The organism is Pseudoflavonifractor sp. An176, assembly GCF_002160435.1.
Classification (GTDB): Bacteria; Bacillota; Clostridia; order Oscillospirales; family Oscillospiraceae; genus Enterenecus; species Enterenecus faecium.
On sequence record NZ_NFKO01000010.1, the window covers coordinates 1 to 57,149 of the forward strand.

At 60.7% G+C, this 57,149-nt stretch carries 53 protein-coding genes, 3 tRNA genes and 1 riboswitch; of the genes, 23 read left to right on the forward strand and 33 right to left on the reverse strand.

Features of this window, described 5'->3' with window-relative positions; genetic code table 11:
- Positions 1–632: 632 nt before the first annotated feature.
- From groL to B5F12_RS06390, 4 genes are all read right to left on the reverse strand, one after another.
- Positions 633–2,258, reverse strand: coding sequence for a chaperonin GroEL (groL, locus tag B5F12_RS06375; RefSeq protein ID WP_087232013.1), 1,626 nt, complete (start codon positions 2,256–2,258; stop codon positions 633–635).
- Positions 2,259–2,497: 239 nt separating this feature from the next.
- On the reverse strand, positions 2,498–2,785 hold the full coding sequence (locus tag B5F12_RS06380; protein ID WP_087232017.1) for a co-chaperone GroES: 288 nt from the start codon (positions 2,783–2,785) through the stop codon (positions 2,498–2,500).
- Between the two features lie 184 nt (positions 2,786–2,969).
- A complete protein-coding gene (locus tag B5F12_RS06385; protein ID WP_087232019.1) occupies positions 2,970–3,893 on the reverse strand; it encodes a diacylglycerol kinase family protein in 924 nt (307 codons plus the stop codon).
- A 15-nt stretch (positions 3,894–3,908) separates the two neighbouring features.
- The gene (locus tag B5F12_RS06390; protein ID WP_087232022.1) at positions 3,909–5,033 is read right to left on the reverse strand and encodes a class I SAM-dependent RNA methyltransferase; all 1,125 of its coding nucleotides are present in this window, start codon (positions 5,031–5,033) and stop codon (positions 3,909–3,911) included.
- Positions 5,034–5,214: 181 nt separating this feature from the next.
- Between B5F12_RS06390 and B5F12_RS06395 the strand changes: the two genes are divergently transcribed.
- The 8 genes from B5F12_RS06395 to B5F12_RS06430 all read left to right on the forward strand — a co-directional run bounded on the left by B5F12_RS06395 (position 5,215) and on the right by B5F12_RS06430 (position 11,132).
- Positions 5,215–5,646, forward strand: coding sequence for an NfeD family protein (locus B5F12_RS06395; protein WP_087232025.1), 432 nt, complete (start codon positions 5,215–5,217; stop codon positions 5,644–5,646).
- A gap of 12 nt (positions 5,647–5,658) precedes the next feature.
- Entirely contained in the window at positions 5,659–6,645 is a 987-nt protein-coding gene (locus B5F12_RS06400; RefSeq protein ID WP_087232028.1) for an SPFH domain-containing protein, read from the forward strand.
- Positions 6,646–7,021: 376 nt separating this feature from the next.
- Positions 7,022–7,945, forward strand: coding sequence for a hypothetical protein (locus tag B5F12_RS06405; protein WP_087232031.1), 924 nt, complete (start codon positions 7,022–7,024; stop codon positions 7,943–7,945).
- Positions 7,942–8,592, forward strand: a complete 651-nt coding sequence (locus B5F12_RS06410) for a hypothetical protein (RefSeq protein WP_087232035.1) — start codon at positions 7,942–7,944, stop codon at positions 8,590–8,592. Before B5F12_RS06405 ends, B5F12_RS06410 begins: the two co-directional genes overlap by 4 nt.
- A gap of 11 nt (positions 8,593–8,603) precedes the next feature.
- Positions 8,604–9,008, forward strand: a complete 405-nt coding sequence (locus B5F12_RS06415; RefSeq protein ID WP_087232038.1) for a hypothetical protein — start codon at positions 8,604–8,606, stop codon at positions 9,006–9,008.
- A gap of 11 nt (positions 9,009–9,019) precedes the next feature.
- The gene (locus B5F12_RS06420) at positions 9,020–9,541 is read left to right on the forward strand and encodes a hypothetical protein (protein WP_087232041.1); all 522 of its coding nucleotides are present in this window, start codon (positions 9,020–9,022) and stop codon (positions 9,539–9,541) included.
- Positions 9,542–9,560: 19 nt separating this feature from the next.
- A complete protein-coding gene (locus B5F12_RS06425; protein WP_087232044.1) occupies positions 9,561–10,493 on the forward strand; it encodes a hypothetical protein in 933 nt (310 codons plus the stop codon).
- A 21-nt stretch (positions 10,494–10,514) separates the two neighbouring features.
- A complete protein-coding gene (locus B5F12_RS06430) occupies positions 10,515–11,132 on the forward strand; it encodes a hypothetical protein (protein WP_087232047.1) in 618 nt (205 codons plus the stop codon).
- Positions 11,133–11,283: 151 nt separating this feature from the next.
- On the opposite strand, the gene B5F12_RS06435 is transcribed toward B5F12_RS06430, so the two are convergent.
- From B5F12_RS06435 to B5F12_RS06495, 13 genes are all read right to left on the reverse strand, one after another.
- Positions 11,284–12,297 carry a M15 family metallopeptidase gene (locus B5F12_RS06435; RefSeq protein ID WP_087232050.1) on the reverse strand — a complete coding sequence of 338 codons (1,014 nt, stop codon included), beginning with the start codon at positions 12,295–12,297 and terminating at the stop codon, positions 11,284–11,286.
- 112 nt (positions 12,298–12,409) lie between these two features.
- Positions 12,410–13,147 (reverse strand): tRNA pseudouridine(38-40) synthase TruA, encoded by a 738-nt coding sequence (truA, locus tag B5F12_RS06440; RefSeq protein WP_087232053.1) that lies wholly within the window; start codon positions 13,145–13,147, stop codon positions 12,410–12,412.
- Between the two features lie 3 nt (positions 13,148–13,150).
- Positions 13,151–14,911, reverse strand: coding sequence for a threonine--tRNA ligase (gene thrS / locus B5F12_RS06445; protein WP_087232056.1), 1,761 nt, complete (start codon positions 14,909–14,911; stop codon positions 13,151–13,153).
- A 1,322-nt stretch (positions 14,912–16,233) separates the two neighbouring features.
- Positions 16,234–17,010 (reverse strand): TatD family hydrolase, encoded by a 777-nt coding sequence (locus tag B5F12_RS06450; protein WP_087232059.1) that lies wholly within the window; start codon positions 17,008–17,010, stop codon positions 16,234–16,236.
- 14 nt (positions 17,011–17,024) lie between these two features.
- Positions 17,025–19,004 (reverse strand): methionine--tRNA ligase, encoded by a 1,980-nt coding sequence (gene metG, locus B5F12_RS06455; protein ID WP_087232062.1) that lies wholly within the window; start codon positions 19,002–19,004, stop codon positions 17,025–17,027.
- Positions 18,997–20,043, reverse strand: a complete 1,047-nt coding sequence (locus B5F12_RS06460; RefSeq protein WP_087232065.1) for a hypothetical protein — start codon at positions 20,041–20,043, stop codon at positions 18,997–18,999. Before B5F12_RS06460 ends, metG begins: the two co-directional genes overlap by 8 nt.
- Before the next feature lie 18 nt (positions 20,044–20,061).
- On the reverse strand, positions 20,062–20,745 hold the full coding sequence (lepB, locus tag B5F12_RS06465) for a signal peptidase I (RefSeq protein WP_087232068.1): 684 nt from the start codon (positions 20,743–20,745) through the stop codon (positions 20,062–20,064).
- Positions 20,738–22,615: an ATP-dependent zinc metalloprotease FtsH gene (ftsH, locus tag B5F12_RS06470; RefSeq protein ID WP_242954910.1), complete on the reverse strand. Its 1,878-nt coding sequence runs from the start codon at positions 22,613–22,615 to the stop codon at positions 20,738–20,740. The genes lepB and ftsH overlap by 8 nt, the downstream gene beginning before the upstream one ends.
- A gap of 34 nt (positions 22,616–22,649) precedes the next feature.
- Complete coding sequence (gene hpt, locus B5F12_RS06475; protein ID WP_087232071.1) at positions 22,650–23,192, reverse strand: hypoxanthine phosphoribosyltransferase; 543 nt, start codon at positions 23,190–23,192, stop codon at positions 22,650–22,652.
- The gene (gene tilS / locus B5F12_RS06480) at positions 23,185–24,498 is read right to left on the reverse strand and encodes a tRNA lysidine(34) synthetase TilS (RefSeq protein ID WP_087232074.1); all 1,314 of its coding nucleotides are present in this window, start codon (positions 24,496–24,498) and stop codon (positions 23,185–23,187) included. Before tilS ends, hpt begins: the two co-directional genes overlap by 8 nt.
- On the reverse strand, positions 24,498–25,862 hold the full coding sequence (gene dnaB / locus B5F12_RS06485) for a replicative DNA helicase (RefSeq protein WP_087232077.1): 1,365 nt from the start codon (positions 25,860–25,862) through the stop codon (positions 24,498–24,500). The genes tilS and dnaB overlap by 1 nt, the downstream gene beginning before the upstream one ends.
- A gap of 30 nt (positions 25,863–25,892) precedes the next feature.
- Complete coding sequence (gene rplI, locus B5F12_RS06490) at positions 25,893–26,342, reverse strand: 50S ribosomal protein L9 (RefSeq protein WP_087232080.1); 450 nt, start codon at positions 26,340–26,342, stop codon at positions 25,893–25,895.
- A 208-nt stretch (positions 26,343–26,550) separates the two neighbouring features.
- Entirely contained in the window at positions 26,551–28,572 is a 2,022-nt protein-coding gene (locus B5F12_RS06495) for a DHH family phosphoesterase (RefSeq protein WP_087232083.1), read from the reverse strand.
- Positions 28,573–28,923: 351 nt separating this feature from the next.
- Between B5F12_RS06495 and B5F12_RS06500 the strand changes: the two genes are divergently transcribed.
- Complete coding sequence (locus B5F12_RS06500; RefSeq protein WP_087232086.1) at positions 28,924–29,991, forward strand: branched-chain amino acid aminotransferase; 1,068 nt, start codon at positions 28,924–28,926, stop codon at positions 29,989–29,991.
- A 716-nt stretch (positions 29,992–30,707) separates the two neighbouring features.
- On the opposite strand, the gene B5F12_RS06505 is transcribed toward B5F12_RS06500, so the two are convergent.
- The 7 genes from B5F12_RS06505 to B5F12_RS06535 all read right to left on the reverse strand — a co-directional run bounded on the left by B5F12_RS06505 (position 30,708) and on the right by B5F12_RS06535 (position 37,550).
- Positions 30,708–32,309, reverse strand: coding sequence for a CTP synthase (locus tag B5F12_RS06505; RefSeq protein ID WP_087232166.1), 1,602 nt, complete (start codon positions 32,307–32,309; stop codon positions 30,708–30,710).
- 181 nt (positions 32,310–32,490) lie between these two features.
- On the reverse strand, positions 32,491–33,237 hold the full coding sequence (locus B5F12_RS06510) for an ABC transporter ATP-binding protein (RefSeq protein WP_343286313.1): 747 nt from the start codon (positions 33,235–33,237) through the stop codon (positions 32,491–32,493).
- On the reverse strand, positions 33,234–34,262 hold the full coding sequence (locus B5F12_RS06515; RefSeq protein ID WP_087369414.1) for an ABC transporter substrate-binding protein: 1,029 nt from the start codon (positions 34,260–34,262) through the stop codon (positions 33,234–33,236). The genes B5F12_RS06510 and B5F12_RS06515 overlap by 4 nt, the downstream gene beginning before the upstream one ends.
- Complete coding sequence (locus B5F12_RS06520; protein ID WP_087232095.1) at positions 34,262–35,050, reverse strand: ABC transporter permease; 789 nt, start codon at positions 35,048–35,050, stop codon at positions 34,262–34,264. Before B5F12_RS06520 ends, B5F12_RS06515 begins: the two co-directional genes overlap by 1 nt.
- The gene (locus B5F12_RS06525) at positions 35,016–35,318 is read right to left on the reverse strand and encodes a thiamine-binding protein (RefSeq protein ID WP_087232098.1); all 303 of its coding nucleotides are present in this window, start codon (positions 35,316–35,318) and stop codon (positions 35,016–35,018) included. Before B5F12_RS06525 ends, B5F12_RS06520 begins: the two co-directional genes overlap by 35 nt.
- A 51-nt stretch (positions 35,319–35,369) precedes the next feature.
- A riboswitch (TPP riboswitch) is annotated at positions 35,370–35,476 on the reverse strand.
- 26 nt (positions 35,477–35,502) lie between these two features.
- Positions 35,503–36,849, reverse strand: a complete 1,347-nt coding sequence (locus B5F12_RS06530) for a GHKL domain-containing protein (protein ID WP_087232100.1) — start codon at positions 36,847–36,849, stop codon at positions 35,503–35,505.
- Between the two features lie 2 nt (positions 36,850–36,851).
- Positions 36,852–37,550, reverse strand: a complete 699-nt coding sequence (locus B5F12_RS06535; RefSeq protein ID WP_087232105.1) for a LytTR family DNA-binding domain-containing protein — start codon at positions 37,548–37,550, stop codon at positions 36,852–36,854.
- A gap of 191 nt (positions 37,551–37,741) precedes the next feature.
- Here B5F12_RS06535 and B5F12_RS06540 point away from each other — a divergent pair, with 191 nt between their 5' ends.
- From B5F12_RS06540 to B5F12_RS06555, 4 genes are read left to right on the forward strand one after another with little or no spacing between them, the layout of a single operon-like run.
- A complete protein-coding gene (locus B5F12_RS06540) occupies positions 37,742–38,575 on the forward strand; it encodes a hypothetical protein (protein ID WP_087232108.1) in 834 nt (277 codons plus the stop codon).
- Positions 38,572–39,375: a hypothetical protein gene (locus tag B5F12_RS06545; RefSeq protein WP_143482343.1), complete on the forward strand. Its 804-nt coding sequence runs from the start codon at positions 38,572–38,574 to the stop codon at positions 39,373–39,375. The genes B5F12_RS06540 and B5F12_RS06545 overlap by 4 nt, the downstream gene beginning before the upstream one ends.
- Positions 39,376–39,380: 5 nt before the next feature.
- Positions 39,381–40,016: an ATP-binding cassette domain-containing protein gene (locus tag B5F12_RS06550; RefSeq protein ID WP_087232114.1), complete on the forward strand. Its 636-nt coding sequence runs from the start codon at positions 39,381–39,383 to the stop codon at positions 40,014–40,016.
- Complete coding sequence (locus B5F12_RS06555; RefSeq protein ID WP_087232117.1) at positions 40,013–40,705, forward strand: hypothetical protein; 693 nt, start codon at positions 40,013–40,015, stop codon at positions 40,703–40,705. Before B5F12_RS06550 ends, B5F12_RS06555 begins: the two co-directional genes overlap by 4 nt.
- A gap of 120 nt (positions 40,706–40,825) precedes the next feature.
- Here the strand turns inward: B5F12_RS06555 and B5F12_RS06560 are convergent, their stop codons facing one another.
- The gene (locus B5F12_RS06560) at positions 40,826–41,212 is read right to left on the reverse strand and encodes a four helix bundle protein (protein WP_242954911.1); all 387 of its coding nucleotides are present in this window, start codon (positions 41,210–41,212) and stop codon (positions 40,826–40,828) included.
- Between the two features lie 130 nt (positions 41,213–41,342).
- Positions 41,343–41,429, reverse strand: a tRNA-Leu gene (locus B5F12_RS06565).
- 170 nt (positions 41,430–41,599) lie between these two features.
- On the opposite strand from B5F12_RS06565, the gene B5F12_RS06570 reads away from it, so the two are divergent.
- The 5 genes from B5F12_RS06570 to B5F12_RS06590 all read left to right on the forward strand — a co-directional run bounded on the left by B5F12_RS06570 (position 41,600) and on the right by B5F12_RS06590 (position 44,219).
- Positions 41,600–42,544 carry an SH3 domain-containing protein gene (locus tag B5F12_RS06570; RefSeq protein ID WP_158096767.1) on the forward strand — a complete coding sequence of 315 codons (945 nt, stop codon included), beginning with the start codon at positions 41,600–41,602 and terminating at the stop codon, positions 42,542–42,544.
- Between the two features lie 61 nt (positions 42,545–42,605).
- A complete protein-coding gene (locus tag B5F12_RS06575; RefSeq protein ID WP_158096768.1) occupies positions 42,606–43,178 on the forward strand; it encodes an STAS domain-containing protein in 573 nt (190 codons plus the stop codon).
- Between the two features lie 105 nt (positions 43,179–43,283).
- Entirely contained in the window at positions 43,284–43,907 is a 624-nt protein-coding gene (locus B5F12_RS06580; RefSeq protein WP_087232126.1) for a hypothetical protein, read from the forward strand.
- A gap of 132 nt (positions 43,908–44,039) precedes the next feature.
- A tRNA-Thr gene (locus B5F12_RS06585) sits at positions 44,040–44,115 on the forward strand.
- Between the two features lie 19 nt (positions 44,116–44,134).
- Positions 44,135–44,219 (forward strand) — tRNA-Tyr (locus tag B5F12_RS06590).
- 488 nt (positions 44,220–44,707) lie between these two features.
- Here B5F12_RS06590 and B5F12_RS06595 read toward each other — a convergent pair.
- The 3 genes from B5F12_RS06595 to B5F12_RS06605 form a co-directional block, all read right to left on the reverse strand.
- A complete protein-coding gene (locus B5F12_RS06595) occupies positions 44,708–45,502 on the reverse strand; it encodes an ABC transporter ATP-binding protein (RefSeq protein ID WP_087232129.1) in 795 nt (264 codons plus the stop codon).
- Positions 45,495–46,448: an ABC transporter permease gene (locus B5F12_RS06600; RefSeq protein ID WP_087232132.1), complete on the reverse strand. Its 954-nt coding sequence runs from the start codon at positions 46,446–46,448 to the stop codon at positions 45,495–45,497. Before B5F12_RS06600 ends, B5F12_RS06595 begins: the two co-directional genes overlap by 8 nt.
- Before the next feature lie 70 nt (positions 46,449–46,518).
- On the reverse strand, positions 46,519–47,511 hold the full coding sequence (locus B5F12_RS06605; protein ID WP_087232135.1) for an ABC transporter substrate-binding protein: 993 nt from the start codon (positions 47,509–47,511) through the stop codon (positions 46,519–46,521).
- Between the two features lie 477 nt (positions 47,512–47,988).
- Here B5F12_RS06605 and B5F12_RS06610 point away from each other — a divergent pair, with 477 nt between their 5' ends.
- The 3 genes from B5F12_RS06610 to B5F12_RS06620 are packed head-to-tail and all read left to right on the forward strand — an operon-like array spanning position 47,989 to position 49,746.
- A complete protein-coding gene (locus B5F12_RS06610) occupies positions 47,989–48,651 on the forward strand; it encodes a thymidylate kinase (protein ID WP_087232138.1) in 663 nt (220 codons plus the stop codon).
- Positions 48,652–48,664: 13 nt separating this feature from the next.
- Positions 48,665–49,222 (forward strand): DJ-1 family glyoxalase III, encoded by a 558-nt coding sequence (locus tag B5F12_RS06615; RefSeq protein WP_087232141.1) that lies wholly within the window; start codon positions 48,665–48,667, stop codon positions 49,220–49,222.
- Positions 49,219–49,746 carry a 5-formyltetrahydrofolate cyclo-ligase gene (locus B5F12_RS06620; protein WP_087232144.1) on the forward strand — a complete coding sequence of 176 codons (528 nt, stop codon included), beginning with the start codon at positions 49,219–49,221 and terminating at the stop codon, positions 49,744–49,746. The genes B5F12_RS06615 and B5F12_RS06620 overlap by 4 nt, the downstream gene beginning before the upstream one ends.
- 55 nt (positions 49,747–49,801) lie before the next feature.
- Here the strand turns inward: B5F12_RS06620 and B5F12_RS12010 are convergent, their stop codons facing one another.
- On the reverse strand, positions 49,802–49,969 hold the full coding sequence (locus B5F12_RS12010; RefSeq protein WP_164488793.1) for a hypothetical protein: 168 nt from the start codon (positions 49,967–49,969) through the stop codon (positions 49,802–49,804).
- Between the two features lie 190 nt (positions 49,970–50,159).
- Between B5F12_RS12010 and mltG the strand changes: the two genes are divergently transcribed.
- Together mltG and B5F12_RS06630 are read left to right on the forward strand one after the other, a co-directional pair.
- Positions 50,160–51,275: an endolytic transglycosylase MltG gene (gene mltG / locus B5F12_RS06625; RefSeq protein ID WP_087232147.1), complete on the forward strand. Its 1,116-nt coding sequence runs from the start codon at positions 50,160–50,162 to the stop codon at positions 51,273–51,275.
- On the forward strand, positions 51,272–52,483 hold the full coding sequence (locus B5F12_RS06630) for a U32 family peptidase (protein WP_087232150.1): 1,212 nt from the start codon (positions 51,272–51,274) through the stop codon (positions 52,481–52,483). Before mltG ends, B5F12_RS06630 begins: the two co-directional genes overlap by 4 nt.
- Positions 52,484–52,760: 277 nt before the next feature.
- On the opposite strand, the gene B5F12_RS06635 is transcribed toward B5F12_RS06630, so the two are convergent.
- From B5F12_RS06635 to B5F12_RS06645, 3 genes are read right to left on the reverse strand one after another with little or no spacing between them, the layout of a single operon-like run.
- A complete protein-coding gene (locus B5F12_RS06635) occupies positions 52,761–54,182 on the reverse strand; it encodes a 6-phospho-beta-glucosidase (RefSeq protein WP_087232153.1) in 1,422 nt (473 codons plus the stop codon).
- 13 nt (positions 54,183–54,195) lie between these two features.
- Positions 54,196–56,079 (reverse strand): beta-glucoside-specific PTS transporter subunit IIABC, encoded by a 1,884-nt coding sequence (locus tag B5F12_RS06640; RefSeq protein WP_087232156.1) that lies wholly within the window; start codon positions 56,077–56,079, stop codon positions 54,196–54,198.
- 35 nt (positions 56,080–56,114) lie between these two features.
- Positions 56,115–56,972, reverse strand: a complete 858-nt coding sequence (locus B5F12_RS06645) for a PRD domain-containing protein (protein WP_087232159.1) — start codon at positions 56,970–56,972, stop codon at positions 56,115–56,117.
- Positions 56,973–57,149: the final 177 nt, after the last annotated feature.

The following is a 57,149-nucleotide window of genomic DNA, read 5'->3' on the forward strand; positions in this document are numbered from 1 at the left end:
GCCTGGTGGGGACGCTCCCCGCTGGGGGTTCCTTTCTGCTGCCAGAAAGGAACCAAAGACCACCAAAGGCGGGGCCTTCCCCCGCCTTGTGGAATCCACCCCGCGGTACTGGGTGGAGGGTGCGTCCTCCTCTGTTCGGCCCTGGACTGGTTCATGTCACATAGATGGCTTTCCGTTCTATGGTTTCCACCTACTCCTCTGCTTGTGCTTCCTTCTACCGCCAGGGCCTTATCCTGGTGTGCCGCTGTTCCCAGCGGTCGGTGGCCTGGCTTCCGGCGGCGGGAACGCCGCTTCTCCAAGGTAGGCCCGGATATGGAAACCACCCAGCCATAGGGCCAGCCGCCCAGGGTGGCCTGGTGTGGTGGCAGTAGCAGGAGCCACAGCAAGGGTGACGGGCCGAATCCAGTCTTGACGCAGGCCCAGCCTCGTACCCCAGGGAGGTCCTTAGGGGGGAACGCCCTAAGCGATTCTTTCCCCGATTTCTCATCGGGGAGAAATCGGGCCCAGCGGAGCGTCCCCGGCGGGGGCGCTGGTCTGCGCCTGAGAAATCAGAGAACAGCATACCCACAGGGCATGCAAAAAGGCCGGTGTCCGAAGACACCGGCCTTTTGAAACCTTATTGGGGCTATTTCTTAGTACATGCCGCCCATGTCGGGAGCGGGAGCAGCGGGAGCGGGAGGCTCGGGCTTGTCGGCCACCAGGGCCTCGGTGGTCAGCAGGGTGGCGGACACAGAGGCGGCGTTCTCCAGAGCGGAACGGGTCACCTTGGTGGGGTCCACGATACCGTTGGCGATCATGTCGCAGTACTCCTCCTTGTAGGCGTCGAAGCCGTAGCCCACCTGGCCAGCGGTCTTCACCTTCTCCAGCACCACGGAGCCGTCGATGCCAGCGTTGGTGGCAATCTGCTTCATGGGCTCAGCCAGAGCCTTGGCAATGATCTTCACGCCAGTCTTCTCGTCACCCTCCACGGTGTCCAGCAGGGCCTCCACGGCGCCGATGGCGTTGACGTAGGCAGTGCCGCCGCCAGCCACAATGCCTTCCTCCACGGCGGCACGGGTGGCGTTGAGGGCGTCCTCAATGCGCAGCTTCTTCTCCTTCATCTCGGTCTCGGTGGCAGCACCCACGCGGATGATGGCCACGCCGCCAGCCAGCTTGGCCAGACGCTCCTGGAGCTTCTCCTTGTCGTACTCGGAGGTGGTGTTCTCGATCATGTGACGAATCTGAGACACACGGGCGGCGATGTTCTCGGTGGCGCCAGCGCCGTCCACGATGATGGTGTTCTCCTTGGAGACCTTCACCTGACGGGCAGTGCCCAGCATGGTCAGGTTGGCTTCCTTCAGGTCCATGCCCATGTCGGTGGACACCACAGTGCCGCCGGTGAGGATGGCGATATCCTCCAGCATCTCCTTGCGGCGATCGCCGAAGCCGGGGGCCTTGATGCAGCAGACATTCAGGGTGCCGCGCAGCTTGTTGACCAGCAGGGTGGACAGGGCGTCGCCCTCCACGTCCTCAGCGATGATCAGCAGCTTCTTGCCGCTCTGCACCACCTGCTCCAGCAGGGGCAGCAGCTCCTGGATGGAGGAGATCTTCTTATCGGTGATGAGGATATAGGGGTCGTCCAGAACGGCCTCCATCTTCTCGGTGTCGGTGACCATGTAGGGGGTGATGTAGCCACGATCCAGCTGCATGCCCTCCACAACCTCAGAGTAGGTCTCGGCGGTCTTGGACTCCTCCACGGTGATGACGCCGTCGTGGGAGACCTTCTCCATGGCCTCGGCAATCAGAGCGCCGATGGTGTCGTCGCCGGAAGAGATGGCGCCAACACGGGCGATGTCAGAGGTGCCGGAGACGGGCTTGGAATTCTTCTTGATCTCCTCGATGGCTGCGGTGGTGGCCTTGGCAATGCCCTTCTTCATGACCATGGGGTTGGCACCGGCGGCCAGGTTCTTCAGGCCCTCACGGATGATGGCCTGAGCCAGCAGGGTGGCGGTGGTGGTACCGTCGCCGGCCACGTCGTTGGTCTTGGTGGAAACTTCCTTGACGATCTGAGCGCCCATGTTCTCAAAGGGGTCGTCCAGCTCGATCTCCTTGGCAATGCTCACACCGTCGTTGGTGATGAGGGGAGTGCCAAACTTCTTATCCAGCACCACGTTGCGGCCCTTGGGACCCATGGTGATCTTCACGGTGTCAGCCAGCTGGTTGACGCCACGCTCCAGAGCGTGACGGGCTTCCTCGCCGTAGCAAATAATCTTAGCCATAATTCAATTACCTCCGTAAGAAAAACTCAATTAGTCCTCGACAATGGCCAGAATGTCATTCTGACGAACAATATTGTACTCCTCGCCGTCCGCCCCGCAAAACCAGTTTTGCGGGGTACCCCGTTGGGGTGATTTCATATGCGGTTGTCGGAAGTCAATTCCGCCAACCTGCGCCGCATAAGCGGCGTCCCGCCTCTCGGCGGGTCCCTCAAAGTGGACGGCTGAAAATACCTTCGCTTTTAGTCCTCGACAATGGCCAGAATGTCATTCTGACGAACAATGTTATACTCCTCGCCGTCCACTTTGACTTCGGTGCCGGAGTACTTGCTGGTGAGCACCTTGTCGCCCACCTTCACGGTCATGACGACCTCCTTGCCGTCCACCACGCCGCCGGGACCAACGGCCACAACTTCGGCCATCTCGGGCTTCTCCTTGGCGCTGGCGGTGAGAATGATGCCGCCCTTGGTGGTTTCCTGGGCCTCCATGGCCTTCAAGATCACGCGATCTGCCAGAGGTTTCAGAGTCATAATTGGTTCCTCCTTATATCAATCCAATGGTTTACGGTTTCATAGGTTAGCACTCATTTTATCCGAGTGCTAACTCTAGATAAGATAATAACCGTTTCACTCCAAAAAATCAACCCCTATTTTTGAGAAATAGAGGTTGAGTGAAAAAAATTCATCTTTTGTTCACAAGGCGACAGGGAGAGTGCTAATTCGCCTCTTCCATCCGGGGCTGATAACTGAGGCCCTGGGGGTAGAAGAAATTCACCTTCTTGTCGGATAGGCGGATGTGGTAGCGCTGCTCTCGCAGCACCTCTCCGTCTACCACCGCCACCAGGGGCTGGGGTGCAGTGATGGTGAACTCGGTGCCCTCCACCGCCGTGATCAAATCCGGGTGCTGACGATAGCGGCCCTTGGCGTACTCTCCCACCAGGCGGAAGAAGGTCCGGCGGCTGACCTTGGGCACCACCAGCATTTCCAGCTTGCCGTCGTCGGGGAGGTTGTCCCCCACGGGCATAAAGCCGCCGCCGTAATAGCGGCCATTGCACACGCATACAATGGCAGTCTGACCCTGGTAGGCGTACTCTCCCGCCTCCACCTGGGTCTGGCGGCTGATACCTTTAAATAAGACATTGGCCACCAGCGAGAGGATGTAGGCCCCGATGCCCCGCACCAGGGGCAGACGGCGGTACTTGTGCACGTCGGCGGCAATGCGGGCATCCACTCCCGCACAGAAGATATCCACCCCCAGCTTTCCATTGCACTCCATCAGGTCTATGGCCACCTGAGGGCCTCGGCTGAGCTCCTCCAGCTGGGCAAACTTCTCCTTGTTCTCCGGTCCGAAGATTTTCAAAAAGTCATTGCCGGTGCCCAGGGGCACGTTGGTCACCGCCACATGGTCAAAGCCCGCTGCCCCGTTGATGACCTCATTTAAGGTGCCGTCCCCACCGCAGGCGTAGATGCGCAGGGGCTCTCCCCGCTGGGCGGCGGCTCGGGCGATCTCACAGGCCTCCTCCTGGCGCTGGGTGTGCACCACTTCACAGTCCAGGTCCAGCTCTTGAATCTGGTCCAGTAACTCATTTTCGTTCCCCGCTTTTCCGGCTGCGGGGTTGACGATAAATAAATGTTTCATTCCATTCTCTCTCCATCACTTCACGCCGTACTGGAACAGGTCGCACTTGAGCATGCCGTTGTACAGCTTCCGCTTCTTGTCCGCCTTTTTCCCGTAGGTGCGCTCAAACTCGGTGTGAGAGGACAGAATGGACACCTGCCAGCCGTCGGGGAACTTGTCCATGGCCCGGCCAAAGGCCCGATACAGCTCCTCGGCCTCCCGCTTCTCCATCAGCCGCTCGCCGTAGGGGGGATTGGTGACCACTCGTCCCCGCAGGCCGCCCCAGTGGAACCGGGTGGCGTCCGCCACTTCAAAGGACACCACGTCGTCCACCTCGGCCAGCTGGGCGTTGTGCCGGGCCAACTCCACCGCCTTAGGGTCGATGTCGCCGCCCCAGATCTCATAGTTCCCATCGAACTCTCCGTCCATGGCCTCGTCGGCGGCATCCAGCCACAGCCCGGAGGGCAGCTGGGTCCACTTCTGGGAGGAGAAGGAGCGGCCCAGGCCAGGGGCCCGGTTCTTGGCGATGAGGGCGGCCTCAATGGCGATGGTACCAGAGCCGCAGAAGGGGTCGCAGAAGGGGTCCTTTCCCTTATAGCGGGACAGGGCCACCATGGCCGCCGCCAAAGTCTCCTTCAAGGGGGCGGCCACGCCCTGGGCCCGATAGCCCCGCTTGTACAGGCCCTCGCCGGAGGTGTCCAACATCAGGGAAGCCTGGTCCTTAAAGATGGCAAACTGGACCTGGTACAGCACCCCCGTCTCCGGCAGGGTCTCCAGCCCGTACACCTTGCCCAGCCGCTTGGCAATGGCCTTTTTCACCATGGCCTGGCAGGTGGGCACGGCGTGGAGGGCGGAGTTGATGGCGTAGCCCTTCACCGGGAACTTGCCCTCCCGGGGGATGAACTCCTCCCAGGGCAGAGCGTAGGTACCCTCAAAGAGGGCCTCAAAGTTGGGGGCCATAAACTCCCCCAGGAGAATGAGCACTCTCGCTCCCGTGCGCAGGTTCAGATTCAGCCGGGGAATGTCCTTCTTGGTGCCGGTGCACAGCACCCGGCCGTTTTCCGCCCGCACGTCGGAAAGGCCCAGCTTCTTCACCTCATAGCTCACCAGGCTCTCCACCCCCAGCAGGGTGGGAATGACAAATTGCAGTTTCCCGTCCATATTCCATCCTCTCCGGGGGTCTCCCCTGTCGTCTTCAAATGGTCATAATCTTTTTTATTATACCCAATTTGACACCCCATGACAAGGATAATAATTTTTCGATATTTTCTCTAATGGTTACAAATTGTAGTGGTATCGCTGGGGTAGCTATGCTATACTACCCCCAAAGGAGGTGACCAGTATGGACACTGTTTATCAAATTGTCTGGCTGGCGCTGCTGATTATCTTCGCGGTCGCCGAAGCCGCCACCGTAGGCCTGACTTCCGTGTGGTTTGCCATCGGTTCTCTGGGTGCGCTGGTGTGTGCCCTGGCCGGAGGCAACATCTGGCTGCAACTGGGTATTTTCATTGTGCTCTCCCTGGTGTGCCTGGTGGCCCTGCGCCCCCTGGCAAAAAAATATCTGAACACCCGGGTGGAGCCCACCAACGCTGACCGGGTCATTGGGCAAGAGGCCCGGGTCACCCAGGACATTGACAACATCCAGGGCACCGGCGCCGTCACCATCGGCGGTGTCACCTGGACCGCTCGCAGTGAGCACGACACCCCCATCCCCGCCGGGGCCATGGTACGGGTGCTGCGCATAGAAGGTGTCAAAGTTATCGTAGAAGAGTAAGGAGGAAGTAATATGGATTTGATCTCTCTCATCATCCCGGTGGCCGTGATCATCATCATTCTGCTGATCATTGCCGCCAACGTCAAGGTAGTACCCCAGTCCAAGGCCATGGTTGTGGAGCGTTTGGGCGCGTTCCGTGCCGTGTGGAGCGTGGGTCTCCACTTCAAGATTCCCTTTATTGAGCGCGTGGCCAAAATGGTCTCCCTGAAAGAGCAGGTTGTGGACTTCGCCCCCCAGCCCGTCATCACCAAGGACAACGTCACCATGCAGATCGACACCGTCCTGTATTTCCAGATCACCGACCCCAAGCTGTATACCTACGGCGTGGAGCAGCCCCTGAGCGCCATTGAGAACCTCACTGCCACCACCCTGCGTAACATCATTGGCGACCTGGAGCTGGACCAGTCCCTCACCAGCCGTGACCACATCAATACCCAGATGCGCTCCATTCTGGACGAGGCCACCGACCCCTGGGGCATCAAGGTCAACCGTGTGGAGCTGAAGAACATCATGCCTCCCCGGGACATTCAGGAGTCCATGGAGAAGCAGATGCGTGCCGAGCGCGAGCGCCGGGAAGCCATCCTCCAGGCCGAGGGCCAGAAGCAATCTCAGATTCTGGTGGCTGAGGGCGAGAAGCAGTCCGCCATTCTCCGGGCTGACGCCGCCAAGCAGGCCAAGATCATGCAGGCCGAGGCCGAAAAGACCGCCCGCATCCTGGCCGCCGAGGCGGAAAGCGAGGCCATTCTGAAGGTGCAGCAGGCCACCGCCGACGCTTTGAAGCTGTTGAACGAGGCCGCTCCCAACTCCGAAGTGCTCCAGCTCAAGGCTCTGGAGGCCTTCCAGAAGGCCGCCGACGGCCGTGCCACCAAGATCATCATTCCCAGCGAAATTCAGGGACTGGCTGGCCTGTGTGCCTCTGCCAAGACAGTGTTTGACTCTGTCACTCCCAATCCCGCTGCCCCGGCTCCCACCCAGAAGGCTCCTACCCCCAAGCCCTGAGGAAGGCCAGGACTTCCCCATAAGACAACACCCACAGCAAACGCTCCTGGAATCCCAGCGATTCCAGGAGCGTTTATCGTGTCGAACCAGTTCGACACGATTCTCAAAAATGCCAGCATTTTTTCGAAGAGTTGCAGCCCGCTGCATGCATAATCGGGTCAAAGGACGACCCGATTCCACACTGGCGGGCTGAGAAGTGTTTTTTCCGATGCGCATGTCCCCGGAAAAAACGGATTTTGATTGATTTTCCCGCCCTCGGGCGGGAAAACTCTGCCGAGGGCTTTTTGTCGCTGCAATTTGTCGTTATCCATTTTATTTTGACGTTATCGTCACAAAATCCCATTTTCAATACATGTATAAAGGAAGGTGACCCGGAATGTTGTATGACGTTGTCCCCATTCAGACCCGTTATCGAGGCATTGGGCGGTGTCTGGACGGTGCCGATTTTTACCCCAACGAGTCCAAGAAAGAGTTTTCCCAGCTGCTGGACCAGTACGCGCAATCCCTGGACCAGTGGCAGAATCCCCCTTCCCAACAGGGGCTGGCTAAAATGATGGAGCTTTGCTCCCTGCTGCGGCAATTCCATTTCCCCTGTGAGGTGATCGTGTACGACTCCACCCCCTTGGAGCGGGCTTACGGCTATGGGCTGGAGTTTCTGGGGGTGGACGTGGCCCACAATCTGGAGGAGTCTCTGCTGTATGGCGAAGTGCCCAACGAAGCGGAGGAGTTTCTCAATGAACACGGCCTGTGCCCCCGCACCGAGGATGTAGCGCAGATTCTCCCGCTGCTGGACTGCGGCGATGACGATAAGAACTGGGCCCCCTGCTATGTGTACGCCGTCTCCATCCACAGAAACACCGGCCCCCGGGATATTCCTGATATCTACCGGAAGCCCCTACAAAAGGAGATCATGCACCTGCATTTTGACAGCGTGTACCGGGACCTGTCCATGGTGTCCTATGAGTTCTCCTTTGACCACCTGTCCCACGACTTTCCCAAGGTCAACAGCCTGACCATGTACGCGTTCCTCATGTACGTCATCTCCCAGGAGGAGAGCCCGGACAAACACCTGACCATCTGCAACTACCTGACCTTCATGGAGCCCACGATCCTGGGGGCGGACGCCCTCATCCACTGGCACCTCACCCGTGCGCTGGAACTTGACCCGGGAAACCGGGAGGTACTGCGTTGGATTCTCTCGGTCTATGACGGAAACCCGGACTGCCCCTTCTCCCAGGCGCAGCTGGAGGAATACCGCCGGACCCTTAAAGGCACACAAACAGGAGGAGATAATCTATGAACGTACGCCTACATGGAATTCTCCCCGAAGGACTGGGGATGCACTTTATGCACCATGGAAACCGGATGGATTTGTCCCCGGACACCCCGGTGGAGGTGGACGTGGCGGAGGGTGAGACCCTCACCCTGGTCCAAGACCCGCCCTTAACCAGCAAATGGAAGGTCTTGGCCGCCCTGGGCATTGTGATCACCGCACCATTACAGGTTGCCCTGCATTTCGGCGACACCAAATGGGATGACGTGATGCCCTACCGCCTGGGGGCTGTGCTCCGTCCCACCAAAGACGGTTCTTGCACGGTCCAAGTCACCAAGTCGAACCAAGCCCTGCATCCCCCCAAGCTGGAGGTCACGGGGGATGGGGTGGCCCTGGAAAAGTCCACCTGTGAGCCGGTTCCCCAAGTGCTCCATCAGGCATTCTTCATCCATATGTGCCGTGTATTTGGGATGCTCCTGTGGGCCCTGGTCCTGTTTGGTGCACTCTTGTATGTTGCCGTAACGCATCAGATTTATGGGGCCGCAGCCATCTGCGCCGTGGTAGCCCTGGCCCTGGTTCTGGTGTGCGGGTACATCGGCATGGATAGCCGAAAGGTGCTCCGCCAAGATCTGGAGCGTTTGCGGAAAATTGGCGGGAAACACGCAAACACATAAGGAGGTCTGACATGACTGATCTCAACACCGCTCTACAGGATGTCTATGCTTCCGTGATTCGCCGCTTTCATGTGGATTTACCCAATAAAAAGGTAGAATTTGATTTGGAATCCACCGACTACGGCACTACCACCACCCACAAACTCACCTTTATAGGCTGTATCTCATGTCTGTGGGTGGAAAAGAGGAAAGACGACAGCACCTTTGATTTTCAGGCCTGCAACTACTACGAATTGACCTCGGTCCTGGTCCGTACCACCACCGCCACCTCCACAGACCCATGGCTCCAGCAATATCCCCTGGAATACAACATTGCGGTGGAAATTTGGGAGTCTGCGCTGCTGCTCCACGCCCAAGAGGTGTGTATGGATGGATTTCATTTTCCCATTCCCGAATCGGACAAGGTTATTGGATAGGAGGTGCACCATTGCTACAACTCCAACCGGACAAAGACGGCCTTCAAATCCATTTGGGCCGCGCCTCTCAGCAGGAAAAAGCGGCCCTGATGGACCGCATTCTTGCCGCTCTGTCCGACTCTGACCATCTGCAATTTCTCATTTGGATGAGCGGACTAGAAGGAACCTTGGATGATGTTCTAAAAGACATCCCCACCCAAAACTACCACTATGACCGGGAAGAAACAGGCCGCTTCTTCACCAAAAAGCTGGCAACTCTTCGTCTCTGGACCCGCCACAAGGAGGACATGGTCACTCTGGCCACCTATTTTGGCGCTTTGAATGAAGGCTATATCCATGTGGACGTGCTGGACTCTGGAGACGAGGTGGATATCTCCACCCTTCCCCAGGAAACTTTGGAGGCATATGTCTTACCCAAACGGCGATTGGCATTTGTGGTAGAGCCGGACGGTGACCTGCTCCAGGTCCAGTATTGTCGAGACGCCGCAGACTTCCACGCCATTGCCGCCGCCATCCATCCCATGCACACCTGAATTTCGGGAGGACAATGATATGCAGCAATTACAGTTGAAACATATCTACAAGTATCCGGCATACGATCTGGTGCCCTCCCCCGATGGCAAATTTCTAGCCGTGTCAGGGGATCGGTGTATTCGCATATTCTCTCTTCCCGCCCTGGCTCTGGAGAAAACCATTTATGTGCGCGACCCCAGCTCCATGGCCTATCTACACGACGGCTCCCTGCTGATCCTCAATACCACCGGGGGCTTGTTCCACTGGCGGGACAACACCCTCCACTCGCTGGGCCATTGGCCGGATCACCTGTGGAGGGAACGGCCCATCTTCCGCTGTGGGCCGGACAGCGTCGTCTTGGGGTACGATGAGGGCGTGTGTCGGTACTGCCTTTCCACGGGACAGTTTACCCCCATCTATACCTGCCCAGACAAATCTCTGTATTTCGCCGGGGTGGCAGATGGTCTGCTCCACTTCCTGATCTATGATAGGAAAAAACATTGGGGTTCTCCCTCCTATGTGGTGATGGACCCACAGGGTACGATACACAGCTGTTCGCTGGTAGACCGCAAAATTGACTGTCGGAACACCTCACGGCCAGGAATTGTAGACGGGGGATATCTTGCCATGACCTTCTTCGGTAAACACCCCATCTTAGGGGGAAGTGTCCTGTATCTTATTTCCCCGGATGGTCATACCACGGAGATTGACTTACCGAAACATTTCCGCTGTTCCCCCTGTATCTCCGTGGTGGGGTCCAGCCGCTATCTGGCCATTCCCAACGACTTTCACCATGATCTCACCATTCTGGACCGCAAAGATGTGAGCACCCGGTTTTATATTTCCACGGAGGAGTTGCACCACACCAGTAAAATCACCTGGCTCTCCGACTGCCTCTTCCTGTCCGATAGGGAATTTCTAGTGGGGACCTGGACCAGATTGTTCCGGTATGAGATCACAGAACAGCCCTAACCTATTTGTGAGGTGTTCCCTTTGATTCGTTTCATCACTCCCCAAGAGGACCATAACCTCTATCTGGAACAGCAAAAACTGCTGGCACAGGCTGAGGCCCAACCCGGTCCCGAGCCCCTGCTCCGTCTGGCGTTGCTGTTGGATTTCCCACCCATTGCAGACTATGAATCCGCCATAGAACTTCTGTGGCAGACTTGGCTGCAATTTCACGATGCCAGAGCCGTCCTTCTGGGGGCCTACACGGGTCTGATGGAGGGCGCAGGCATTGGAGCGTCCTTTTCTGCTGTGTTGCAGGACGGGCTATCCCAGGCCGCCCCCAAGCTCCAAGCCTGTGGGGCATACCTGCTGGCCAAACAAATCCAAATGTGGTCCACCGGAAAGACTGCCCAGGCGACTGCCCTTTTGGAGCGGTCCATTTTCCTTTGCCCGGACACCGTGACCCCCTATCTGGAATTGGCTCGGCTGCGCCCCCGGCAACGTCAGACGCTGCTGGAAACGGCCCGTACCAAGGTACAGCGGGTGTACTCGGTGGCTCAGCTGGAGGGAATGCCGCTGGAAGCACTTCTCTCCCCAGACCAAATGATCGACGAAATTCTGGGTATCGAATGTAGCGAAATCACGGTTCCAGAAATCAAATAATTTACTTGTTTCGAGAATTTCTGGTCTTCCTAGCCCAGAAGTGTCTAGACTTACGAAACCTGTGACCGCATGCATAACCACAACCAGGCAGGAGAACCCAAAACGTTCTCCTGCCTGGTTGCTTTTACTTTTCTCTTGAACTGTATCTCCCTCACTCTACTCCCGGCTCGCTGGGCTGGGGACTGACCTCCGGGACAGGGGTCGTCTCCGGCTCCGGGGTAGGAGTGGGGCTGGGCGTTGGCTCAGGTGTGGGCTCTGGCGTTGGGGTTGGCGTGGGTGCCGGGGTAGGTGTGGGATCGGGCTGGGAGAGATACTCTTCCAGGCACAGGCCGCTCTCATACACCTTTGTGGCCAGCTCTACTCCCAGGTAGCGCACGTGCCAGGGCTCGTACTGGTACCCGGTGATACTCTCCTTCCCCTTGGGGTAGCGGATGATGAATCCGTACTCGTGGGCGTGGGCGGCCAGCCACTTCCCCGCCGGGGTGTTGCCGTAGTTGTTGTTGATGCTGCCAATGTCAAAGGCCAATCCCGTCTGGTGCTCCGAGTGCCCCGGCCAGGCGGAATAGGTGTTGGCCGCCGCCACCCCGTCTGCGGCGGCATACTTGCGGTACAGCTTGTCCTGATAGTCAAAGGAGCGGTAACCGCTGAGCAGGGGCATGGAGAACCCGGCGTTTCTCGCCCCCGCCTGGAGGCGGCTGAGGGCGGCGCTGGCTGTGGCGTTATAGCCGCCATAGCTGCGGGGCAAAGCGTAGGTCTTGTTGACAATCAGCACCCCCTTGAGGTAGGTGGGCTGCACCGTGTCATAGTAGCGGTACGCCTTGCCGCTGGGGCTGAGGGTCTGGGGCTTGGAGGTGGACGAGCCGCCTCCCTGGCTGCCCCCTCCTCCCAGAGAGCTGCCCCCCTGCCCGGGCTGGGTGGGCTTGGGCGTAGGCGGCGTAGTGGGGGTGGCCGTCTCCTGGGGCTTCTGGGTCACCTCGGGGCTGGGAGAGGGGGTTGGGCTCGCCTGGGGCAGTTCAGACTCCGTCGTCCCCGGCTGGGTGTGCTCCACCCTCTGGGTAGCGGGGGCCTGGGTCCCTACCTGGTTGGCGGTGTCTCCACACCCTGCAGCCAACAAGGCCAGGGCTGCCGCCCAAGCTGCCAGAGCCACCAAACGCTTGTCTCTCATGGCCGTTCCTCGCTTTCTCTCCGCCTCCCATGGAGGCCGGATGTACAGTTACCCTCAGTTTACCGAAAATCCCCCCCGGTGTAAATGGACTTTCACAAATATTTATAAAATCTCAAGGGTAGTACACCTCTTGCAGCACCAGGCCCTGGGCGGGGGCGGTTTTCCCCGCTGCGGTGCGCTCACGGGCCTCCAAAATATCCACCATACTCTCGGGAGTGCGCTGGCCCAGCCCCACCTCCAGCAAGGTGCCAGTCAAAATCCGCACCATGTTGTACAGGAAGCCATCCCCCCGGTACACCAGGGTCAAATCACTTCCACACACCTCGACCCCGATGTGGAACACTTCCCGCACCGTGGACTTTTTGAAGCGGCGATTTCCACAAAAGGAGCGGAAGTCGTGCTTCCCGGTGAGGTACCCAGCGGCCCGCTCCATGGCAGCCAGGTCCAAAGGCTCCTCCACCCGGTACTGGTATTTCCGGGCGAACACGTTGGGGACACTGCCCATGCGGATGTGGTAGCGGTACTCCTTGCCGGTGGCGGACAGCCGGGCGTGGAACCGCTCCCCCACTTCCACCACGTCCACTACCGCCACATCCTCGGGAAGATAGCGGTTGAGGTAGTTCTGTACCTCTTGGGGGGTGTACCCTTCCGGCAAGTGGACGCTGGCCACCTGGCCCTGGGCGTGGACCCCGGCATCGGTGCGGCCCGCTCCCTGGATTTCCACAGGCTTCCCCACCATACGGGACAACACACCCTCCAGACGGCCCTGGAGGGTGTTGTCGGTGTTGCCCTGACGCTGCCAGCCGTCGTAGCGTGTGCCGTCGTACTGTATCGTCAGTTTAACATTCATATCTTACTTCTTGGCCTTGGACTCCACCACGTCGGTGAGCAGAGCCACAAACTCGTCGAAGGACATAGCGCCCAGGTCGCCGTCGGCGCGGTGACGGGGGGAGACGGTGCCGTTCTCCATATCCCGGTCGCCCACCACCAGCATGTAGGGGACCTTCTCCAGCTGGGCCTCCCGGATCTTCTTGCCGATCTTCTCGTTGCGGTGGTCCACTTCCACCCGGAAGCCCATGTTGTCCAGCTTGGAAGCCACCTGGTCGGCGTACTCGGCGGCCCGGTCGGTGACGGGCAGCACCTTCACCTGCACCGGGGACAGCCAGGTGGGGAAAGCACCGGCAAAGTGCTCGGTGATGACGCCGATGAACCGCTCGATGGAGCCCAGCACCACCCGGTGGATCATGACGGGGCGGTGCTTCTCGCCGTCCTCGCCCACGTACTCCAGCTCGAAGCGCTCAGGCAGCTGCATGTCCAGCTGGATGGTGCCGCACTGCCAGGTACGGCCCAGGGAGTCGGCCAGATGGAAGTCCAGCTTGGGGCCGTAGAAGGCGCCGTCGCCCTCGTTGATGACGTAGTCCTTGCCCAGCTCCTCCACAGCGGCCTTCAAGGTCTCGGTGGCGAAGTCCCAGTCCTTCTCGTCGCCCATGTGGTCCTCGGGCATGGTGGACACCTCGATCTGATAGCTCAGGCCGAACACGGAGTACACCTCATCGAACAGGCGCACCACGTTTTTGATCTCGTCCTTCATCTGGTCCCAGGTCATAAAGATGTGGGCGTCGTCCTGGGTGAAGCAGCGCACCCGGAACAGGCCGTGGAGGGCGCCGGACAGCTCGTGGCGGTGCACCAGGCCCAGCTCACCCACACGCAGGGGGAGGTCCCGGTAGGAGTGGGGCTGGCTGGAGTACACCAGCATGCCGCCGGGGCAGTTCATGGGCTTGATGGCAAAGTCGGTGCCGTCGATGACGGTGGTGTACATGTTGTCCTTGTAGTGGTCCCAGTGGCCGGACCGCTCCCACAGCTGACGGTTGAGCATCATGGGGGTGGAGATCTCCACATAGCCGTAGCGCTTGTGCACCTGACGCCAGTAGTCAATCAGGGTGTTGCGCAGCACCATGCCACGGGGCAGGAAGAAGGGGAAGCCAGGGCCCTCGTCCCGGAGCATAAACAGGCCCAGCTCACGGCCCAGCTTCCGGTGGTCCCGCTTCTTGGCCTCCTCGATCTTGGCCAGGTACTCATCCAGTTCGTCCTTCTTGGGGAAGGCCACGCCGTAGATACGCTGGAGGGTCTGGCGGTTGGAGTCGCCACGCCAGTAGGCGGCGTTGCAGGCGGTAAGCTTGATGGCGTTGCCCTTGATGCGGCCGGTGGAGTCCAGGTGGGGACCGGCGCACAGGTCGGTAAACTCGCCCTGACGGTAGAAGGAGATGACGGCATCCTCGGGGAGATCGTTAATGAGCTCCACCTTGTAGGGCTCGCCCTTCTCCTCCATGAGAGCCAGAGCCTCAGCCCGGGGCAGCTCAAACCGCTCCAGCTTCAGCTTCTCCTTGCAGATCTTGCGCATCTCCGCCTCCAGCTCAGCCAGCTGGGTCTCGGAGAAGGGCTCGGGGGTGTCAAAGTCGTAGTAGAAGCCGTTCTCAATGGCGGGACCGATGGCCAGCTTCACCTCGGGGTGCAGCCGCTTCATGGCCTGGGCCAGCACATGGGAACAGGTGTGCCAATAGGTCTTGCGGTACTCGGGATTTTCAAAGGTGTACAGATTCTTTTCTTCGCTCATGGTATTGCCCTCCTATCAGATTGTTTCGGGGCGAAGGTATGCAAAAAGCCTCACCCCTGAGATTGGTTCAGGGGTGAGGTATGTAGCTACGCTGCACCTGTTCGCGACGCACGGCTTCCCTCCGACTCGGGCAAAAAACAGATTTGCCAGCAAATCTTATTTTTCGCCCTCGCTCCGGTCCATCCGTGCTGCTCACGACGGTTCCACGCACTTATACTCCACGGTTCCACCCTGCTTGCAAAGCGAAGTGCGTAGCACCCGAAAGCAGGGCAACAGCGACACACGCAGACCGAAAAACAGGCCGGGTGCAGCCCGGCGGCATTTTCGGCGGAGTGTGGAGCAGTTGGCCGTTGCGAAGGGTGCGAGCATGACACCAAAAGTGCGCCAGTGCCTGCACATAACGTCTTGCCGCTTGTGTCCTCTGTAACGGGAGGGTCCCGTCCCGGTCATGTCCCGGGCAGCTCGGGAGTGGTACCGCCGAAGGCAATTGCAGGATGCTTGCACCAAACACATCCCTCTCTGGGCAGCTGCTGATTTCGGCTCTTCTCCGTCCACGCCATTTTGATGGGGACACTATATCACCTGTGGGGGGAATTGTCAAGGGTAGGGTGCACCGTATCGGCTCCCTCCGGGAGGGATCATCCTCCTCCAATGTCTCAGGTGCCGGCTTGCCAGCCTGGCGGGGGACGCTCCGCTGGGGTCCATTTTGACTGGCCAAAATGGACGAAAAGCCACTTAGGGCGTTCCCCCCTAAGAACCTCCCCTGGGGTACAGGGCTGGAACTGCGTCAAGGTGCTTGTTCGGCCCGTTTGTCTGGCCGTGTTCCTGTTGGTGCCGCCACACCAGGCCATCCTGGGCAGCTGGCCCTATGGCGTGGCGGTTTTCCCGTCCGGGCCTACTCTGGAGAAACGACTGTTCCCAGCCGTGGGTAGCCAGGCTCCCGGCAGCCGGGAACGGCTGCAACACTCCAAACTAAGGCCCTGGCAATAGAAGTACCATCCCACAGAAGATCGGGCACCACCCATAGAATGACCCAATCATCCATGTGACCCCACCGGGCCAAGGGCCGACCATAGCCTTGACGCAGTTCCAACCCCGTATCAAAAGGGGGTCCTTAGGGGGGAACGCCCTAAGCGATTCTTTCCCCCATTTCTTATCGCTAAGAAATGGGGCCTAGCGGAGCGCGTCTCCCCTGCCAGGGTGGCAGGGCAAAACCAGGAAAACGGGGAGGAGCAAGCCCCTCCCCTACGCCCCTATATGGGTGAGTATTTGCAAAAACACCCAATCCCCGGGATTCCTCCCAGAGATTGGGTGATGTTTCATCATTCTGGTTTCTGGATGCCAAAGAAGCGGCACCCGTTTTGGGTAGTGGCCTCCACCACCTCCGCCACGGTGAGGTTTTTCACCAGGGCAATAGTCTCCGCCACCCGGTAGACGTGGCGGGAGTCGTTGCGCTTACCACGGAAGGGCTCGGGAGAGAGATACGGAGAATCCGTCTCAATCATAATCCGGTCCAGAGGCAGCCACTCCAGCACCTCCAACGCCTTGCGGGCATTTTTGTAGGTGACCACTCCGGTGAAGGAGAGCATCCACCCCATGTTCACCAGGGTTTTGGCGTCCTCCAGGCTGCCGGAGTAGCAGTGGTACACGCCCGTGATATTGGGATGGGCCTGCACCGCCTCCAGGCAGTCCCCGTGGGCCTCCCGGTCGTGGACGATGATGGGCAGGTTCAGCTGCTCCGCCAAGTCCATCTGGGCGTGGAAGACGTGCTTCTGGAGGTCCCGGGGCGGGTTGTCCTTCCAGTAGTAGTCCAGGCCGATCTCGCCGATGGCCCGCACCTTCTGGTGCTCCCGGGCCAGCTGTTCCAATTCAGAAAGCCAGCTGTCCTGCCAATCGGCGCAGTCCCCGGGATGGACGCCCACCGCGGCGTACACGTAGGGGAAGGTCTCAGAGAGCTCCACGGCGGTGCGGGAGGTGGCCAGGTCACAGCCCGGGTTCACCACCAGCCCTACCCCGGCCTGGGGCAGGGCGGCGAGAACTTCCATGCGGTCGTCCTTGAACTGGTTGGAATCGTAGTGGGCGTGGGTGTCAAAGAGCATGGTAGACACCCTCGTTAGCACAGCTTGGCCCCGGCGGGGATGGCGTCGCTGACCATGAGCAGGTTCAGCTTCTCCTCGCCACGCTCGGTGTGGACGGCGGAGATGAGCATCCCCTGGCTCTCCTGGCCCATCATCTTGCGGGGGGGCAGGTTGACAATGGCCACCAGGGTCTTACCCATGAGCTCCTCGGGCTTGTAGTACTGGGCAATGCCGGAGAGAATCTGGCGGGGGGTTCCGGTGCCGTCGTCCAGGGTGAACTTGAGAAGCTTGTTGCTCTTCTTCACGTTCTCGCAGTTGACCACCTTCACAGCACGGAGGTCGTTCTTGCAGAAGGTGTCAAAGTCCACCTGCTCCTGGCTGAGAGGCTCCACCTCCAGGGCGGGGAGAGCGGCCTTCTTGGCCTCCTCGGCCACCCGCTCCAGCTCCTCCAGGGCCTTCTCGGCGTCCACACGGGGGAACAGGTTCTCGCCCTTGGACACGGTGGCGGTGTCGCTGAGGCTGCCCCACACGCCGGCGCTGTCCCAAGTGCGGCAGCCCTCACAGGCGCCAATCTGGGCAAACAGCTTGTCCATGCTCTCGGGCATGAAGGGGGTGAGGAGCACGCCGCAGATGCGGGTGGTCTCCAGCAGGTTGTACAGCACGTGGGCCAGGCGGGCGCCGCTTTGCTCCATGTCCTTGGCCAGGGCCCAGGGGGCATTCTCGTCAATGTACTTGTTGGCCCGCTGGATGACCTTGAACACCTCTTCCAGAGCCTTGTGGGGGGCGTAGGTGTCCATGTCCTTCTGGTAGGCGTCCCGCAGGGCGGAGGCCATGCCGATGAGCTGGGTGTCCACCTCCTGGGGCTCGGCCCAGGTCTTGCACCCGGCGGGCAGCTGGCCGCCGAAGTACTTGCCCACCATGGCGGTGGTGCGGCTGACCAGGTTGCCCAGGTCGTTGGCCAGGTCGGTGTTGATGGTCTGGATGAGCAGTTCGTTGGAGAAGTTGCCGTCGGAGCCGAAGGGGAAGGTGCGCATGAGGAAGAAGCGCAGGGCGTCCACCCCGAACATCTCAGCCAGGATATAAGGGTCCACCACGTTGCCCTTGGACTTGGACATCTTGCCGCCGTCCAGCAGCAGCCAGCCGTGGCCAAAGACCTTCTTGGGCAGGGGCAGTCCCAGGCTCATGAGCATGGCGGGCCAGATGATGGAGTGGAAGCGGACGATCTCCTTGCCCACGATGTGCACGTCGGCGGGCCAGAACTTATCGAAGTCGTCGTACTTGTCGTTGTCATAGCCCAGGGCGGTGATGTAGTTGGACAGGGCGTCCACCCACACATACACCACGTGGCCGGGGTCGAAGTCCACGGGCACGCCCCAGGTGAAGGAGGTACGGGACACGCACAGGTCCTCCAGGCCGGGCTTGATGAAGTTGTTCACCATCTCGTTGACCCGGCTGCGGGGCTCCAGGAAGTCGGTGTTCTCCAGCAGGTCCTGGATGCGGTCGGCGTACTTGGACAGACGGAAGAAGTAGGCCTCCTCCTCGGCGTCCTGCACTTCCCGGCCACAGTCGGGGCACTTGCCGTCCACCAGCTGGGACTCGGTCCAGAAGGACTCGCAGGGCTTGCAGTACTTGCCCACATACTTGCCCTTGTAGATGTCCCCGTTCTCGTACATCTTCTTAAAGATTTTCTGGATGGCGGAGACATGGTAGTCGTCGGTAGTGCGAATGAAGCGGTCGTTGGAGATGTTCATCAGCTTCCACAAATCCAGCACGCCCCGGTCGCCGCACACGATCTTGTCCACGAACTCCTTGGGGGACACACCCGCCTCGGCGGCCTTGTCCTCGATCTTCTGGCCGTGCTCGTCGGTGCCGGTGAGGAACATCACCTCACGGCCCCGCAGACGCTGATAGCGGGCGATGGCATCGGTGGCCACGGTGCAGTAGGTGTGGCCGATGTGCAGCTTATCGCTGGGGTAGTAAATGGGGGTTGTGATATAAAAACGATTGTCAGACATGGGTATCCTCCTCCTTGTTCTCTCCGGTAAACATCATGGCTTGGGATTCCTCCCGGCTCCAGGTCCAGTCCTCCTCCACCCGGGGCTGAGGCTCCGGCTGGGTCAGAGGCGGCTGCTGGTCCTGGGGCTCAACCTGGGGCTCTGGGTCCTGAATGGAACAGGTGTCCAGATTTCCCTCCCAGCCCACCTTGGGCGGATTTTGCAGGTTGATGGGCAGCCGCCACAGGGCCGCCAGGGCGGCGGCAGACTGGGAGATGAGCAGCATGGCGGTGCCGGTGTCCGGACTGGAGGCCAGGGCCACCCAGGAGCACACCACCGTCATCCCCGCCAGCCACAGGGTGCGGCGGGGCCGGGCGGCGGCACAGGACATGCCCGCCCAGTCGGTGTACATCAGCATCCCGGCGATCACCGCCAGCAGCAGGGGCACATAGTCCCACAGCACCGGGTCAGCGGCGCAGTTGCGGTAGGTATTCAGCAGCCAGCCGCACCCGGCACAGGCGGGCAGGGCCGCCCAGAAGCCGCCCCGGCTTCTCCGCCCGGGGTGGTAGCCGTCCCGGCCAATTTGCAGCAGTCCGAAGAAGGCCAGCAGGGCCAGTACGGCGGTGACCATACTCAGCACACCGTTGTCGCCCCCCTGCCAGGTCTTCATGGCCAAAGCAACCTGATAGGCCTTCCACAGGGCCCGGCCCTGTCCAAAGAGCATGGGCACAGCGGCCAGAGCGCTGAAGGCACTGAACCACATCAAGGCCAGAAAGACCAGGTCTCCGGTGGCGAAAAAGCTCATGGCCCATCTCCGGCCCCGGACCTGAGCGCGCGGGGGCCGAACAATCGGCTGACGGGCGGCCAGAATGCACAGCACCGCCGCCGCCATCACCAGCACACACACCATGGCCACGCTGGCGGTGGCGCCCCGGACGGGCAGACCGAAGTCCCCCTCAAAGACGGTGGACTCCTGCCACAGCCGCACTCCGGTGGCAAGCCCGGCCAGAGCCAGGGTGCACACCAGCCACAAAATCTGATAGGGTTTCTTTCCACGCATGGAATTCTCCTCCTTCCGTTACAACAGGGTGAAATCCTGGAAGGGGAAGAGCACCATCACCGCCCGCCCAATGACGCTGCGGGTGTCGATGATGCCGATGCTGGGGTAACGGCTGTCGGCGGAGTCGTTGCGGTTGTCGCCCATGACGAAGATGCACCCTTCCGGCACCGTCACATGGTTGACGCCCTCGCCGTAGTTGGGCACCTTCATGGCCTCCTTGATATAATCCTCTTCCAATGGGGTGCCGTCCACATAGACGGTCCCGGTGTCGTAGTCAATGTCCACCCGCTGGCCCTCGGTGGCGATGACCCGCTTGACCAGAGAGTCCTCCTGGTAGGAGCGCTGGGTGAGCACCACAATGTCCCCCTGCTTGGGCTCGTAGCCCAGGCACCACACCAGCATGGAGTCCCCGTTTTGCAGGGTGTTCTCCATGGAGCTGCCGCTGACCACGATGATGCGCACCACGAAGGTGAAGATCAAAATGAGGGCGGCCAGCACAAACACCAGGGTGCGGACATTCAAATACAGCTCATAACCCAGAGACGTGTCCTTCTTGGTGCGGGTGGGGGTGGGCGGCGGGGTGGTGGTCTCCGTGAGGTCGGTGAGGTCCGACCAATCACCGAGATTCAGATTCCCCAGGCCGTCGGTGCCCTCGGGCTCAGACGGGGTGGTGGGCTGGCTGTCCTGCCATAGTTCATCCATTATTTTCCACTTCCTCTGTGGGGATTTGTTGGGCCAGAGCCTGGGGGTCGTCGTACACCATCTGGAAGGTGGCGGCGTCCATGGTCTCAAAGGCCAGCAGATAGCGGGCCACCAGCTCCAGCTTGTCGCTGTCCCGCTTCAAAATCGCCTGACAGGCCTCATAGGCCTGGTCCAGCAGGTGCTTGACCTCGCTGTCAATGAGGGCAGCGGTCTCTTCCGAGTAGGGCTTGGCCTGGGCCATGGAGCGGCCCAGGAACACCTCGTCGTGCTCGGAGGAGAAGGTGACCAGTCCCAGCTTCTCGCTCATGCCGTACTTGGTCACCATGTCCCGGGCGATGGCGGAGGCCCGCTGCAAGTCGCTGATGGCCCCGGTGCACACAAAGCCCAGGGCGTGGGCCTCGGCGGCCCGGCCGCCCAGCAGGGTGCACAGGGTCTCGCACAGCTCCTGGCGGCTCACATGGCCCTTGTCTTCCTGGGGCCGGTTGATGGTCATACCGGCGGCCTGGCCTCGGGGGACGATGGTGATCTGATGCACCGGGTCCTGGGTGGCCAGAGCGTGGCTGACCACGGCGTGGCCTGCCTCATGGTAGGCGGTGATGCGGCGGTCCTCCTCCAGCTGGGCCCGGCTCTTCTTCTCGGGGCCGGCAATCACCTTAATCACCGACTCCTGAATGTCCTTGAGGGTGATAAAGGGCTGGTTTTTCCGGGCGGCCAGCAGCGCCGCCTCGTTCATCAGGTTCTCCAGGTCGGCTCCGGTGAAGCCGGTGGTCTCCCGGGACACCTCTTTGAGGTCCACGTCCTCGGCCAGGGGCTTGCGCCGGGCATGGACCTTCAAGATCTCCTCCCGGCCCTTCATGTCGGGGCGGCCCACATACACCTGGCGGTCAAAGCGGCCGGGGCGCAGCAGGGCGGGGTCCAGAATGTCCTGGCGGTTGGTGGCGGCCAGCACGATGACCCCCTCGTTGGCGGCAAAGCCGTCCATCTCCACCAGCAGCTGGTTGAGGGTCTGCTCCCGCTCGTCGTGGCCACCGCCCAGGCCAGCGCCACGCTGGCGGCCCACGGCGTCGATCTCGTCAATGAAGACAATGGCGGGGGCCTCTTTCTTGGCCTGGTCGAACAGGTCACGGACACGGGAGGCACCCACGCCCACGTACAGCTCCACAAAGTCGGAGCCGGAGATGGACAGGAACTTCACCCCCGCCTCCCCTGCCACGGCCTTGGCCAGCAGGGTCTTACCGGTGCCCGGAGGGCCCACCAGCAGCACGCCCTTGGGGATGCGGGCGCCCAGGTCGATGTATTTTTGGGGGTTGCGCAAAAAGTCCACCAGCTCTTGCAGCTCGGCCTTCTCCTCGTCGGCACCCGCCACGTCGGCAAAGGTGACCTTCACGGTGCCGTCCCCCTGGACGGTGCGGGCCTTGCCAAAGCGGCTCATGCCCCCCTGTCCGCCCTGGGCGTTTTGCTGGCGCATGGCCATCACGCCCCAGATCACCATGACCACCACCACGGTACCCACAATGGGAATGGTGATTTGCAGCCACAGGGGCATCTCATAGGCGGGCTGGATGTCAAACTCCTTTAAGGTGCCGTCGGCCTGCTGCTGGTCGATGACGTCCCCCAGGTCGTTGTAGAACAGCTCCACATCCGCCAGGCGGTGGTACCACACCTTTCCGTCCTCCATCTGGAGCACCAGGGTCTGGTTGTCCTCCACCTGGAAGGCAGTGACCTGTTCGTTTAAGAAATAGCTTCGCACCTGGCTGTATGAGATGAAGTTCTCCTGTTGGGCGGAGCGGAAGGCGGTAAAGCTCCACACCAGCAGCAGAATGAGCACCACATACACCACGGCACTGCGCACATGTTTTCCACGATTCAAAATTGAATACAGCTCCTTTTCTCCCCGAAGGGGCTCACTCGCCGCCGTAGACGGAGGGCTTCAAAATGCCCACATATGGCAGATTGCGGTACTTTTCGTCGTAGTCCAGGCCATAGCCCACCACAAAGGCATCGGGGATGGTAAAGCCCACATAGTCGGCCACAATGGGCTGGGTGCGGCGGTCGGGCTTATCCATCAGGGTGCAGATGCGGATGGAGGCGGGCTTGCGGGCCTTGAGAATCTCCATGAGGTAAAACAGGGTGTTGCCGGAGTCCAGAATGTCCTCCACGATGATGAGGTCCCGGCCCTCGATGGAGTCGGACAGGTCCTTCTTAATTTCCACCTGGCCGGAGCTCTTGGTGCCCGCTCCGTAGGAGGACACCGCCATAAAGTCCACCGTCACCGGCAGGTCGATGGCCCGGGTCAGGTCCGCCATAAAGATGTAGGAGCCTCGCAGCACCGAGGCCAGCACCGGCTCCTTCCCGGCGTAGTCGGCGGTGATCTGGGCGCCCAGCTCCTTCACGCGCTGACGGAGCTGCTCTTCACTATACAGAATGGATTCCACGTGTTCATGCATGGTCTTCGTTCTCCTTTGTCACATTGATAGATCGGGCGGGCTGTCCGGGCTGGGCCAAAAAGGCCTGGTCCACCCCCAGCAGCGCCACCGCTGCCACCCGCTCCCCCTGGGCCACCACCGGAAGGCGGGGGCGGAGGTGGGAGGGGATTTTCTTCTCGATCATAAGTTTTTTCACCGTCTTGGTGGGTCGCTTGGGCAATTGCAGGGTGTCCCCCACCTCTCTGGGGCGGAGCACATAGTCTCCCGGGATGAGCCACAGCCCCTCCCCCTTCTCTTGGGGGCATACCGCCGTGCGGCACTCCACCCGCCATTCCCCCCACGGGGTGTATCCGTCCCGAAGGGGCACCGGACTGAGGGTTTTTTCCTCCCGCACCGGGGCGATGTCCAGCCGATTCCAGCTTTTCCGGGCCACATAGCCGGGCAAATCCAGCCGGGCCCCGCTCTGGGCCTCTGCCATGAGTCCATACAGCCCATCCAAATACACCTGGGAGGGGTGGATGTGCAGCCCGGTGAGCACCTGGGCCAGCCGCCGCATCACCAGCGGTCTGGGCTGGGCCAGCAGCTGGGAAATGTCCACCGCCACCCCCTCCGGCCCTTCCGTCACTCCAGGCACGGCCTGGGCCAGGGTGTCCAGCAACTGGGCATCCTCCCGCAGCTTGGCCGCCGCCTGGGCGATGTGGTGTACCGCCTGGGGGTTGAGCTCAAAGAGCAGGGGCAGCACCTGGTGGCGCATCCGGTTGCGGGTGTAGGCGGGGTCGGCGTTGCTCTCGTCCTCCACGTGGGGGACGTGGCGGCGGCGGAGGTAGTCCTCCACCTGCTCCCGGGTCACCTCCAGCATGGGGCGGATGAGCATGTCCTGCCGGGGCTGAATGCCCCGCAGGCCCTGGAGTCCAGAGCCCCGGATGAGGTGCATGAGCACCGTCTCCGCCTGGTCTCCGGCGTGGTGCCCGGTGGCAATGAGGGTGTAACCCTCCCGCCGGGCGGTGTCGTAGAGAAAGGCATAGCGCAACGCCCGGGCGGTCTCCTCCACCCCCTGCCCCCGCTGGGCAGCGGCGTTGGGCACGTCCCCGTGGCCCACATGGAGGGGGACCTGGTGGCGTTCACACCAGGCACGGACAAAGTCCTCCTCCCCGTCGGAAGCTTGACGGATGCCGTGGTGGAAGTGGGCGGCCCCCACCTGGTAGCCGCCCCGGCTCGCCCCGTCCAAGAGGCGGCAGAGCAGATACATGGAGTCCGCTCCCCCGGACACGGCGCACAGCACCCGGTCCCCGGGGGCAATCAGGTGGTAGGAAAACAGCTCTGCCATCAGTAGTCCTCTTCGTCGTAGTTGTAGGCCAGATTGCGGAAGGTGGTGAACTCGGGCCGCCACTCCAGCATGACGGTGCCCGTCTCGCCGTGGCGGTTTTTGGCCACAATGCACTCGGCCACGTTGGGGTTCTCGGTGTCGTCCTCGTAGTAGCTCTCCCGGTAGATGAACATGACGATGTCGGCGTCCTGCTCGATGGAGCCGGACTCCCGCAGGTCGGAGAGCATGGGCCGCCGCTGGCCCGCCGCCCGGCTCTCGTTGGCACGGGAGAGCTGGGACAGGCAGATGACGGGGACGTTGAGCTCCTTGGCCATGAGCTTCATGGACCGGGAGATGTCGGAGACGATCTGCTGGCGGTTGTCGCTGGCCCGGGTGGGCCCTCCGGCGGAGGTCATCAGCTGGAGGTAGTCCACGATGACCAGCCCCAAATCCTTGATGCGGCGGCACTTGGCGTTCATGTCCGCCACGGACAGGGAGGAGTCGTCGTCCATGTAGATCTTGGCCTGGCTGAGGGTAGCCACCGCCATGGCCAGCCGGGACCACTCCTCCTCCCCCACAATGCGGCCGGTGAGCAGTTTTTTGTTGTCAATGAGGCACTCGGTGGAGATGAGCCGCAAACCCAGCTGCTCCCGGCTCATTTCCAAGGAGAAGATGGCCACGCTCTTGCCCGAGTGCTTGCCCGCCTCCAGGCCGATGTTCAGAGCCAGAGAGGTCTTACCCATACCGGGTCGGGCGGCGAGAATCAAAAGGTCGGAGTTGTTCAGACCGGAAATTCTCCGGTCCAGGTCAATGAGGCCGGTGGAGATGCCGGGGAACTCCGCCCCGTTCTCCTGCCGCTCCTTGATGGTCTCCCACACCTGGCTCATCACCGTGGCGATGTGGGTCATGCCCTGGGCGGAGCGGCCCTGGCGGATGGCGTAAATGCGCTGTTCGGCGGCCTCCAGAATCTGCTGGGCGGTGCCGCTCTCGCTGCGCACCATCTCCTCCAGCTCCCCGGCGGTCTCCCCCACTCTTCTCAGCAGGGCCTTGTCGGCCACAATGCTGACGTACTCCATGACGTTGGCCGCCGTGGGGGTGATCTCCATGAGCTGGCGCAGGTAGGCCACTGAGGTGTTCTCGTCGTACACCCCCGCCTGTTTCATGCGGTCCAGCACCGTCACCGGGTCGATGGTCTCGAAGCGGTTGAACATGGTGAACAGCACCTGGTAGAGCTCCCGGTTTTGCCGCAGATAGAAGTCGTCGGGGGTCAGGCGGGCCACCACGTCGGGAATACACCGGTCGTCGATGAGCATGGAGCCCAGCACCGCCTGTTCCGCCTCCACCGAGTGGGGCAGGCGCAGGCCATTGAATTCGTCCACTGTCATCCCTCCCAGTTGTATACTGTGGGCGTAATCTTACGCCTCCTCGGTGACCATCACACGGACGGTTCCGGTGATCTCATAGCCCAGCTTGCACTTGACCTCGTAGCCGCCAAAGGCCTTGATGGGGTCGGCCAGCACCAGCTTGGACTTGTTGATGTCGATGTTGTACTGCTGCTTGAGGCCCTCGGAGATCTCCTTGGTGGTCACCGAGCCGAACAGGCGGCCACCCTGGCCAGCCTTGGCCACGATCTTCACCGGGCACTCCTTCAAACGGCTCACCAGGTCCATGGCGGCCTGACGCTCCTCGGCCTCACGGGCACGGCGGGCCTTATCCTGCATCTTCATGGTGTTGATGTTCTCGGCGCTGGCCTCCACGGCCAGCTTGCGGGGCAGAAGGAAGTTGCGGGCGTACCCGTCGGACACGTCCACCATCTGGCCCTTCTTGCCGTGGCCCTTCACGTCCTGCTGTAAAATCACTTTCATGATGTGTTCCTCCTAAAAATATGGTTTGCTTGGAGGGCGTATCTGAAAACCAAGAAATCGCCGAATTTTCCACAAGCAACAGACAGATACAAGGCAAAAAGCGCAGGAATCCTGGGTGGATTCCGAGCATTTTTAACGCAGTAGCTGGCGTTGATTGTTGGGAAAGTCAATGATTTCGACTTTTCAGAAAGCCCCTAGGGAGAAGTGTTTACTCCTCCTCTTCCCCCATCTCCTCCGGGTCGTCGGTCTTGAAGTACCGCTCGAGCGTGGCCATGAGGGATTCCGTCACCTGCTTCAACGTCTGCCCGGCGATCTGGGCTCCGGCGGCTCCGGCGTTTCCGCCGCCGCCCAGGGCCTCCAAAATCACCTGGACATTGGTGTCGTTGATGCTGCGTGCCGACACCACCACCCGGTCCCCGTCGGGATAGAGGACGAAGGAGGTGTTGATGCCTGCAATATTCAACAGCTCATCGGCCGCCTGGGCGGCTGTGACCCGATTGACGGTATGGTCGACCGGCGCAATGGCAATATCCTGCCGGTACATCTTGGCATTTTGAATGATGCCGTACTTGGCCACGGTGTCGGCCAGGCCGGTCTGGAACATCTTCTTCACCTCGCCGGTGTCCCCTCCGGCCCGGCGCAGGAAGGCGGCGGCCTCGAAGGTACGGCCTCCGGTGCGCATGGTGAAGTTCTTGGTGTCCAGCATCAGGCCCGCCATCATGGCCTCTGCCTCGCCCCGCAGCAGCTCCCCGGGCTCCATGAGGTAGCCCAGCAGCTCGCTGACCAGCTCACAGGTGGAAGAGGCGTAGGGCTCGTGGAAATAGAGGGCGCCGCCCTCGATGTAGGTGGCGGCCCGGCGGTGGTGGTCGATGACCGCCACCTTGTTGCAGGACTGGAGCACCTCTCGGCTGGCCACCTGCTCGGGGCGGTTGGTGTCCACCACCACCAGCAGGGACCGGGAGTCCGCCTTCAAAAGGGTCTCCTGGCTGTCCAAAAACAGGTCCTTGTACTCCTCCATCCCCTCCAGCTTACGGTACAGCTGGTCGGCGGGGGTGGGGCCGCTCTCCCGGACGATGTAGTGGGGCACGCCCTTCTTGCGGGCAATGGCGCACACGCCCACGGCGGCGCCCACGGCGTCCATGTCGGCGGCGGCGTGGCCCATGACGAACACGCAGGAGGCGTCCGCCACCAGCTCGCCCAGAGCGGAGGCCATGACCCGGCTCTTGACCTTGGTGCGCTTCTCCGTCTCCTTGGCCCGGCCGCCGAAGAACTCGAAGTTGAAGCGGTTTTTCACCACCGCCTGATCGCCGCCCCGGGACAGGGCCATTTCCACGGACAGAGAGGCAAAGCGGTACAGGTCCGCCGGGGTCTCCCCGTCCACGCCGATGCCCAGGGAAAGGGTCACCGAGATACCGTTGGGGGTCTGCACCTGGCGGATGGAGTCGAGAATGGAGAACTTCTCCTCCTTGTACCCCTGCAAATACTGCTCCTCAAAGATGTAGAGGAAGCGGTCCCGGTCCAGACGGCAGAAGATGCCCCCCACATCCCCCATCCACTGAGAGATGCGCTGGTTGATGTCTGCGATCATGTTGGAGGCCACATTTTCCGGCAGCCCCTTGATGGTGTCCTCGTAGTTGTCCAGCAGCAGGATGGCCACCACCGGACGGGTGGCCTGGTAGATCTCTTTCAAATTGCTGGCCTCGGTGACGTCCAGCCAGTAGGTGGTGGCCAGCAGGCTCTCCTGGCCCTCCTCCTGGGTGCGGCCCACGTTGCCGAACACCTGGTAGCGGCGGCGGCCCATGGCCACCTCGTGGGGGCACTCGTGCTTGCCCTCCAGCAGCCAGCGGCTGTCGAACTGGGGGGCAATGTCGGTGAGTTTGGTGTCAAACAGGCGGTTCCGGTCCCCGGACAGGTGGAGGAAGCGGTCGTTGGACCACACGATCTCCTCGGTGTCGGGGCGGAACATCATCACCGGCAGGGGGCAGTTGAGGGTGCTGTCCCGGGTGGCCTCGTCCACGCTGCCCAGCAGCTGGTCCAGGTACCGGGTGGCCTCCCGGCGGCGCAGCAGAGAGGCCCGGAGATAGAGCAGGTACAGCACCAGCACCACCGCAGCCTCTCCCAAGGCCATCTGCACATTGCCCAGCAGGGCGGTGATGGCGGCAAAGACAATCATAACCAAAAAGTACAGGCCAAATCGAGGGCCCAGCAGCCGGGACAATGTCCGATTCATCTCATTCACTCCTTTTGTCCCAAAATCCCCGTCTCACAGGGGTCCTCCGGGGTGTTTGGGCGGTTTTTCGCCCCCGTTCCCCGGGAAAATACAAAACTCCATACAGATGAATTATTATATCAAATCCCACCCGTAAAAACAAGGGATTGGAAATCAAAATGGAAGGGGCACAAGAAATGTGGACAGATTGGATAAAATGCCATTGCACATCCCCGTCCCAGTTGCTATAATAGTTTTCACCAATCATTCAGGTATCTGCCTGGAGGTATTTGCGTCAGCCGTGGTTCTCGGTTGACGCAATCTTCTCACCCCGAGCATTTACCGCTTTACTGTGTAAAGGAGACGAGTTCCATGCTGGATATTCAAGTCAAGCTGGCCGAGCAGCGCAAGCCCCTGCCCGACCCCGACACCCTGCAATTCGGTAAGACCTTTACCGACCACATGTTTTTGATGAACTACGACGCCGGCCAGGGCTGGCACGACGCCCGGGTGGTGCCCTACGGCCCCCTGTCCATGGAGCCCTCCTGCATGGTGTTCCACTACGCCCAGGAAATTTTTGAGGGCTTGAAGGCCTACCGCACCCCCGAGGGCAAGGTGCAGCTGTTCCGCCCGGTGGAGAACGCCCGGCGTTTGAACTCCTCCTGCCAGCGCCTGTGCATCCCCGAGATTCCCGAGGAGGACTTCGTCCAGGCGGTGAAGGCTCTGGTGAAGGTGGATGAGGCCTGGGTGCCCAACAAACTGGGCACCTCCCTGTATATCCGCCCCTTCATCATCGCCACCGACTGCTCCCTGGGTGTCCACGCCTCCCACAGCTACCTGTTTGCCATCATCTGCTGCCCCGTGGGCGCCTACTACCCCGAGGGCATCAACCCGGTGAAAATCTACGTGGAGAGCGAGGACGTGCGGGCGGTGCGGGGCGGCACCGGCTACACCAAGTGCGGCGGCAACTATGCCGCCTCCATCCGGGCCGGAGAGCGGGCGGAGGCCCAGGGCTACTCTCAGGTGCTGTGGCTGGACGGCGTGCACCGCAAGTATATTGAGGAAGTGGGGGCCATGAACGTGCTGTTCAAGGTAAACGGCACCGTCATCACTCCCCAGCTCACCGGCTCCGTGCTCCCCGGCATCACCCGCAAGAGCTGCCTGGAGCTGCTGCGTGATTGGGGCATTCCCGTGGAGGAGCGGCTGGTCACCGCCCAGGAGCTGTTTGACGCCGCCAAGGCGGGCACCTTGGAAGAGGCCTGGGGCACCGGCACCGCCGCCGTGGTCTCCCCCATCGGCCTGCTGGCCTGGGAGGACCAGAAGGTGGAGGTCAGCGGCGGCAACATCGGCCCCCTGACCCAGAAGCTGTACGACACCCTCACCGGCATCCAGTGGGGCACCATTCCCGACACCCACGGCTGGGTGGTTCCCGTGGAATAAGTTGAAAAAGGACGCTGCATTCCATGTGCAGCGTCCTTTTTATCTGAAATCCACGGTTGTGATGGAAAAGGCCTACCCTTCCACCGTCTTTCTGGTTCCGGCTTGCCAGCCTGGCGGGGACGCTACCCGCTGGGGGTTTCTTTTGAGCGGGCAAAAGAAACCAAAACCCGCTTAGGGCGTTCCCCCCTAAGGACCTCCCTTGGGGTACGAGGCTGGAACTGCGTCAAGTCTCTATTCGGCCCGTCACCCTTGCTGCGGCCCCTGTTTGTGCCACCACACCAGGCTATCTTGGGCAGCTGGCCCTATAGCTAGGTGGTTTCCATGCCCGGGCCTACCTTGGAGAAGCGGCGTTCCCGCCGCTGGGAACCAGGCATCCGGTAGCTGGGAACAGCGACTCACCAAGGTAAAGCCCTGGCAGTAGAAGGATGCTCCAGCAGAGAAGTAGATACCCCCCATAGAACGACAAACCGTCCATGTGACCTCACCGGGCCAAGGGCTGAAAATAGAACGGCGCACACTCCAACCAGTACCGGCGGGGTGGATTCCACAAGGCGGGGGAAGGCCCCGCCTTTGGCGATTCTTTCCCCGATTTCTCATCGCTGAGAAATCGGGCCCAGCGGAGCGCGTCCCCTGCCAGGGGCGCAGGTCCCACACCTGAGAAATAAGTCGAAAAAGCGGATGCAACTTCCACAGCTGCATCCGCTTTTGTGTATCTTTTACTTCTGGTACGCCTTGGCCGCCCCCACAAAGCCCCGGAACAGGGGATGGGCCCGGTTGGGTCGGCTCTTCAGCTCGGGGTGGAACTGACCTGCCACAAACCAGGGGTGGTCGGGCAGCTCCACCATCTCCACCAGCCGTCCATCCGGGGACAGGCCGGAGAGCACCAGCCCCGCCTTGGTTAGCTCCTCCCGGAAGGTGTTGTTTACCTCGTAGCGGTGGCGGTGGCGCTCGTGGATGTCCTGGACCCCGTAGATGTCAGCGGCCCGAGTGCCCTCCACCAGGTGGCAGGGGTAGCTGCCCAGCCGCATGGTGCCGCCCATGTCGGTGACCCCCACCTGGTCGGGCATCAGGTCAATGACGGGATGGGTGGTGGCGGGATTGAGTTCGGAGGAGTGGGCGTCGGTCATGCCGCACACATGGCGGGCAAACTCCACCACAGCCAGCTGCATGCCCAGGCAGATGCCCAGGAAGGGGATGTTGTTCTCCCGGGCGTAACGGATGGCGGAAATTTTGCCCTCAATGCCCCGGTTGCCAAAGCCGCCGGGCACCAGAATACCCTGCACGCCCTCCAGCACCTGGGCCACGTTGTCCTGGGTGACCGTCTCGGAGTCCACCCAGCGGATGTGCACCTTCACGTCGTTTTCAATGCCGCCGTGGGTGAGGGCCTCCACCACGGACAGATAGGCGTCGTGGAGGGAGACGTACTTGCCCACCAAAGCGATCTCCACGGTGTCTTTCACGTTCTTGGCCCGGTACACCATGGTGGCCCACTCGGTGAGGTCGGGGGCGTGACAGATGAGCCCCAGACGACGCACCACCACGTTGGCCAGCCCCTCCCGCTCCAGCATCAGGGGCACCTCATAGAGAATGTCGGCGGTGAGGTTGGGGATGGCGTTTTCCACCGGAATGTTACAGAACAGGGCAATCTTGTCCAAAATATCCTGGGGAATGGGGGCATCGCTGCGGCACATGATGACATCCGGCTGAATGCCCAGGCTCAACAGCTCCTTGGCCGAGTGCTGGGTGGGCTTGCTCTTGAGCTCCCCAGAGCCGGGAATGGAGACAATGAGGGAGACGTGAATGAACATCACGTCCTGACGCCCCCGCTCGGCGGCCACCTGCCGGATGGCCTCCAGGAAGGGCTGGGACTCAATGTCGCCCACGGTGCCGCCAATCTCCACAATGGCCACATCGGTGTCGGGCCCCTCCAGAGAGTAGATGTTGGCCTTGATCTCGTTGGTGATGTGGGGGATGATCTGTACCGTGCCCCCCAGGTAGTCCCCCCGCCGCTCCCGGTTCAATACGTTCCAGTACACCTTACCCGAGGACACCGAGGAGTTAAAGGTGAGGTTTTCGTCAATAAATCGCTCGTAGTGGCCCAAATCCAGGTCGGTCTCCGCCCCGTCGTCGGTGACGAACACCTCCCCGTGCTGGTAGGGGCTCATGGTGCCCGGGTCCACGTTGAGGTAGGGGTCCAGCTTCTGCACCTTCACCCTCAGCCCTCGCTGTTTCAGCAGGCGGCCCAGAGAGGCGGCGGTGATGCCCTTGCCCAGACCGGACACCACACCCCCGGTGACAAAGATAAATTTCGTGTTCATGGCCATATGTGCTTCCTCCTTTGGACAGGAAGATGCGCCCTTGCGCCGGACCCCATTGCCCGGCCCTGTCAAAAAAATAATACGCAATATTTTACCCCCGTACCCCGGGACAAGTCAAGGCACGGCCTCGCCAATTTCCCGGGGGTACGGGGGTGAATTTCTGGTATAAAATGTAACTCTCTCACCCCTGGGCGTGGAGGGCGGCGATGATGCGCCGCTTGTACGCCAAAAATTCCGGGGTGAGGTTGAACTCCACGTGGCGGGGCCGGGGCTCTTGCACCACGATCTCCTCCCCAATGCGGCCGTCCATGAGAAGATAGATGCGGTCGGAGAGGAGGATGGCCTCGTCAATGTCATGGGTGATAAAGAGGGTGGACAGGCGAATGTCCTCCATCACCTTCAAATACCACTCGTGCACCGAGGACTTGGTGAGGGTGTCCAGGGCGGAAAAGGGCTCGTCCAGCAGCGCCACGTTCTGGGAGAACAGGTAGGTGCGCAGCAACGCCGCCCGCTGGCGCATGCCGCCGGACAGCTGCCCCGGCCACTTCTTCTCGGTGCCCTCCAGCCCGAACTGGGCAAACAGGGCGGCGGCCTGGGCCCTGGCCTCCTTTTTCTTCATCCCCCGCAGCATCAACGGCAGCGCCACATTGTCCTCAATGGTGCGGTAGGGCAGCAACAGGTCCTTTTGCAGCATGTAGCTGATGCGGCCGGGCTGGCCCGTCACGTCCTCCCCGTCCAGAAATACCTGCCCTTTGTCGGGGCGGAGCAGGCCGGAAATGACGTTGAAGAGGGTGGTCTTTCCGCCGCCGCTCACCCCCAGCAGGCACACCAGCTCCCCCTCCTTGAGGTGGATGGACACGTCACGGAGGACCTGGTTGTCTCCAAAGGCCAGGCTGACGTTGCGTACTTCCAGCTTGTCCACGGTCACTTCTGGGGCAGGTAGTCGTTGGAGAATCCGGCGTTGGGGTCCACGGTGCCCTCCAGCAGCTGGTTGTCGTTGAGCCAGGTGAAGAAGCCGCTCCAGCGGTCCGGGTCCATCTCGCCCCAGCGCTCCGCGTCCGCCTGGTACTCCTTGGCCAGGTACTTCTGGCTGGCCACCACCAGCTCCTCGTTGCTCTTGAGCTCGGGGGCGGCCTCCATGAGAATCTGGGCGGCCTCCTCGGGGTGCTCCATGGCGTACTCATAGCCCTGGGTCACGGCGGCCATAAATGCCTTGGACTCCTCCTCATGCTCGCTGAGATAGGTATTGTTGCCGATGATCACGGGGGTGTAGAAGTCAAACACCGGGTCGATGTCGGCAAACTCGAAGTAGTCGGTGTCCAGACCCGCCACCTCACAGGCGATGCCCGCCCAGCCGTAGTAAATCCAGATGGCGTCCACAGACTTGCTCTCCAGGGCAGACACCTCGTCGGTGACGGTGGAGGGGATGAGCTCCACCTTGGAGAAGTCGCCGCCGTCGGCCTCCATCACCTGCTGGATGGTGGCCTTCTCCACGGGCAGGTCCCAGGTGGCGTACTTGTGGCCCTCCAGGCCCTTGGGAGTGTCCATACCCTCCCCGGCCCGGGAGATGATGCCGGAGGTGTTGTGCTGGATGATGGCAGCCACAGCGGTGATGGGCAGGGGGTCGTCCCCAATGAGGCCGGGGGCGATGTAGTCCTGGAAGGACACGCCGAACTGGGCCTTGCCCGAGGCCACCAGCACCTCCGCGCCGTCCTCGGGGGGCTGCACCACCTCCACCTCCAGGCCGGCATCTTCAAAATAGCCGTTGGCCATGGCCACATAGATACCGGTGTGGTTGGTGTTGGGGGTCCAGTCCAGCACGAAGGTGATCTTCTCCAGGTCCTTCTCCCCGTCCTGGGTGTTGTTCTCAGTCTTCTGCCCGCAGGCAGTGAGAGACGCCGCCAGGCCCAGGGTCAGCGCCCCGGCCAGCAGACGATATGTCCATTTCTTCATCATTTGTTCCTCCTCTTCTCCTCATCCACGGAGCGGTAGGGCATACACCGCCGCTCCAGCCACCCCACCAGGGCCATGAGGGCCAGGGACAGGGCGGAAATCAAAAAGATCACAGCAAACATCTTGTCAAAGGCAAAGGCCTTTTTCACCCGGGTCATGTACACGCCCAGGCCACCAAAACCGCCCAGCCACTCGCTGATGACGGCGCCCACAATGGAGTAGGCGGCGGCGATGCGCAGCCCGGAAAAGAACTGGGGCAGAGCCCAGGGGCATTTCAAGTAGCGGAAAATCTGCCACCGCCCCGCTCCCATGGAGCGCAGAAGCCCCACGGCATCGGGGTCCACCCCCCGGAAGCCGTCCAGCAGTCCCACCGTCACCGGGAAGAAGGTGACCAGCACCACCAAAATGACCTTGGGGGTCATCTCATAGCCAAACCACAGCACCAACAGGGGCGCAATGGCCACGGTGGGGATGGTCTGGGTGATGACCAGAATGGGGTAGAAAATCTTGTACAGCAGCTCAAAGGCATCCATGGCCACGGCGAACACAAAGCCCACCGCCACCCCAATGCACAGGCCTAGGGCGGCCTCCTGCAAGGTGATGAGCAGGTTTTCCCACAGGGCGGGGGCGTCGGTGACAAAGGCGGTGACCACCTGCACCGGGGAGGGCAGCATGTAGCTGGGCACCAGCCCGGACACACACACCAGCTGCCACACCGCCAGCAGCACCGCCACCCCGGCGATCCCGGGCAGCTTAGCCCTGGTGGTGCTTGGTAACTTTCTGATCAATGGTGAGAATCTCCCCTTCCGGCTCGTAGACCACCTTGATATAGGCGGACACTTTCTTGGCGCCAGCCCGGACAGCCACATGCTGGCACTCCTTGACAATGTCCATGAGCTGGTCGTAGTTGTCCCCCTCGATGGTGGTCTCAAAGGGACCCACATAGTAGTTCAGGCCGGTGGAGCGGATGTAGTCGATGACCTCATCCACCATGCGCACCAGTTCCTGGTCGTTGTCCGCCTGGGGCAGACTCTGAATGGCAACACTTGCTTTCATTGCTCTTCCTCCATGCATAAAAAATACCCCGCCGGCAATACCGGCGGGGCACCACAAAACACCTATGCTCCCTACGCTGGCATTACCCAGATCAGGTTAAGGGTCGCAGGATATACCTGCCTCTCAGCTCCTTTCCTGGAGCTCCCCTGTCAACATGCCAGTTTAGTCCTTTTTTCGGCGGTTGTCAACACTTTGCGTCCTGTGCCATCCTCCGTGATTCTCGGACCGATACCCCCTGCCCAATCATCACGGTCATGGTAAACCGCCGCTTCTCCGGATCATAGTCCCACTGGAAATCCCCTTCATACTTTTTCAGGGCCTTGGCCACACGTTTCAGCCCAAAACCGTGTCCCTCTCCCCCTGCCTTGGTGGAGCGCAGCCCATCCTCCCCCACCACGGGGGGCCGATCACAGCTGTTTTCCACCACCACCACTTGGTAGCCATTGCGCAGGGCAGTGGCCAGCTCCACCCACTTTTCCTGGGAGTCCCGGGCGGCGGTGAGGGCGTTGTCCAGGAGGTTGCCCAGGATGGCCACCAGGTCGAAATCCTCCACGCCCTCCAGGTTGCACAGCTGTACATCATAGGTAAAGGCGATGTTCTTCAGCTCGCAGGCGGTGACGTACTTGTCCACCATCACATCCAGGACCCGGTTGCCGCTGTGGCAGCGGCGGGTGTATGCCTGGAGCTGCTGCTCCATCTGGGCGATGTACTGCTCCACCTTGGGGTCCTGGTTCAGGTTTCGGATGGCCTCCAGGTGATTTTTGGCGTCGTGGGCGTAGCTTCTCAGCTGCTGGTTCTGCCGCTCCAAAATCTCATAATAGGACTGCTCCATCTGGAGCTGCTCTTCCTTTTGGCGCTGGGCCAAGGCAATCCGTTTCCGCTCCCACCCCAGCTGGTACACCAACACCACCACTACTGTGGCCACACACAGGGCCATGCTGACCATCAGCATCATCGTGCGCCCGGACATGGTCACCGGCTCCTGGGCTATGCCTTTGGCCAGCCATATCACCCCCGCCAGCACAGCGGCCGGACACAGATACACAGGCACCGGAAGCTTGGGCCGCCCCTTATCGCCTGCCGCCAGATTGGCAATCACCAGGGCTCCCAGTTCAAAGAGCAGACAGGAAAGCGCCGCTTGCGTCATATCCAACGCCTCAAAAAAATCCCCCTGCTGCTTGAACACAAATTCACGGGCAATCACCGCCGCCAGCACACGCAGGATGGCGAGGACCCCTGCGTATCCCACCACCCTCCAGGGTGAAATTCGGAAGGCCAGCCAGCCCATGGCAAAACAGACGACAAAAAAGGTGCCCACACCAGAAGCTTTCCATACAGACAGCCCCATATGGGACAGTTCCGCCACCAGCATGGGTTGTACCACCAAGACCGTAAGGCCCAGCAACAGCAACTCCCATTCGGGTATCCGCGGCTTTGCCAGCCGAGAAAAGAACAGATACATAATCACAAGTTCCAGCAAGGCCACCACCGGAGAGGTGGCGAAGTTCCACTCTCCAAACAGTTCAATCATTCCTATCGCCTCCTCAAATAGTCAAACCAGTATTTGTGAAAGGCCGCCTGTCGCCGGGGCGCAATGGGGATGCGCTCTCCGGTCACCAGATACAGCTCGGAATAGGCATATTTGGTCACATGGTGGAGGTTGACCAGAAAGGACTTGTGGACGGGATAGAAAAACAGGTTGGGCAGCTTCTCCTCCCACACCTCCAACCGATCCCCAGTGACATACCGCTGGGTCTCGGTTACCACCACCACTCGGCGGTTCTCCCGGGTGACATACAGTACATCATCCGCCAGCACCCGCACCTGGGCCTGCTGATTGTACACGAATACATCCACATAGGCCCCGTCAATGTACTCCATGGCCTTGTCCAGCCCCGCATACAGCCGCTTCGGGTCAAAGGGCTTTTCCAAGTAGCGGAAGGCGTGGAGGTCCATGGCGTCGTCCTGGTACTCCCGGTAGGCGGTGACAAAGAACAGGGCCACCTTGCCGTTGCGGCATTTCAGCTCATGGGCCAGGGTAATGCCGTCCACCCCCTCCATCTGAATGTCCAAAAAGGCCAGGGTATAGGCCGTCTGGCTGTCCATCACCTGCCGGGGATCGGTGGCGGTGTCCAGGTGGGCGACAATGCCCCGTTGGGCCAGGTACGCCTGGACATGCTCCCGCACCTGCTCCAAAAATACGGGCTCATCATCGCAAATCAGCACGTTCATCGCCACTTCTCACCCCCTGGTTTTCTGTTCAAAAATATCTTAGCATTCCCCTTGCTGGGCCGTCAACCGCCCCCCGTCCGCACTTTGACGGGATTTTCTTGCACTTGGACAAAAGGGCTTTTTTGCCTTGGAATTCCATGGTACAGTGAATACACCAAATCCCCACAGGAATCCAAAGGAGGGAATCGAGTATGTACTGCAAAGCCACCCGCACCCAGATCAAGCTGCTCCTGAGCCAGTGGGGCGCCCTGCTGGCCTTCCTGTTGCTGCTGGCCCTGGCCCTCAACAACTTCGTGGAGAACGTGCTGGAGTTTCAGGGCACCGACGCACTGCTCATGTATCACCCCGCCAAGATGCTCAGCCTCAGCCACAACAGAAGCTACTACATGGCAGATACCATCATGATGCTGGTACAGCTGGTCCCTCTGCTCATCTGCATCCCCGCCGCCCTCTCCCTGTCCAAGGAGCAGCACACCGGGGAGTCGGTGGCCATGGTGGCCCGGCTGGGCGCCCGCACCTATCTGTTTTCCAAGATCACCGCCGTATTCGTGGTGACCACCCTGGTGTTTTCCGTTCCCTTTTTCATGGAACTGGCCTTGAACTGCATCTCCTTCCCCCTCAAAGGCGTCGGAGACTTTGGAAACGGGAATCTGTACGGCTCGGAGTATATCGAAACCACCAAAAACTACCTGTTCTATCCCATTTACCGCATTTCCCCCTACCTCTACACCGTGGTGGGTATTCTCCACTTCGGCATGGTCATGGGGCTGCTGGCCGCTGCCACCACCACCCTCTCCGCCCTGGTGCGGGTGAAATTCCGGGTGGTGCTCCTCCTCCCCGCCTTTCTCCTCCTCGAGCTGTCGGCATACCTGTCTCAATCCTTTGATGTATATTGGGCCCACTACGTCACCCTCTTCCACGGGGAGCCCCGCAATGACCTAGTCTTTGGGGTGGTCATTTTGGCCCTGCTGGCCTTCGTCATCCTGGGTACCCTGTGCGCTTCCCGAAAGGACTGGTTGTCATGAGGATGCGGCTGAAGCAAAACGCCTGGATGTTCCCCGCCGCTCTCTTTTTTGGGCTGTGGCTGTCCTGGTCCTACGTCAACCCCTATGGAGGTGTCACCTCTCTGTCCTCCCTGGTGTGTCAGCTCAGCGGAGCCCGGGGAGACTTCTCCTTGGATATCAATCTCCATGCACTGCTGGACCTCACCCTTCGACTGCTCCCCTCGCTGATCTTCCAGGCCCTGGCGGGCATCTCCCTCTACCGCCACACCTGCACCGCCAGCGTCTACGTCTTTTCCCGCATGCCCAACCGCCTGAAATGGTATGGGAAGGAGTGCGGCATTCTCGCCCTGCAAACCCTGCTCTACCAGGCCCTGGTGCTGGCCGCAGCGGTGGGGCTGGCCGCGGTGCGCTGTACCATCACCGATGTCTCCCAGGGGCTTCCGGTCCTGCTGACCCACCTGACCCTCTGGAGTCTGTGGACCTTCGCCTTCACCTTGGGCGTCAATCTGTTGGCCATCTATGTGGGCAGCTCCGCCGCCTTTGCCGCCCTGGCCGGGGTCCAGGTGGCGTGCATCGGCGCACTCATCGCCCTGGTCCCCCTCATCGAGCAGCCCGAACTGGCCCAGCAGTTCCTGCGCATCAATCCCGTCAGCTGCCTGGTCCTCAGCTGGCACAGAAGCATATTCCCCTCGTCCAGCTATACCCTGTCTGTGGGGGACTCCCTGACCTTTTTGCTCCTGGCCGCCGTGGTGGTGGCAGCGGTAGGCGGCTGGTTGATCCGCCGCCACGACTTACTCAAAACAGAAATGGATGGAGGGTAACGGATATGAAACTCACCGCAGAACATGTATATAAGACCATTCACGGGGCCCCCATCCTCCAGGACGTGGACCTCACCCTGGAGGGGGGCACCATCTACGGCTTTGTGGGCCGCAACGGCAGCGGAAAGACCATGCTGTTCCGGGCCCTGTCAGGGCTGATGAAGCTGACCCGGGGCACCGTCACCCTGGACGGTCAGGTGCTGGGCCAGGACTTCGCCGTTCTGCCCAGCCTGGGCATCGTGCTGGAGCATGTGGGGATGTACCCCAACCTCACCGGGGTGGAAAATCTGCGCTATCTGGCAGGCTTGACCCGCCGGGCGGGGGAGGCGGACATCCGAACGGCCATCGAACGGGTGGGCCTGGACCCTGACGACAAGCGTACCTACCGCAAGTACTCCCTGGGCATGAAGCAGCGGCTGGCCATCGCCCAGGCCATCATGGAAAAGCCCGATGTGCTCATGTTGGACGAGCCCACCAACGGCCTGGATGACGACGGCGTGCGAAAGATCCGGGACTTGATCCTGGTGGAAAAGGCCCGGGGGGCCATCGTCCTGCTGGCCAGCCACAACCAAGAGGATATCCGCATCCTGTCCGACCATCTGTTCCGCATGGAACAGGGAAGATTGGAGGAATTGTCATGAAACCACTGCGATGGATTTCCCCCATTCTCATTTGCCTGGTGGTGGTGGGCTTCGGCCTGTTCGGGGTCAAGTACCGCTCCACCTACACCGACCTCACCGCCCAGCCCAACTACACCCAGGACTTTATGGTGGCGGAGCTCTCCGGAGAGATGTGTGCAGATGCGTGCCAGTATGCAGCCCAGGAACTGCCCAAATCCCCCATCATCGCCCGGGTCACGCCCACCGAGGAGCTGGAGCCTCTGTGTCGCGCTGCTCGGCAGAAGTTCCAGGTGCTCCAAGTATTCAAGGGGGAGGGCCTGACCCCGGGAGATACCATCTATATTGGGAAGGAACATGGCTGGAGCATCCTCCCCAACAGCAACCCCAGTTCCCTGGAGTACGGCTATACCAACGCCCCACAACCGGGGCGGGAGTACCTGGTCTTTCTCTCCGGTCAGGCAGAAATCGTAGATGGCTTCCCCACCATCCCCACCTATCTGATGCCGAATTTCGCCCGGGTCACCCCCACCCCCATCTTCTGCTATGAGGATTTTGGCACCATGGAGGTGGTGCCCTGTGATGGCTTTGGCACCTATGTCCCCTATTCCCAGGTGTCCGGCAACGAATTTTTCTCCACGACCCAAGAGGGGCTGGAGAGGATGCTGGAGCTCAAGCACTCCCTTCTGGAGCAGTACCCCAAGGGTGTATAGACATGCAAAAAGCCCCGAATGCCGCTGCATTCGGGGCAACCAAACCAAGAATCATAAAACAAAAATCCCGAATGCGCTTGCATTCGGGATTTTTTAAATATCACAACAATATAGATACCCTTATACCTGATTCTTTTTCGCTGTGTTGATGGAAGCAATGAGCAATCGCTTGACCTCGGTACATTGTTTCAAAATGGTAGGATCATCATAGTAGCCACTTTCGATGAGCAGCTCCAGCCAGTATTCGCTTTCCGAACATTCTTTCAGTGCGATTTGCAATTTTGCAATAAAATCAGCCTTTCCATGGGCATACATGGCTTCCCGGATGTTGGCACCGATGCTGGTTCCCGAGCGAATGAGTTGATTGGTCAGGACGCTTTCCCGTTTGGAGTGTTTCATCTCATTGCACACTTTGATGATTTCCAACGCAAATGCCTTGGATTTATCTTGAAGGGGACTGGCCATTGTCATCACCCCAAATATAAAATTCGTGCCGCCTTGCGGCACACCTTACTTCTTCACTATTCACTATTACTTATTCACTTCCAAAAATCGACCCATCCAGTTTAGTGAAGAGTGAAAAGTGAATAGCGAATAAGTAAAAATCGACAAGCCCCTGACGGTGCTTGTCGATTTTTGGTGCCGGTGGCCGGACTCGAACCGGCACGGTGTCGCCACCGGTGGATTTTGAGTCCACTACGTCTACCAATTCCATCACACCGGCATGGTGCGAATGGTATTATACTATATTATTTCCCATTTCGCAAGAGAAAATTTTGTTATTTTCCCTCTTCCCTCTCCGCTGCCAGACTGGAATCTACGGTTTCAGGGATTGACGAAATGGTGCAAAACGTGTACTATATGTGTATCTATGGTCAACGGAGGTATGACACCATGGTTCGTAAAAAAGATTCCAACGTGGTGCACTGTGCATCCTGCGGCGAGGATTACAGTGCCACATATAAGTTCTGTCCCTTCTGCGGCGGCGCTCAAACCCCCACCACCCAGCCCGCCATGGCCGACGAGAGCGGCTATGAATTTGACGGACAGGATGTGTTTGATCGCCCCGACGCCCAGCCCGCCGGAAAGGGCGGCAAGCGTCTGCCCGGAGCCGGCGGTCAGGCTCCCACTCCGCCCCCGCCCATCAACTGGCCCCGACTGATCACCTTCCTGTGCTCTCTGGTCATCATCGCCGCCGCTCTGGTGATGGTGTTCACCGTGGTCTACCCCCATCTGCGGGATGTGACCAACCCCGATGCCAACCCCTCCGCGTCGGTATCCGTGTCCCCCACCGCCACCCTGTCCCCTGAAGGCCTGGCTGGCATGACCCTGGACACCACCGACTTCACCCTCCAGCCCCAGCAGACCCACACCCTCACCGTCACCTTCGACCCCGCCGATTGGGAGGGCACCGTCTCCTGGACCTCTTCCGATGAGACCTGCGCCACTGTAGACGAGGACGGCGTGGTCACCAACGTCAATGCTTCCGGCACCCAGCGCCGGGCCGTGATCACCGCCACCGCAGGCAGCCAGACCGTGACCTGCACCGTGTACTGCCAGTCCACGGCTCCCGTCACCCCCGCCCCCACGGCCGAGCCCACGCCCGAACCCACTCCTGAGTCCGGTGACATCCCCAACGGCTCCAAGGGCACCATCATGAACGCCGCCAACGGCCTGCGGGTGCGCTCCGGCCCCGGCACCAGCTATGACGTGCTGGCCAGCCTGAAAAATGGCGACTCCATCACCGTGGTCTCCTACGCCGGGGACAACTGGTATGAGATCCGCTATTCCAGCACCAAGATCGGCTACATCATGGGCGACTACATCAACGCCAACTAAATTCAGCTTTTTGTACATAACACCACTGCAAGGTCCCTTGCAGTGGTGTTATGTTTCCATCTTGCAATTCTTTTCCAGCCGCTACCTCTTCTCCCACAAGCTCAAGGGCGCCACCCTGGCCTTCTTTGTCACCCTGGCCTGCACCGTGCTCTTTGACCTGTCCATCGCCATTGTGGCGGGCATGGCCCTGTGCTGCGTGATCTTCACTGTCAAGTGCGTGCAGCATGTGGAGGTGACCATCAGCGAGGTGAACCCCCAGCGGCTCCAGCGCATCAACCTGTCCTATCACCCCCGTCACTCCTCGGTGCGGGTGGTGTACATCTCCGGGGCCATTTTCTTCGGCTCTGCCGGGTATCTGGAGCGCTCCCTGGCCCAGCTGCCTTCCGACACCACCTCGGTGATTCTCTCGGTGCGGGGCGTGTCCACCGTGGACGCCACAGGCATCCAGACCTTCTCCCGGTTCATCCAGGCCCAGCAGGACCACGGCACCCGGGTCTTCTTTACCGGAGCCAGCCCCGCCTTCCGCACCGCCATGGACCGGGGCGGCGTCACCCAGCTGATGGGCGAATCCGCCTTCTACTGGAGCGCCATGGACGCCCTGTCCGACATTGCCCAAGAGAACCAAACGGTATAACTTCCCATTCCCGCCGTCCGGGGGACGGCGGGAATCTTTCTTGCAGTTTTGCCCCAGTTCTGCTATACTGGAGAAAATTCATACCTAACAGGAGGTATTTCTTTCATGCTTACCGTTGACCATATCAGTGTGATGAATCTGGAAAACGCCATGCGGGGCGCCCGCAATCCCCTCAACAGCTGGGCCCGCAGCGACAGCCACTACGACGAGCAGGGCAACTACATTCTGGGTGAAAACGACCTTGGCCTGGCCCAGCGCCTGTGCTCGGCTGGCACCGACCACCGGAAGTTCATCCGTCAGATTATGGTGTCCATGGACATCACCGCCCCCATGTACTGGTGGAAGGAGTTTGACACCTACAAGGTGGGCACCGTGGCCAACTCCACCTCTACCATGCACAAAATCCACGCCAAGGCCTTTGAGCGCAGCGACTTCAGCTGTGACCACATGACCCCTGAAACCCTGGCCCACTTCGACGGCACCATCGCCTACTTAGAGCAGGTGCGCAACCGCTATCTGGAGACCAAGGACAAGACCCACTGGTATGACCTCATCCAGCTGCTCCCCTCCAGCTACAACCAGATGCGCACCGTCACCCTCAACTATGAGGTGCTGGCCAACATCTACTATGCCCGGCGCAATCACAAGCTGGACGAGTGGCACACCCTGTGTGACGTGATTCTCACCCTGCCCTACGCCAAGGAGCTCATTGGAGCCTGCGAGAAATAAGGCGATGACAGCCCCGGAACCGGGGGTTCCGGGGCTGCTGAAAAAAACTTTGATTTTTTTGAGAAAACCTGTTGACAATAGGGGGGACCCCTGCTATAATAACCTTCGCTGCAAACGTGATGTGCCACACACGCTGGTGTAGCTCAGCTGGTAGAGCAGCTGATTTGTAATCAGCAGGTCGGGGGTTCGAATCCGTCCACCAGCTCCACGTTTCTACAATTTCATATGGAGGAGTACCCAAGTGGCCAAAGGGGGCAGACTGTAAATCTGTTGTCTTCGACTTCGATGGTTCGAATCCATCCTCCTCCACCAAAAAAGGCAACCTCAAATGAGGTTGCTTTTTTTCATCTGAGGGTGGGTTCGAAAGCCGGCTCTTAGCAGAGTGCCAGTGGCACTCTGCAACCGGCGTGGCTTTTCCGCAGAAAAGCGAATCCATCCTCCTCCACCAAAAATCCCGAATGCGAATGCGTTCGGGATTTTTACTTATTCCTTTTTCCCTCTTCCCTATTCACTAACTTCTACTGCCTGCCCGGGATTTTTGGAAAGTAAGAAGTAATAGGTAATAGTGAATAGGTGTGGTGTGCCGCCAGAGCGGCACGGATTTATATAACGTCGGATTCCCGGCAGACGGTGGTAGGGGCCGTGGCTTGCCCGGCCCGTGTCTACCCTGGCCTTGCCCTGGGGGATTCGGGAGGGGCAAGCCCCTCCCCTACGCCAGATGCCCAAGAAGTCCATCAATGGTTACGACTATTTTTCATTACAAAAGGCCGCCTGTGGAACCTCCACAGGCGGCCTTTTTGTTATCCCAGCAGCAGCTTGTCGTCCGCCTCGTCGGACCCGGTGGCCTGGCCGAACTTGGCCAGCAGGTCCTCCACGGTGAGTTTTTTCTTCTCCTCCCCGGAGATATCCAGAGCCACCCGGCCCTCGTACATCATGATGAGTCGGTTGCCGTGGGCAATGGCGTCTCGCATGTTGTGGGTAATCATCAGGGTGGTGAGGTGGTCCCGCTGGACAATGGTCTCGGTGGCATCGAGCACCTTGGCCGCCGTCTTGGGGTCCAGAGCGGCGGTGTGCTCGTCCAAGAGCAGCAGACGGGGCTTGACCAGGCTGGCCATCAACAGGGTCAGGGCCTGGCGCTGGCCGCCAGAGAGCAGCCCCACCTTGGAGGTCATGCGGTCCTCCAGTCCCAGGTCCAGCAGCTTGAGCATCTCCCGGTACTCCTCCCGCTCCGCCTTGGTGATCCCGGCGCCCAGAAAGCGGCGCTTGCCCCGGCGGGCGGCCAGAGCCAGATTCTCCTCAATCTGCATGGTGGCGGCGGTGCCCATCATGGGGTCCTGGAACACTCGGCCAATGTAGCGGGCACGCTTGTGCTCGGGCAGACGGGTCACGTCCACCCCGCCGATGGTGATGGTGCCCTCGTCCACCGGCCACACCCCGGCCACGGCGTTGAGGAGGGTGGATTTGCCCGCCCCGTTGCCGCCGATGACGGTGACAAAGTCCCCTTCCTTCAGGTGGAGGGACACGCCGTTGAGGGCGGTCTTCTCGTTCACCGTCCCGGCGTTGAAGGTCTTGTAGATATTCTCAATCTTAAGCACGGTTCACACCTCCCCGCTTCACAGGCTTGGCAAAGTACTTGCCCTTCCAGTAGGGCACCGACAGGAACACGGCCACCACCACCGCAGACAGCAGTTTGAGGTAGTTGGAGTCCATGAGGTTCAGAGACAGCACCAGCTGGATGACCATGTAGTAGATGATGGCGCCGATGGACACCGCCAGCAGCTTCAACCCGAAGTTGCGGAAGAGCTTGGAGAAGATCACCTCGCCGATGATGACGGCGGCCAGGCCGATGACGATGGCGCCCCGGCCCATGTTGGCGTCGGCAAAGCCCTGGTACTGGCTCAGCAGGGCCCCGGACAGGGCCACCAGGCCGTTGGAGATCATCAGGCCCAGCACCTGGTTGCGCCGGGTGTTGATGCCCTGGGCCCGGGCCATGGCCTGGTTGGCGCCGGTGGCACGGATGGAGCAGCCCAGCTCGGTGCCGAAGAACCAGTACAAAATCGCGATGATGACCACCGTGACCACGCCCACCACAAAGATGGGGTGCTGGTAGAAGGGGCGGGTGCCCTTCCCCACGTCCTGAACAAAGCGCAGGGACACCAGCAGCTTGTTGAGCACGTCGGGGTTAATGATGTTCAAGGCCACATTGGCCTTCATGGACATGATGGCCAGGTTCACCGACCACAGACCCAGCTGGGTCAAAATTCCGGCCAGAATGGCGGGGATGCCGCACACGGTGTGGAGCAGTCCGGTGACCAGCCCCGCGGCCATGCCCGACACCGTGGCCGCCAGCAGCGCCACCCACAGGTTGATTCCCTGGGAGAAGAGCACCACGAACACCGCACCTCCGGTGCAGAAGGAGCCGTCCACGGTGAGGTCGGCAATGTCCAGAATCTTATAGGTGAGGTAGACGCCAATGGCCATAATGCCCCAGATCAAGCCCTGGGAGATGGCACCAGGCAGGGCGTTTAAAAAATCCAGCATGGTTGTTCCTCCTTGCAATCAAGACACAAGAGAGCGAGGGGTTCCCCCGCTCTCTTGGTGATGGGTTTCCTTATTCCGCATCCAGGGCGGTGTAGCCCTCCGGAGGCGTCAGGCCCAGGTCGTCGCAGATGGCCTGGTTGTACATCTTGGTGAACTGGGGGGCGTACTCAATGGGCATCTGGGAGATGTCCGCCTCCCCACGGAGCACCTTCACCGCCATCTCGCCGGTGGTGACGCCCAGGTCATAGTAGCTGATGGACAGAGTGGCCACGCCGCAGCCCTTGCAAATGCCCTGCTCTCCGGTGAACACGGGAATCTTGGCGGGGCGGCAGATGTTATCCACGATGGAGGCGTTGGAGGCCACGGTGTTGTCGGTGGGCACGTAGATGACGTCGCTGTTGTCCGCCGCCGTCTGGGTCACCGCCGCCATGTCGTTGGAGTCGGAGAAGGCGTACTGGGTGCAGGTGTAGCCCAGCTCCTCCAGGTGCTCCTGGACGGTGTCCACCTGGTACTGGCTGTTGGGCTCCCCGGAGCAGTAAAGCAGACCCACCGTCTTGGCCTCGGGACACCACTCCTGAATCATGGCCGCCTGCTGGTCCAACGGGGCCAGGTCGGAGGTACCGGAGACGTTGGTGCCCACGGTGCCGGAGAAGTCGTCGATTTTCAACGCCACGCCGTACTCGGTCACTGAGGTGCCCAGCACCGGGATATCCCCGGTGGCAGAGGCCGCCGCCTGCAAGGCAGAGGAGGCGTTGGCCATGATGAGGTCCACCCCGCTGGAGACAAAGGTGTTGGCGATGGTGGCACAGGTGGCGGGGTCGTTGGCGGCGTACTCCAGATCAAAGGTCACCTTATCCCCAAACGCCTCCTTTAACGCGTCCTGGAACCCTTTGGTGGCCTGGTCCAGCGCCTCGTGGGGGGTCAGCTGCACGATACCGATGGTATAGCTGTCCTTCTCCCCGCCGGACTGGGTATTCTGGGAAGTCTGGCCGCCGCAGCCTGCCAGTCCCGCTGCCATGGTCAGCGCCAACAGCGCTGCGCCTGCTCTCCAACTGTGTTTCATGTTCCTTCCTCCTATCCAAATGGGCACTTCAACGCTTTTAGCCATCAAAGTGTCTGAGTCTGAACAAAGAGCCTCCCGGCTCGTTGCAAACAGTATAATGCTTTAATGCATTGATGTCAAGGGGCTATTTACACATTTGTGAACGAAAGGGAAACAACTTGGCCGGGCATGGACTTTCCCCTGGGAGTATGGTATACTGTTCAATGGTAGATTGCCAAAAAACTTCATGGTAAAGAACCCCCATCATCTCGCATCATCCAGCAGCCCTCGGCAGAGTTTTCCCATCCGCAGATGGGAAAATAAATTGAAATCACGTATTTTCCCAGGACATGCGCATGGGAAAATACACTGCTCAGCCCGCCAGTGTGGAATTGGGTCGCCCTTTGACCCAATTGTGCATGCAGCGGGCTGCATCCCCCTCGAGAAAATGCTGGCATGTTCGAGATATAAATAGGTATGCCCAAGGAGGTCAGCCCCATGGCTGGAAAACTGATCGTGTTTGAGGGAACGGACGGCTCGGGAAAGTCCACCCAATTTCAACTGTGCTGTCAGGCACTGAATGAGGCGGGGCGGGAATTCCGTACCACCGTCTATCCCCGCTACCGGGAGGAATCCTCGGCCCTGGTGCGGATGTATCTGGGGGGCGCCTTCGGCTCCCACCCCGACGATGTCAACGCCTATGCCGCCTCCACCTTCTTTGCTGTGGACCGGTACGCCGGGTACAAGCAGGAGTGGGGGGCCTATTACGAGGCCGGAGGATTGATGGTGATGGACCGTTACACCACCTCCAACGCCGTGCATCAGGCCTCCAAACTGCCGGAGGACCAGCGGGAGGCGTTTTTCCACTGGCTCTTTGATTTGGAGTACCAGCGCATGGGCCTGCCCAGCCCCGACCAGGTGATCTGGCTGGATATGCCCACCCATCTGGCGGTGGCCAACCTCCGCCGCCGGGAGGCGGTGACCCACACCCAGGCGGACATCCACGAGGAGGACAACAACTACCTCACCGCCTGCGCCCAGGCCGCCGCCCAGGCCGCCCAGCTCTACGGCTGGAAGCGCATCCCCTGTGTCAACGACCAGGGCCAGCTGCGCGGCGTAGAGGACATTCATGAGGAAATTATGCAACTGATTTTGGAATAAGGAGGACGATATCATGGTTTACATTCTGTTAGCCACTGGTTTTGAAACCGCTGAGGCCTTGGCCCCCGCCGACGTGCTGCGCCGGGGCAATGTGCCCGTGTCCCTGGTGGGTGTCACTGGCCCCACCGTCCAAAGCGCCCAGGGTGTCACCGTCACCACCGACGTGGCCCTGGCCGAGGTGACCCTGGCTCCCGGCGACATGGTGATGCTCCCCGGCGGTCTGGGTGGTGTGGACGCCCTGGAGCACAGCGAGGCCGCCATGGCCCTCATCCGCCAGGCCGCTGCCGATTCCCAGGTGTGGCTCACCGCCATCTGCGCCGCCCCCACCCTGCTGGCCCGGGCCGGGCTCATCCCCGCCGGAGGAAAGGCCGTGTGCTACCCCGGCATGGAGGGGGAGCTGGTGAAGGCGGGCGTGGAGCCCTGTATGACGGAGCCTTTCGTGGTGGAGGGACACCTCATCACCGGACGGGCCGCCGGGTCCAGCTTCGACTTCGGTCTGGCTCTGCTCACCGCTCTTTCTGGGGCTGACGTGGCCCGCCAGGTCCAGAACGCCATTCACTACATGGCATGACCCCCCAGGAGCTCAAGGAGCGGCTGCGCCGGCAGGCCGCAGCCCTTCCCCGTGCCAATGTCCCCCACCTGTTGGAGCAGTTTCTGGCTCTGCCCCAGGTGGAAGCGGCCCACACCGTGATGGTCTTCTACGGCGTGGGTCGGGAGCCGGACACCACCGCCCTCATTGACCAGCTTCTGGCCATGGGCAAGCGGGTGGCCCTTCCGGTGTGTCTGCCCCAGCGGAAAATGGAAGCCCGTATCATCACCAGCCAGGACCAGCTCATCCCCAACCACTACGGCATTCCGGAGCCGGACGGGGTGTGCCCCATCGTCCCCCAGGAGGACGTGGACGTGGTGCTGGTGCCCAACATGATGTGTGACCGGGCGGGATACCGCCTGGGCCAGGGCGGCGGCTACTACGACCGGTGGCTGAAGGGCTATACCGGGTTCACCGTGTCCGTGTGTCCCGCCGACCGATTCCAGGAGCAGCTGCCCCACGCCGAGTACGACGTGCCGGTGCAGCTGGTACTCACCGACGCCTGACAAACGCCAAGGGCGGAGAGGGGTCCCCTCTCCGCCCAACGGATACGTGCGCTTTTTAGCAGCAGCCGTCGTTGCAGCCGCAGCCGCAGTTGTTGCCACAGCCATTGCCGCAGCCACAGCCGTTGCCGCCCATGTTACCGCCACCGCAGCAGCAGCAGAGAATGAGTACCAGGATGATGATCCACCAGCAGCCGCCACCGAAACCATTGTTACCACAACACATAACAAGTCACCTCACATAAGATTTCCGGTACAGGTACCGGCTCGGACGCCGCACACCACATGGTCTGCGGCGCCGGAGTCGGCGCCCGTCCCCGTTTCTGCGTTATACTATGTGGTCACGGCGAGATTGGTTCCCCAACCTTAGAAGAAATTTTTCAGATAACCTATCCTGATGAGGAGTGAAACAAGACATGTCAGAACAACGTTCCCACGCCCCCCAGGAGCCCCAGCGACGGCCACGGGTCTCCCGCAACCAGAAGAAAACCCACCGCACCAAGGCGGCCAGCGCCCTGCTGTATGTGCTGTTCGTGGTGGGTCTGTCCGCCGTGCTGGCCACCGTGGGCTGGATCTGGGCCAACGACCTGCTGGCCCTGAACAAGGAGTACACCTCCGCCATCGTCAAGGTGGAAAACGACGAGAAGTTCAGCGATGTGGTGGATTCCCTCAAGGACAACGGCCTCATTGAGTACAAGTTCCTCTTCCACCTCTATGGCCTGTTCTCCAACGCCAGCGACAAGATCACCCCGGGCACCTACGAGCTGAACACCGATATGGACTACCGGGCCCTGGTGACCAACATGAGTTCGTCCTCGTCCACCCGTCAGACCATTGACATCACCATCCAGGAGGGCTACACCATCGACCAGATCTTCCAGCTGCTGGAGGAGAAGGGGGTCACTACGGTGGAGCAGCTCCAGGATATGTCCGCCAACTGGGACTACAACTTCAGCTGGCTCAAGGACCTGCCCCTGGGCGACTACCACCGTCTGGAGGGCTACCTCTTCCCCGACACCTACACCTTCTATCTGGGCGAGGACCCCAAGTACGTCATCAACAAGATGCTGGTGAACTTCGAGTCCAAGATGGAGGACTATATGGACCAGTTCAACGAGGAGAGCAAGTACTCCCTCCACGACATTGTCACCATCGCCTCCATGATTGAGAAGGAGACCGACGGCGAGGACTACGCCAAGATCTCCTCGGTGATCTACAACCGTCTGGAGAACACCAATGCCGAGACCCAGGGCTACCTGCAAATCGACGCCACCCTGGTGTATCTCAACGGCGGCAAGGTGCCCACTGAGGCAGACAAGGCCATTGACTCCCCCTACAACACCTACCTGTACCAGGGCCTGCCCGCTGGACCCATCTCCAACCCCGGTATGACCGCCCTGTATGCGGCTCTCAACCCGGAGAACACCAGCTACTACTACTATGTGCTCAACCCCGAGACCAAGAAGCACGAGTTCACCAAGACCTATGCCCAGCACCAGGCCCTGGTGGAGAAGTACGGAGTGGAAGAATGAAAAACGTAGAGTTATTATCCCCCGCCGGGGACATGGAACGTCTGACCATGTCCCTGGCCTACGGGGCTGACGCCGTGTATCTGGCGGGCAACGCCTTCGGCATGCGGGCCTTTGCCGGCAACTTCGACCGGGATGAGATGACCCAGGCCGTGCAGCTGGCCCACGACAAGGGGGTGCGGGTCCACGTGACCTGCAACACCCTGGCCCGCAACGATGAGATCGCCTGTCTGCCTGAGTACCTGGAATTTCTGGAGTCCATCGGTGTGGACGCCGTCATCAGTGCAGGCGTGGACGTGCTGAGCCTGGCCCACCGCTACGCCCCCCATGTGGAGGTGCACATGTCCACCCAGACGGGCATCACCAACTACGAGATGGCCCGGGTGTGGCACGACCTGGGCGCCAAGCGGGTCATTCTGGCCCGGGAGCTGTCCCTGGACGAGGCGGCGGAGATCTGCGCCAAGGCCCCCCGTGATTTGGAGGTGGAGGCCTTTGTCCACGGCGCCATGTGCGTCAGCTACTCCGGCCGCTGCCTGCTGTCCAACTATATGACCGGGCGGGATGCCGCCCGGGGCGCCTGCGCCCAGCCCTGCCGCTACCAGTACGCCCTCATGGAGGAGAAGCGGCCCGGGGAGTACTTTCCCGTGTTCGAGGAAAACGGCGAGACCTTCATCATGAACAGCCGGGACATGTGCATGATCGACCACGTGCCCGAGCTGCTTCAGGCGGGTCTGGACTCTCTGAAAATCGAGGGCCGGGCCAAGAGCGCCTACTATGCCGCCATGACCACCGCCGCCTACCGCCACGCCATTGACGCCGCGGTGGAGGGCAAGCCCCTGGAGCCCATCTGGCGGGCGGAGGTGGACAAGGTCAGCCACCGCCACTACTCCACCGGCTTCTACTACGGCCAGCCGGGGCAGTACACCGACTCCGCCCGGTACATCCGGGACTGGCAGGTGCTGGCCATCGTCACCGACTGTGATGCCGACGGCAACGCCACCCTCTCCCTGCGCAACAAGTTCACCGCCGGGGACCAGATCGAGGTGGTGGGCCCCGATGTGCCCGCCTTCCCCCTCACCGCGCCCCTCATGACCGACGGCGAGGGCTTCACCCTGGCCCAGCCCCGGCACCCACAGATGGTGTTTCACATGAAGCTCCCTCGCCCGGTGCCCCCCCTGTCGGTGGTGCGGGCCTGCCGCCCCAACTCCTAAAAGTAATCAAAAAAATGCAAGCATTTTTTTGAGGGGATGCAGCCCGCTGCATGCATAATTGGGTCAAAGGGCGACCCAATTCCACACTGGCGGGCTGAGATGTGTTTTTCCCGATGCGCATGTCCCCGGGAAAAACGGATTTCAATTTATTTTCCCATCTGCGGATGGGAAAACTCTGCCGAGGGCCTATTTACCCTAAGCCCCCCACGAACTTTTGCCTTTTGGATAATCTAAAATCCCCGGTGGGATGCGCTTGCATCCCACCGGGGATTTTCTGTTAAGTCAGGTCCTGGCCGTTGGTGGCAATCACCTTCTGATACCAGTAGAACGAGTCTTTGCGGTGGCGGGACAGGTCGCCGCTGCCGTCGTCGTGCTTGTCCACGTAAATCATGCCGTAGCGCTTGCGCATCTCTCCAGTGCTGGCAGACACCAGGTCAATGCAGCCCCAGGGGGTGTAACCCTGGAGGTCCACCCCGTCGGCCACCGCCTCGGCCATGGCGGTGATGTGCTCACGCAGGTAGTCGATGCGGTAGGGGTCGTGGATGGTACCATCCGCCCCCATGGTGTCCATGGCGCCCAGGCCATTCTCCACCACCATCAGGGGAATCTGATAGCGGTCATACAGGTGGTTGAGCACCCAGCGCAGACCCTGGGGGTCGATCTGCCAGCCCCACTCGGTGACCGGCAAATAGGGGTTTCGAATGCCGCCCAGAGCGCCGTTGCCCGTGGAGGGGTCTCCCTCCTGCTTGGTGCCCACACACCGGGAGTCGTAGTAGCTGAAGGTGTAGAAGTCCACGGTGCCCTCCCGCAGGTCCACCTCGTCCTGGGGGGTGATGTTCAAGGTGACCCCCTTCTCCGCCAGCAGGCGGCGGGCATAGCTGGGATAGGCTCCCCGCACGTGCACGTCTCCCGCCAACAGGTTGTGCAGGCGGTCCATGGACAGCTGGGTGAGCTGATCCTCCGGGGCACAGGTACGGGGGTAGACGCACATGTAGGCGATCATACAGCCCAGCCGGTTGTCCGGGTCGATCTGGTGGCCCAGGCGCACCGCCTGAGCGGAGGCCACCAGCTGGTGGTGCATGGCCTGCCAGCGGTCCTGCTCGGTGGTGGTCTCCGGGAGCATGCCTCCGGCGATGAAGGTGCCAAAGGGCACAGACAGCATGTTGATCTCGTTGAAGGTGAGCCAGCGGCGCACCTTGCCCTTGTACCGCTCCATCACCGTCTTGGCGTAGCGGACAAAGAAGTCCACCAGCTTGCGGTTTTTCCAGCCCCCATATTGGGTGGTCAGGTACAGGGGGTTTTCATAGTGGGACAGGGTGACCAGGGGCTCGATGCCGTACTTGGCCAGCTCGTCAAACACCTGGTCGTAAAAGGCCAGCCCCTCCTCGTTGGGCTGCTCCTCATCCCCCCGGGGGAAGATGCGGGACCAGGAGATGGACATGCGGTAGACCTTAAAGCCCATCTCAGCAAACAGGGCGATGTCCTCTTTCCAGTGGTGGTAGAAGTCGGTGGCCTCGTGGTTGGGGTAGAAGGCGTCAGGCTGGGCGGGGATGGTGATGCGGCGGGGGGTGTTCACCGAGCCCCCGGTGAACACGTCGTCGATGGAGGGGCCACGGCCCCCTTCGTTCCATCCACCTTCATACTGGTTGGCGGCGGTGGCGCCGCCCCACAAAAAGCCATCCGGGAAGCTCCGGTTCATGGTGTTCCTCCTTTTACAGTACGGTGAGCAGGCGTGCGCCGTGCTCAATGTTGATCTCCTTGGTGGGCACCACTTCCAGGTATTCCTCGGAGTTGGTGACGATGACCGGGGTGGTCACATCATAGCCCTCTGCCCGAAGCCCGTTCAAATCACAGGTGAGCAGCAGCTGGCCCTTTCTCACAACGTCTCCCACCTTCACATGGGGAGTAAAATACTTGCCGTTCAGGGCCACAGTGTCCCGGCCCACATGGACCAGCACCTCCAGGCCGTCGTCGCTGCGCAGGCCCACCGCATGGCTGGAATCCATCAGGGTCTCCACCACCCCGTCAAAGGGGGCGTACACTCGGCCATCGGTGGGAATGATGGCCGCACCGGTGCCCAGCACGCCGGAGGCAAAGGTCTCATCGGACACCTGGCTGAGGGGCATCAGCTTGCCGGTCATGGGGCTGTTCACCACCAGGCGCTGAGGGGCCTGCACCTGGGTGCCCTTGGGGGCGGTATTCTTGGTGGTGGTAGCCGCCTCTCCGCTGCCCTGGGGGTCACGGAAGCCCAGGATAAAGGTGAGGACAAAGGACACCACCACGGCGATGAGGCAGGTCAGGCCGATGTACAGGATGGAGCTGGGCCGTCCCGCCTCCAGGTACTGAATGGTGGTCACCAGGCCGGGGCAGGCGGTGGAAAAGCTCTTGAGCTGCATCAGGCCGGCAAAGCAGCCGGAGGCGAAGGAGGCGATGAGCACGGCGATGAAGGGGCGCTTGAGGCGCAGGGTGACGCCGTACATGGCGGGCTCGGTGATACCAGCCACCAAAGCGGAGAAGCCAGCGGCGGCGGCGGTCTGGCGCATGTTCTTGTTCTTGGAGCGCAGAGCCACGGCCATGGAAGCGCCGCCCTGGGCCAGGTTGGCGCCCAGCTGAGCCACCATCACCAGGCTGTCAAAGCCCAGGGAGCTGATGGAGGCGATGGCAATGGGGGTGAGCACATGGTGCATGCCAAAGAGCACCAGCACGGGGTAAATACCGCCGATGATGCCCACGGCCAGCCAGCCCAGATGGGTCTGAATCCACTCCAGACCGCCGGAGATGGCCTCACCGGCAATGGCTCCGGCAGGGCCCACCGCCCACAGGGCAATGGGGGCGCAGATGAGCACGATGAGCATGGGGTTGAGGAAGGTCTTGGTGATGGCGGGGGTGATGCGGTCCACCAGCTTCTCCACCTTGGACAGCACCCAGGCCATGATGATGGCGGGCAAAATGGAGTAGGGGTAGTTGGCCGCAGTCACAGGCACCCCGAACAGGGAGATGGGGTCTCCGGCAGTAAACATGGCCTGGAGGGTGGGGTGCACCAAAATACCCGCAATGGTGATGCTCAGATAGATGTTGGTGTTGAAGTACCGGGCGGCGGAAGCGGCCACCAGGATGGGCAGGAAGTAGAAGGAGCCGTCGCCAATGACGTTGAGCACCTGATAGGTGGAGCTCTCCTCAGCCAGAATCCCCAGCATGGGCAGCAGCACCAGCAGCACCTTCATCATGGCGCAGCCGATGATGGCGGGGATGACGGGGGTCATGGAACCCAGCAGGGCGTCCATCATCCGGGCGGGAATGGGCTTTTTCTTTTGCTCCTCTTCCTCCTGGACGGGCTGGCCCTTGTTCTCCAGCACCCCCATCTCCTGCAAGGCCTCGTAAACCTTGGGCACCCGGTTGCCGATGATGATCTGATACTGGCCGCTGGCGTGGACCACGCTGATGACGCCGGGGACCTCAGATACCGCCGCATCGTTGGCCAGGGACTCGTCGGCCAGGGCCAGACGCAGCCGGGTGGTGCAGTAGGTCGCCCCTAAAATATTCTCTTTGCCGCCCACATGGGCCACAATTTGTTCCGCAGTCTTCTTCCAATCCATGGTTTAATCCCTCTTTTCAACTGAATCTTCTAATCTTAATTCTCGTCCTTCAAAAGACCGTGCTTTGCCACTCTGGCAATGTGCACCGTGAGGTACAGTTCCTCCTCACGGCCCAGGTTCTGCCCTCGCAGCTGCAAAATGTAGGCTGCAATCTTTTGGGTACAGGCATAGGCCTGGGGGTACTTGACGCAGATCATATCCAGCAGATCTCCGTCATCCTCCTGGTAATAGGTGCCCAACAGCAGACGCTGGGCAAAGAACCTGACATGGGTGATAAAGCGATGGTAGGCCAGGGCCTGGGTGTCAAACTCCATCCCAAACTCCTGGTGTACGATGGTGCACACGCCGGAAATCAGCTCGGTGACCTCATACATCTGTCCAATCTCCATGCCCGTGCCAGCGTTGACAAAGTGCAGCGCCATAAAGGCCGCCTCATCCTCGGCAAAGGGCACTTCCAGGGCCTGGCGCACCATCCGGGCCGCCTCCAGCCCCACAGCATACTCCTGGGGATAGTAGCGCTGGATCTCCCAGCGCATGGAGTTGCGCAGCACCAGCCCCCGCTGGTAGCGCTGTACGGCAGAGTAGATATGGTCGGTAATGGTGATGTGAATGCTCTCATCCAAGGTCTTGTTCATGTTTTTCTCAGCCATAGAGATGATTTTCTCGCTGAGGACCATGTAGTTCATGGGGATGCGGGCAATCAGCTCCTGAAAGCGGCTGGTGTTTTCCTGAGACAGCTGGAACACCTGCTCCGCTCTGCTGCAAGGAATCCGATCTCCTCCGCTCTTTTGAAATACAATTCCCTTTCCCATGACCACAATTTCCTGGCCATTGGCATCCACCGACACAAAGGCGTTGTTGTTGAGTATGCGACGTACCACATAGGTTCCCACGGTTCATCCCCCCTTTCAGGCAAAGAAAAAAACAGGCACCACAAATAAAACCCGTTGCAATCGAGTTCTACGTGGTCTTGCCTGCCTTACCAGTTACAATCCGAATATTCAGTTGCTGGAGACAGTATAGCCCTTTTCCTCCCCCTTGTCCATTCCAATTCCATACAAAAGTACATG

Bases quoted from the DNA above. Each gene is read 5' to 3' on its own strand.
- thrS (WP_087232056.1), bottom strand. From the start codon at position 14,911: ATGAGCGAAGAAAAGAATCTGTACACCTTTGAAAATCCCGAGTACCGC.
- B5F12_RS06495 (WP_087232083.1), bottom strand. From the start codon at position 28,572: ATGAATCGGACATTGTCCCGGCTGCTGGGCCCTCGATTTGGCCTGTAC.
- B5F12_RS06555 (WP_087232117.1), top strand. From the start codon at position 40,013: ATGAAACCACTGCGATGGATTTCCCCCATTCTCATTTGCCTGGTGGTG.
- B5F12_RS06620 (WP_087232144.1), top strand. From the start codon at position 49,219: ATGACCCCCCAGGAGCTCAAGGAGCGGCTGCGCCGGCAGGCCGCAGCC.
- metG (WP_087232062.1), bottom strand. From the start codon at position 19,004: ATGTCTGACAATCGTTTTTATATCACAACCCCCATTTACTACCCCAGC.
- B5F12_RS06505 (WP_087232166.1), bottom strand. From the start codon at position 32,309: ATGAACACGAAATTTATCTTTGTCACCGGGGGTGTGGTGTCCGGTCTG.
- B5F12_RS06535 (WP_087232105.1), bottom strand. From the start codon at position 37,550: ATGAACGTGCTGATTTGCGATGATGAGCCCGTATTTTTGGAGCAGGTG.
- B5F12_RS06515 (WP_087369414.1), bottom strand. From the start codon at position 34,262: ATGAAGAAATGGACATATCGTCTGCTGGCCGGGGCGCTGACCCTGGGC.
- B5F12_RS06540 (WP_087232108.1), top strand. From the start codon at position 37,742: ATGTACTGCAAAGCCACCCGCACCCAGATCAAGCTGCTCCTGAGCCAG.
- B5F12_RS06410 (WP_087232035.1), top strand. From the start codon at position 7,942: ATGAACGTACGCCTACATGGAATTCTCCCCGAAGGACTGGGGATGCAC.
- B5F12_RS06630 (WP_087232150.1), top strand. From the start codon at position 51,272: ATGAAAAACGTAGAGTTATTATCCCCCGCCGGGGACATGGAACGTCTG.
- B5F12_RS06545 (WP_143482343.1), top strand. From the start codon at position 38,572: ATGAGGATGCGGCTGAAGCAAAACGCCTGGATGTTCCCCGCCGCTCTC.
- B5F12_RS06605 (WP_087232135.1), bottom strand. From the start codon at position 47,511: ATGAAACACAGTTGGAGAGCAGGCGCAGCGCTGTTGGCGCTGACCATG.
- B5F12_RS06640 (WP_087232156.1), bottom strand. From the start codon at position 56,079: ATGGATTGGAAGAAGACTGCGGAACAAATTGTGGCCCATGTGGGCGGC.
- dnaB (WP_087232077.1), bottom strand. From the start codon at position 25,862: ATGACAGTGGACGAATTCAATGGCCTGCGCCTGCCCCACTCGGTGGAG.
- B5F12_RS12010 (WP_164488793.1), bottom strand. From the start codon at position 49,969: ATGTGTTGTGGTAACAATGGTTTCGGTGGCGGCTGCTGGTGGATCATC.
- mltG (WP_087232147.1), top strand. From the start codon at position 50,160: ATGTCAGAACAACGTTCCCACGCCCCCCAGGAGCCCCAGCGACGGCCA.
- B5F12_RS06425 (WP_087232044.1), top strand. From the start codon at position 9,561: ATGCAGCAATTACAGTTGAAACATATCTACAAGTATCCGGCATACGAT.
- B5F12_RS06380 (WP_087232017.1), bottom strand. From the start codon at position 2,785: ATGACTCTGAAACCTCTGGCAGATCGCGTGATCTTGAAGGCCATGGAG.
- B5F12_RS06580 (WP_087232126.1), top strand. From the start codon at position 43,284: ATGCTTACCGTTGACCATATCAGTGTGATGAATCTGGAAAACGCCATG.
- B5F12_RS06385 (WP_087232019.1), bottom strand. From the start codon at position 3,893: ATGAAACATTTATTTATCGTCAACCCCGCAGCCGGAAAAGCGGGGAAC.
- B5F12_RS06500 (WP_087232086.1), top strand. From the start codon at position 28,924: ATGCTGGATATTCAAGTCAAGCTGGCCGAGCAGCGCAAGCCCCTGCCC.
- B5F12_RS06415 (WP_087232038.1), top strand. From the start codon at position 8,604: ATGACTGATCTCAACACCGCTCTACAGGATGTCTATGCTTCCGTGATT.
- tilS (WP_087232074.1), bottom strand. From the start codon at position 24,498: ATGGCAGAGCTGTTTTCCTACCACCTGATTGCCCCCGGGGACCGGGTG.
- B5F12_RS06395 (WP_087232025.1), top strand. From the start codon at position 5,215: ATGGACACTGTTTATCAAATTGTCTGGCTGGCGCTGCTGATTATCTTC.
- B5F12_RS06530 (WP_087232100.1), bottom strand. From the start codon at position 36,849: ATGATTGAACTGTTTGGAGAGTGGAACTTCGCCACCTCTCCGGTGGTG.
- truA (WP_087232053.1), bottom strand. From the start codon at position 13,147: ATGAATGTTAAACTGACGATACAGTACGACGGCACACGCTACGACGGC.
- B5F12_RS06615 (WP_087232141.1), top strand. From the start codon at position 48,665: ATGGTTTACATTCTGTTAGCCACTGGTTTTGAAACCGCTGAGGCCTTG.
- hpt (WP_087232071.1), bottom strand. From the start codon at position 23,192: ATGCATGAACACGTGGAATCCATTCTGTATAGTGAAGAGCAGCTCCGT.
- groL (WP_087232013.1), bottom strand. From the start codon at position 2,258: ATGGCTAAGATTATTTGCTACGGCGAGGAAGCCCGTCACGCTCTGGAG.
- B5F12_RS06550 (WP_087232114.1), top strand. From the start codon at position 39,381: ATGAAACTCACCGCAGAACATGTATATAAGACCATTCACGGGGCCCCC.
- B5F12_RS06635 (WP_087232153.1), bottom strand. From the start codon at position 54,182: ATGAACCGGAGCTTCCCGGATGGCTTTTTGTGGGGCGGCGCCACCGCC.
- lepB (WP_087232068.1), bottom strand. From the start codon at position 20,745: ATGGATGAACTATGGCAGGACAGCCAGCCCACCACCCCGTCTGAGCCC.
- B5F12_RS06435 (WP_087232050.1), bottom strand. From the start codon at position 12,297: ATGAGAGACAAGCGTTTGGTGGCTCTGGCAGCTTGGGCGGCAGCCCTG.
- B5F12_RS06570 (WP_158096767.1), top strand. From the start codon at position 41,600: ATGGTTCGTAAAAAAGATTCCAACGTGGTGCACTGTGCATCCTGCGGC.
- B5F12_RS06390 (WP_087232022.1), bottom strand. From the start codon at position 5,033: ATGGACGGGAAACTGCAATTTGTCATTCCCACCCTGCTGGGGGTGGAG.
- B5F12_RS06525 (WP_087232098.1), bottom strand. From the start codon at position 35,318: ATGAAAGCAAGTGTTGCCATTCAGAGTCTGCCCCAGGCGGACAACGAC.
- B5F12_RS06450 (WP_087232059.1), bottom strand. From the start codon at position 17,010: ATGCTCTTTGACACCCACGCCCACTACGATTCCAACCAGTTCAAGGAC.
- B5F12_RS06460 (WP_087232065.1), bottom strand. From the start codon at position 20,043: ATGCGTGGAAAGAAACCCTATCAGATTTTGTGGCTGGTGTGCACCCTG.
- B5F12_RS06400 (WP_087232028.1), top strand. From the start codon at position 5,659: ATGGATTTGATCTCTCTCATCATCCCGGTGGCCGTGATCATCATCATT.
- rplI (WP_087232080.1), bottom strand. From the start codon at position 26,342: ATGAAAGTGATTTTACAGCAGGACGTGAAGGGCCACGGCAAGAAGGGC.
- B5F12_RS06600 (WP_087232132.1), bottom strand. From the start codon at position 46,448: ATGCTGGATTTTTTAAACGCCCTGCCTGGTGCCATCTCCCAGGGCTTG.
- B5F12_RS06405 (WP_087232031.1), top strand. From the start codon at position 7,022: ATGTTGTATGACGTTGTCCCCATTCAGACCCGTTATCGAGGCATTGGG.
- B5F12_RS06610 (WP_087232138.1), top strand. From the start codon at position 47,989: ATGGCTGGAAAACTGATCGTGTTTGAGGGAACGGACGGCTCGGGAAAG.